The 55,216-nt window shown below is 72.7% G+C and carries 58 protein-coding genes and 1 pseudogene (1 of these 59 running past the window's edge); 34 read left to right on the top strand and 25 right to left on the bottom strand.

Features of this window, described 5'->3' with window-relative positions; genetic code table 11:
• Positions 1–89: 89 nt before the first annotated feature.
• From MTP10_RS26860 to MTP10_RS26840, 5 genes and pseudogenes are all read left to right on the top strand, one after another.
• Positions 90–287 (top strand): annotated as a pseudogene (locus MTP10_RS26860) (Lrp/AsnC family transcriptional regulator); the annotation flags it as partial.
• A 12-nt stretch (positions 288–299) separates the two neighbouring features.
• On the top strand, positions 300–1,334 hold the full coding sequence (locus tag MTP10_RS26855) for an ADP-ribosylglycohydrolase family protein (RefSeq protein ID WP_310712465.1): 1,035 nt from the start codon (positions 300–302) through the stop codon (positions 1,332–1,334).
• Entirely contained in the window at positions 1,331–2,212 is an 882-nt protein-coding gene (gene rbsK / locus MTP10_RS26850) for a ribokinase (RefSeq protein WP_310712455.1), read from the top strand. Before MTP10_RS26855 ends, rbsK begins: the two co-directional genes overlap by 4 nt.
• 37 nt (positions 2,213–2,249) lie before the next feature.
• A complete protein-coding gene (locus MTP10_RS26845; RefSeq protein WP_310712454.1) occupies positions 2,250–2,963 on the top strand; it encodes a polysaccharide deacetylase family protein in 714 nt (237 codons plus the stop codon).
• Positions 2,964–3,021: 58 nt separating this feature from the next.
• Complete coding sequence (locus tag MTP10_RS26840) at positions 3,022–3,309, top strand: hypothetical protein (protein WP_310712453.1); 288 nt, start codon at positions 3,022–3,024, stop codon at positions 3,307–3,309.
• 34 nt (positions 3,310–3,343) lie between these two features.
• Here the strand turns inward: MTP10_RS26840 and pyrF are convergent, their stop codons facing one another.
• From pyrF to MTP10_RS26815, 5 genes are all read right to left on the bottom strand, one after another.
• Positions 3,344–4,150 carry an orotidine-5'-phosphate decarboxylase gene (gene pyrF, locus MTP10_RS26835; RefSeq protein ID WP_310712452.1) on the bottom strand — a complete coding sequence of 269 codons (807 nt, stop codon included), beginning with the start codon at positions 4,148–4,150 and terminating at the stop codon, positions 3,344–3,346.
• Positions 4,151–4,252: 102 nt separating this feature from the next.
• Positions 4,253–5,389 (bottom strand): mandelate racemase/muconate lactonizing enzyme family protein, encoded by a 1,137-nt coding sequence (locus MTP10_RS26830; RefSeq protein ID WP_310712451.1) that lies wholly within the window; start codon positions 5,387–5,389, stop codon positions 4,253–4,255.
• Positions 5,386–6,345, bottom strand: a complete 960-nt coding sequence (locus MTP10_RS26825) for a dihydrodipicolinate synthase family protein (RefSeq protein ID WP_310712450.1) — start codon at positions 6,343–6,345, stop codon at positions 5,386–5,388. The genes MTP10_RS26830 and MTP10_RS26825 overlap by 4 nt, the downstream gene beginning before the upstream one ends.
• The gene (locus MTP10_RS26820) at positions 6,342–7,706 is read right to left on the bottom strand and encodes an MFS transporter (RefSeq protein ID WP_310712449.1); all 1,365 of its coding nucleotides are present in this window, start codon (positions 7,704–7,706) and stop codon (positions 6,342–6,344) included. The genes MTP10_RS26825 and MTP10_RS26820 overlap by 4 nt, the downstream gene beginning before the upstream one ends.
• 105 nt (positions 7,707–7,811) lie before the next feature.
• A complete protein-coding gene (locus MTP10_RS26815; protein ID WP_310712464.1) occupies positions 7,812–8,462 on the bottom strand; it encodes a GntR family transcriptional regulator in 651 nt (216 codons plus the stop codon).
• 169 nt (positions 8,463–8,631) lie between these two features.
• Here MTP10_RS26815 and MTP10_RS26810 point away from each other — a divergent pair, with 169 nt between their 5' ends.
• The gene (locus MTP10_RS26810; protein WP_310712448.1) at positions 8,632–9,108 is read left to right on the top strand and encodes a DUF2283 domain-containing protein; all 477 of its coding nucleotides are present in this window, start codon (positions 8,632–8,634) and stop codon (positions 9,106–9,108) included.
• A gap of 32 nt (positions 9,109–9,140) precedes the next feature.
• Here MTP10_RS26810 and MTP10_RS26805 read toward each other — a convergent pair whose 3' ends face one another.
• Positions 9,141–9,527 carry a hypothetical protein gene (locus tag MTP10_RS26805; protein WP_310712447.1) on the bottom strand — a complete coding sequence of 129 codons (387 nt, stop codon included), beginning with the start codon at positions 9,525–9,527 and terminating at the stop codon, positions 9,141–9,143.
• Between the two features lie 118 nt (positions 9,528–9,645).
• Here MTP10_RS26805 and MTP10_RS26800 point away from each other — a divergent pair, with 118 nt between their 5' ends.
• The 4 genes from MTP10_RS26800 to MTP10_RS26785 are packed head-to-tail and all read left to right on the top strand — an operon-like array spanning position 9,646 to position 13,152.
• On the top strand, positions 9,646–10,548 hold the full coding sequence (locus MTP10_RS26800) for an ABC transporter ATP-binding protein (RefSeq protein ID WP_310712446.1): 903 nt from the start codon (positions 9,646–9,648) through the stop codon (positions 10,546–10,548).
• Positions 10,548–11,285: an ABC transporter permease gene (locus tag MTP10_RS26795; RefSeq protein WP_310712445.1), complete on the top strand. Its 738-nt coding sequence runs from the start codon at positions 10,548–10,550 to the stop codon at positions 11,283–11,285. Before MTP10_RS26800 ends, MTP10_RS26795 begins: the two co-directional genes overlap by 1 nt.
• Entirely contained in the window at positions 11,282–12,550 is a 1,269-nt protein-coding gene (locus MTP10_RS26790; protein WP_310712444.1) for a histidine kinase, read from the top strand. Before MTP10_RS26795 ends, MTP10_RS26790 begins: the two co-directional genes overlap by 4 nt.
• Positions 12,547–13,152: a response regulator transcription factor gene (locus MTP10_RS26785; protein WP_310712443.1), complete on the top strand. Its 606-nt coding sequence runs from the start codon at positions 12,547–12,549 to the stop codon at positions 13,150–13,152. Before MTP10_RS26790 ends, MTP10_RS26785 begins: the two co-directional genes overlap by 4 nt.
• 21 nt (positions 13,153–13,173) lie before the next feature.
• On the opposite strand, the gene MTP10_RS26780 is transcribed toward MTP10_RS26785, so the two are convergent.
• Entirely contained in the window at positions 13,174–13,542 is a 369-nt protein-coding gene (locus tag MTP10_RS26780; protein ID WP_310712442.1) for a helix-turn-helix domain-containing protein, read from the bottom strand.
• Between the two features lie 86 nt (positions 13,543–13,628).
• Here MTP10_RS26780 and MTP10_RS26775 point away from each other — a divergent pair, with 86 nt between their 5' ends.
• Complete coding sequence (locus MTP10_RS26775) at positions 13,629–14,273, top strand: NAD(P)-binding domain-containing protein (protein WP_310712441.1); 645 nt, start codon at positions 13,629–13,631, stop codon at positions 14,271–14,273.
• Between the two features lie 21 nt (positions 14,274–14,294).
• On the opposite strand, the gene MTP10_RS26770 is transcribed toward MTP10_RS26775, so the two are convergent.
• Positions 14,295–14,951: an endonuclease V gene (locus MTP10_RS26770; RefSeq protein ID WP_310712440.1), complete on the bottom strand. Its 657-nt coding sequence runs from the start codon at positions 14,949–14,951 to the stop codon at positions 14,295–14,297.
• A 68-nt stretch (positions 14,952–15,019) separates the two neighbouring features.
• Complete coding sequence (locus MTP10_RS26765; protein WP_310712463.1) at positions 15,020–16,624, bottom strand: catalase; 1,605 nt, start codon at positions 16,622–16,624, stop codon at positions 15,020–15,022.
• Positions 16,625–16,812: 188 nt separating this feature from the next.
• Here MTP10_RS26765 and MTP10_RS26760 point away from each other — a divergent pair, with 188 nt between their 5' ends.
• Positions 16,813–17,553, top strand: a complete 741-nt coding sequence (locus tag MTP10_RS26760) for a sulfite exporter TauE/SafE family protein (RefSeq protein ID WP_310712439.1) — start codon at positions 16,813–16,815, stop codon at positions 17,551–17,553.
• 10 nt (positions 17,554–17,563) lie between these two features.
• Here the strand turns inward: MTP10_RS26760 and MTP10_RS26755 are convergent, their stop codons facing one another.
• Both MTP10_RS26755 and MTP10_RS26750 read right to left on the bottom strand, forming a co-directional pair.
• Positions 17,564–18,328, bottom strand: a complete 765-nt coding sequence (locus tag MTP10_RS26755) for an SDR family oxidoreductase (protein ID WP_310712438.1) — start codon at positions 18,326–18,328, stop codon at positions 17,564–17,566.
• Positions 18,325–18,810, bottom strand: a complete 486-nt coding sequence (locus MTP10_RS26750; protein WP_310712437.1) for a MarR family transcriptional regulator — start codon at positions 18,808–18,810, stop codon at positions 18,325–18,327. The genes MTP10_RS26755 and MTP10_RS26750 overlap by 4 nt, the downstream gene beginning before the upstream one ends.
• A 61-nt stretch (positions 18,811–18,871) precedes the next feature.
• Between MTP10_RS26750 and MTP10_RS26745 the strand changes: the two genes are divergently transcribed.
• Positions 18,872–19,873 carry a hypothetical protein gene (locus MTP10_RS26745; protein ID WP_310712436.1) on the top strand — a complete coding sequence of 334 codons (1,002 nt, stop codon included), beginning with the start codon at positions 18,872–18,874 and terminating at the stop codon, positions 19,871–19,873.
• Here the strand turns inward: MTP10_RS26745 and MTP10_RS26740 are convergent.
• The 6 genes from MTP10_RS26740 to MTP10_RS26715 all read right to left on the bottom strand — a co-directional run bounded on the left by MTP10_RS26740 (position 19,866) and on the right by MTP10_RS26715 (position 25,100).
• Positions 19,866–20,546 (bottom strand): type 1 glutamine amidotransferase, encoded by a 681-nt coding sequence (locus MTP10_RS26740; protein WP_310712435.1) that lies wholly within the window; start codon positions 20,544–20,546, stop codon positions 19,866–19,868. The genes MTP10_RS26745 and MTP10_RS26740 overlap by 8 nt on opposite strands.
• Before the next feature lie 72 nt (positions 20,547–20,618).
• Positions 20,619–21,470: a bifunctional 5,10-methylenetetrahydrofolate dehydrogenase/5,10-methenyltetrahydrofolate cyclohydrolase gene (locus MTP10_RS26735; RefSeq protein WP_310712434.1), complete on the bottom strand. Its 852-nt coding sequence runs from the start codon at positions 21,468–21,470 to the stop codon at positions 20,619–20,621.
• Positions 21,467–22,072: a cyclodeaminase/cyclohydrolase family protein gene (locus tag MTP10_RS26730; protein ID WP_310712433.1), complete on the bottom strand. Its 606-nt coding sequence runs from the start codon at positions 22,070–22,072 to the stop codon at positions 21,467–21,469. The genes MTP10_RS26735 and MTP10_RS26730 overlap by 4 nt, the downstream gene beginning before the upstream one ends.
• Positions 22,073–22,130: 58 nt before the next feature.
• Complete coding sequence (locus MTP10_RS26725; RefSeq protein WP_310712432.1) at positions 22,131–22,715, bottom strand: hypothetical protein; 585 nt, start codon at positions 22,713–22,715, stop codon at positions 22,131–22,133.
• Positions 22,716–22,752: 37 nt separating this feature from the next.
• Entirely contained in the window at positions 22,753–23,757 is a 1,005-nt protein-coding gene (locus MTP10_RS26720) for a LacI family DNA-binding transcriptional regulator (RefSeq protein WP_310712431.1), read from the bottom strand.
• Complete coding sequence (locus tag MTP10_RS26715) at positions 23,745–25,100, bottom strand: rhamnulokinase family protein (protein WP_310712430.1); 1,356 nt, start codon at positions 25,098–25,100, stop codon at positions 23,745–23,747. The genes MTP10_RS26720 and MTP10_RS26715 overlap by 13 nt, the downstream gene beginning before the upstream one ends.
• Positions 25,101–25,222: 122 nt before the next feature.
• Here MTP10_RS26715 and MTP10_RS26710 point away from each other — a divergent pair, with 122 nt between their 5' ends.
• The 10 genes from MTP10_RS26710 to MTP10_RS26665 all read left to right on the top strand — a co-directional run bounded on the left by MTP10_RS26710 (position 25,223) and on the right by MTP10_RS26665 (position 35,877).
• Positions 25,223–26,719 (top strand): sugar ABC transporter ATP-binding protein, encoded by a 1,497-nt coding sequence (locus MTP10_RS26710; protein ID WP_310712429.1) that lies wholly within the window; start codon positions 25,223–25,225, stop codon positions 26,717–26,719.
• On the top strand, positions 26,716–27,753 hold the full coding sequence (locus MTP10_RS26705) for an ABC transporter permease (protein WP_310712428.1): 1,038 nt from the start codon (positions 26,716–26,718) through the stop codon (positions 27,751–27,753). The genes MTP10_RS26710 and MTP10_RS26705 overlap by 4 nt, the downstream gene beginning before the upstream one ends.
• A complete protein-coding gene (locus MTP10_RS26700; RefSeq protein WP_310712427.1) occupies positions 27,750–28,706 on the top strand; it encodes an ABC transporter permease in 957 nt (318 codons plus the stop codon). The genes MTP10_RS26705 and MTP10_RS26700 overlap by 4 nt, the downstream gene beginning before the upstream one ends.
• Complete coding sequence (gene rhaS, locus MTP10_RS26695; protein ID WP_310712426.1) at positions 28,703–29,776, top strand: rhamnose ABC transporter substrate-binding protein; 1,074 nt, start codon at positions 28,703–28,705, stop codon at positions 29,774–29,776. Before MTP10_RS26700 ends, rhaS begins: the two co-directional genes overlap by 4 nt.
• A gap of 103 nt (positions 29,777–29,879) precedes the next feature.
• Entirely contained in the window at positions 29,880–30,191 is a 312-nt protein-coding gene (locus tag MTP10_RS26690; protein WP_310712425.1) for an L-rhamnose mutarotase, read from the top strand.
• Positions 30,192–30,219: 28 nt separating this feature from the next.
• Complete coding sequence (gene rhaI, locus MTP10_RS26685) at positions 30,220–31,365, top strand: L-rhamnose isomerase (RefSeq protein ID WP_310712424.1); 1,146 nt, start codon at positions 30,220–30,222, stop codon at positions 31,363–31,365.
• A complete protein-coding gene (locus MTP10_RS26680; protein WP_310712423.1) occupies positions 31,365–33,404 on the top strand; it encodes a bifunctional aldolase/short-chain dehydrogenase in 2,040 nt (679 codons plus the stop codon). Before rhaI ends, MTP10_RS26680 begins: the two co-directional genes overlap by 1 nt.
• Before the next feature lie 119 nt (positions 33,405–33,523).
• Positions 33,524–34,939, top strand: a complete 1,416-nt coding sequence (locus MTP10_RS26675) for an L-fucose/L-arabinose isomerase family protein (protein WP_310712422.1) — start codon at positions 33,524–33,526, stop codon at positions 34,937–34,939.
• 234 nt (positions 34,940–35,173) lie between these two features.
• Positions 35,174–35,548, top strand: a complete 375-nt coding sequence (locus MTP10_RS26670; RefSeq protein ID WP_310712421.1) for a type II toxin-antitoxin system RelE/ParE family toxin — start codon at positions 35,174–35,176, stop codon at positions 35,546–35,548.
• Complete coding sequence (locus tag MTP10_RS26665; RefSeq protein ID WP_310712420.1) at positions 35,545–35,877, top strand: helix-turn-helix transcriptional regulator; 333 nt, start codon at positions 35,545–35,547, stop codon at positions 35,875–35,877. Before MTP10_RS26670 ends, MTP10_RS26665 begins: the two co-directional genes overlap by 4 nt.
• Before the next feature lie 43 nt (positions 35,878–35,920).
• On the opposite strand, the gene MTP10_RS26660 is transcribed toward MTP10_RS26665, so the two are convergent.
• The 6 genes from MTP10_RS26660 to MTP10_RS26635 form a co-directional block, all read right to left on the bottom strand.
• On the bottom strand, positions 35,921–36,694 hold the full coding sequence (locus tag MTP10_RS26660; RefSeq protein ID WP_310712419.1) for a chitosanase: 774 nt from the start codon (positions 36,692–36,694) through the stop codon (positions 35,921–35,923).
• A gap of 93 nt (positions 36,695–36,787) precedes the next feature.
• Positions 36,788–37,423: an FMN reductase gene (locus MTP10_RS26655; RefSeq protein WP_310712418.1), complete on the bottom strand. Its 636-nt coding sequence runs from the start codon at positions 37,421–37,423 to the stop codon at positions 36,788–36,790.
• Positions 37,424–37,454: 31 nt separating this feature from the next.
• A complete protein-coding gene (locus tag MTP10_RS26650; protein ID WP_310712462.1) occupies positions 37,455–38,537 on the bottom strand; it encodes an LLM class flavin-dependent oxidoreductase in 1,083 nt (360 codons plus the stop codon).
• A 131-nt stretch (positions 38,538–38,668) separates the two neighbouring features.
• Positions 38,669–40,627, bottom strand: coding sequence for a hypothetical protein (locus tag MTP10_RS26645; RefSeq protein ID WP_310712417.1), 1,959 nt, complete (start codon positions 40,625–40,627; stop codon positions 38,669–38,671).
• Complete coding sequence (locus MTP10_RS26640; RefSeq protein WP_310712416.1) at positions 40,624–41,532, bottom strand: hypothetical protein; 909 nt, start codon at positions 41,530–41,532, stop codon at positions 40,624–40,626. The genes MTP10_RS26645 and MTP10_RS26640 overlap by 4 nt, the downstream gene beginning before the upstream one ends.
• A gap of 322 nt (positions 41,533–41,854) precedes the next feature.
• On the bottom strand, positions 41,855–42,415 hold the full coding sequence (locus MTP10_RS26635) for a TetR family transcriptional regulator (RefSeq protein WP_310712415.1): 561 nt from the start codon (positions 42,413–42,415) through the stop codon (positions 41,855–41,857).
• 83 nt (positions 42,416–42,498) lie between these two features.
• On the opposite strand from MTP10_RS26635, the gene MTP10_RS26630 reads away from it, so the two are divergent.
• A complete protein-coding gene (locus tag MTP10_RS26630) occupies positions 42,499–43,353 on the top strand; it encodes a patatin-like phospholipase family protein (protein WP_310712414.1) in 855 nt (284 codons plus the stop codon).
• Positions 43,354–43,491: 138 nt separating this feature from the next.
• Here MTP10_RS26630 and MTP10_RS26625 read toward each other — a convergent pair whose 3' ends face one another.
• On the bottom strand, positions 43,492–44,157 hold the full coding sequence (locus tag MTP10_RS26625) for an NAD(P)H-binding protein (RefSeq protein WP_310712413.1): 666 nt from the start codon (positions 44,155–44,157) through the stop codon (positions 43,492–43,494).
• A 182-nt stretch (positions 44,158–44,339) separates the two neighbouring features.
• Between MTP10_RS26625 and MTP10_RS26620 the strand changes: the two genes are divergently transcribed.
• From MTP10_RS26620 to MTP10_RS26575, 10 genes are all read left to right on the top strand, one after another.
• Positions 44,340–45,047: a hypothetical protein gene (locus tag MTP10_RS26620; protein WP_310712412.1), complete on the top strand. Its 708-nt coding sequence runs from the start codon at positions 44,340–44,342 to the stop codon at positions 45,045–45,047.
• Positions 45,048–45,187: 140 nt separating this feature from the next.
• The gene (locus MTP10_RS26615) at positions 45,188–46,540 is read left to right on the top strand and encodes a sugar ABC transporter substrate-binding protein (RefSeq protein WP_310712411.1); all 1,353 of its coding nucleotides are present in this window, start codon (positions 45,188–45,190) and stop codon (positions 46,538–46,540) included.
• Between the two features lie 11 nt (positions 46,541–46,551).
• Positions 46,552–47,496, top strand: coding sequence for a sugar ABC transporter permease (locus tag MTP10_RS26610; RefSeq protein ID WP_310712410.1), 945 nt, complete (start codon positions 46,552–46,554; stop codon positions 47,494–47,496).
• The gene (locus tag MTP10_RS26605) at positions 47,493–48,338 is read left to right on the top strand and encodes a carbohydrate ABC transporter permease (protein ID WP_310712409.1); all 846 of its coding nucleotides are present in this window, start codon (positions 47,493–47,495) and stop codon (positions 48,336–48,338) included. Before MTP10_RS26610 ends, MTP10_RS26605 begins: the two co-directional genes overlap by 4 nt.
• On the top strand, positions 48,335–50,281 hold the full coding sequence (locus MTP10_RS26600; protein WP_310712408.1) for a beta-galactosidase: 1,947 nt from the start codon (positions 48,335–48,337) through the stop codon (positions 50,279–50,281). Before MTP10_RS26605 ends, MTP10_RS26600 begins: the two co-directional genes overlap by 4 nt.
• Entirely contained in the window at positions 50,278–50,988 is a 711-nt protein-coding gene (locus MTP10_RS26595; RefSeq protein WP_310712407.1) for an SDR family NAD(P)-dependent oxidoreductase, read from the top strand. Before MTP10_RS26600 ends, MTP10_RS26595 begins: the two co-directional genes overlap by 4 nt.
• Positions 50,988–51,668: a FadR/GntR family transcriptional regulator gene (locus MTP10_RS26590; protein WP_310712461.1), complete on the top strand. Its 681-nt coding sequence runs from the start codon at positions 50,988–50,990 to the stop codon at positions 51,666–51,668. Before MTP10_RS26595 ends, MTP10_RS26590 begins: the two co-directional genes overlap by 1 nt.
• A 60-nt stretch (positions 51,669–51,728) precedes the next feature.
• Positions 51,729–52,874 carry a galactonate dehydratase gene (gene dgoD, locus MTP10_RS26585; RefSeq protein ID WP_310712406.1) on the top strand — a complete coding sequence of 382 codons (1,146 nt, stop codon included), beginning with the start codon at positions 51,729–51,731 and terminating at the stop codon, positions 52,872–52,874.
• A 1-nt stretch (position 52,875) separates the two neighbouring features.
• Positions 52,876–53,628, top strand: a complete 753-nt coding sequence (locus tag MTP10_RS26580) for a bifunctional 4-hydroxy-2-oxoglutarate aldolase/2-dehydro-3-deoxy-phosphogluconate aldolase (protein ID WP_310712405.1) — start codon at positions 52,876–52,878, stop codon at positions 53,626–53,628.
• A gap of 115 nt (positions 53,629–53,743) precedes the next feature.
• A complete protein-coding gene (locus MTP10_RS26575) occupies positions 53,744–54,739 on the top strand; it encodes a sugar kinase (protein WP_310712404.1) in 996 nt (331 codons plus the stop codon).
• A gap of 178 nt (positions 54,740–54,917) precedes the next feature.
• Here MTP10_RS26575 and MTP10_RS26570 read toward each other — a convergent pair whose 3' ends face one another.
• On the bottom strand, positions 54,918–55,216 hold the 3' portion of the coding sequence (locus tag MTP10_RS26570; protein WP_310712403.1) for a hypothetical protein. The gene runs 175 nt beyond the window's last position; only the last 299 of its 474 coding nucleotides appear in the window; the start codon falls outside the window, past its right edge; the stop codon is at positions 54,918–54,920.

Here is a 55,216-nt window from a genome sequence, read left to right as displayed (position 1 = left end):
GGGACCCTGTCGCGCCCCCCACGGCTTGTTTTCGCCCGTGGGGGGCGCCCGCCCGCCGGACCGCCCCGCCCCGGGCCGCCGCCGCCCGGATGAGCTTCACCGCCCTGGCCAGGGAGACCGGGCTCTCGGTCTCGGCCGTGCCCCAGCGGGGGCGCCGCCTGGAGAAGCGCGGCGTCCTGCGCGGCTACACCGCCGTCATCGACCCCGACGCCGTGGGCCTGCCGCTGACCGCGTTCGTGTCGATCAAGCCGATCGACCCCGCCACCCCCTCGTGGCCCGCGCCCCGCGACCGCCGCCCGGTGGACCCGGCGCGGCTGCTGGGCGCCTGGCAGGGGCGGGCCGCCGGGTGCGTGCTCGGCAAGCCGGTGGAGAAGATCCCCCGCGAGGGCGTCAGGGAGATCGCCGAGGCCACCGGCAACTGGCCCATCCGCCACTGGTTCACCGCGCGGGGGCTGCCGGCCGAGGTGGCCGCCCGCTGGCCGTGGAACCGGCGCAGCGCCGTCAACTCGCTCGCCGAGAACATCGACGGCGTCCCGGAGGACGACGACCTCAACTACCCGCTGCTCGCCCTGACCGTCCTGGAGCGTCACGGCCGCGGCTTCACCACCGACGACGTCGCCAAGCTGTGGCTGGACGAGCTGCCCGCGGGCCGCACGTTCACCGCCGAGCGCGTCGCGTACCGCAACCTGCTGTCCGGCGTCGAGCCGCCCGAGACGGCCACGCACCGCAACCCGTTCCGCGAGTGGATCGGCGCGCTCATCCGGACCGACGTGTACGGATGGGTCAACCCGGGCGACCCGGCCACCGCCGCCGAGTACGCCTGGCGCGACGCCCGGCTGACGCACACCGCCAACGGCGTCTACGGCGCGATGTTCGCCGCGGCCCTGTGCGCGCAGTCGCTGGTGGCGACCTCCGTGGAGGAGGTGGTGGCCGCCGGCCTGTCGGTCGTCCCGCCCGGCTCGCGGCTGCACGACGCGGTACGGCGGGCGGCCGAGGACGCGGCGTCCGAGCCCGACTTCGAGCGCGTCCTCGACCGCCTCCACGAGCGGCACGCCGGCCTGCACTGGGTCCACACGATCAACAACGCCGCCCTCGTCGCCGCGGCCCTGATCCACGGCCGGGGCGACTTCACCGCCTCCATCGCCGGGGCCGTCGCCGGCGGCTGGGACACCGATTCGGCCGGCGCGACCGTGGGCTCGGTCGCGGGGGCGCTGAACGGCGGCGTGCCCGAGCGGTGGAGGATGAGGAACAGCCTGGCCAGCAGCCTGACCGGGTTCGACGGAATCGGGCTGGACGAGCTGGCCCGGCGCACGGGGGAGTTGATGACGGCATGATCTCGGTGTTCGGCAGCGCGAACATGGACCTCGTCGCGTACGTGGACCGGGCGCCGAAGCGGGGCGAGACGGTCACCGGCCGCCTGTTCCGCACCGTTCCCGGCGGCAAGGGCGCCAACCAGGCGATCGCCGCCGCCCGCGCGGGCACGGAGGTCGCCTTCCTCGGCGCGGTCGGCGACGACGGGTTCGGCGCGGCGATCCGCGAAACGCTCGCGGTCGCCGGCGTCGACGTCGAGCGCCTGCGCCAGGTGCCGGGCCCGAGCGGCATCGCGCACATCGTGGTGGACGACGACGGCGGCAACTCGATCATCGTGGTGCCCGGCGCCAACGGTCTGGTCACCGCGCCCAGCGAGGAGGAGCGCGCCGTCATCGCCGCCTCCCGCGCCGTGCTGCTCCAGCTCGAACTGCCCATGAAGGCCGTCATCGGCGCGGCCCGGGCCGCCCGCGAGGCGGGCGTGCCGGCCGTCCTCACCCCGGCGCCCGCCCAGCCGCTGCCGGACGAGCTGCTGGACGCGGTCGCGCTCATCGTCCCGAACGAGCACGAGGCCGCGGCCCTTACCGGCACCACCGACCCGGACGACGCCCTGGACCGCCTGCTGGAGCGGGTTCCCGAAGTGGTGATCACGCTCGGCTCGGAGGGCGCCCTGTACGGCTCCCGGGCGGGGGAGCGGCTGCGCGTCCCGGCCGTCCGGGTGGAGGCCGTGGACACCACGGCGGCGGGCGACACGTTCGTCGGCGCGCTCGCCGTGGCCCGGGCGGAGGGCCGGCCGGCCGAGGAGGCGCTGCGCTTCGCGTCGGCGGCGGCGGCGCTGTCGGTGCAGCGGCCGGGCGCGAGCACGTCGATGCCGAGCCGCGCGGAGATCGACGCCGCTCTCTAGACTCCTCCCCCATGATCACGATCACGGGGGAGAGCCGATGAGACGGCGACGGCTGTGGGTGACGGCGGCGGTGGCGGTCGCGCTGGTGCTGGTGGCCACCGGCCTGTACCGGCTGGTCAACTCGCGTACGTACCAGGTCGCCGGCGAGCTGGTGTCGCGGGCCGGCACGACGGAGAAGGTGGTGGCCCTGACCTTCGACGACGGGCCGGACGAGCACGCCGCCGAGGTGCTCGCCGCCCTCGCCGCCGAGCGGGCCCGGGCCACCTTCTACGTCGTCGGCTCGCAGGTGGAGAGGTTCCCGAAGGAAGCGGCGGCGCTCGTCGCGGCGGGGCACGAGCTGGGCAACCACACCTATACGCACCGCCGGATGGTGTTCGTCTCGCCCGGGACCGTGAAGGACGAGGTGGAGCGGACGAACACGCTCATCCGCGCCGCCGGGCAGAAGGGCGAGATCACGTTCCGGCCGCCGACGGGCAAGAAGCTCGTCGTGCTGCCGATGTACCTGGCCGAGCACGGGCAGCGGACCATCATGTGGGACGTCGAGCCCGACTCCGGCAGGACGCCCACGGCGGGCGAGATCGTGGCGGAGGTGCGGGCCCGGACGCGGCCGGGCTCGATCATCCTGCTCCACCCCTGGTACGGGAGCGGGGCGAACACGCGGGCGGCCATCAGGGGCGTGGTGTCGGCCCTGCACGCCGAGGGCTACCGGTTCGTCACGGTCTCGGAGCTGCCGGCGAAGGGGCGGGGGTGATCGGATTCACCCCGCCGCTCGCCACATCAGCGGGGCCGGCGGGGGCAGGTGACCGCTCATGAGCGACAACCACGACGAACATCCTGAGCCCCTGCCCGGCACCGTGACGGGCCTCAACGCGGAGAGCGACGTCGTCGCCGAGCGGTCCGGCGCCGGCACGTCCCGCTCCGGCCGCCCCATCCCCGCCGACCCGCCCGAGGCGCAGGCCGCCTCCGAGGCCGAGGCGGGTGCCGGCGCGGGTGAAGACGCGGGTGAAGAGGCCGCGGCGGAACCGGATGGGGAGGGACGGACCGGCGGCGTCGGAGAGGAGCCGGAGGTGCGCCCCGACGCCGGCCCGACCGGCTGACCATCGCGCCCGGGACGGCCCGGGCCGCCGGACGTCAGGCGGACAGGTGGTGGGCGCACTCGTCCCGGTAGCGCAGCGTCAGCTCCCGCACCCGGCCCGGGTCCGCCAGGACGGCGCGGGAGACCGACGGGACCACCGCGTGCCGTACCGGATGGAACAGCCGGGCCAGGTCGGCGGGTGAGGCCCCGTGCGGGCCGACGCCCGGCGCGAGGATGGGGCCGTTGAGGCGGTCGAGGGGGTGGCCGGCGGAGGGCAGCGTGGCGCCGATCACCACGCCGACCGGGCCGAGCGGCGCCCGGCCCGCGTTGGCCGCCTCGACGCCCGCGTAGACCTGCCCGGCCACCGGCTCCTGGAACCGCGCCGCCTCCGGGCCGGAGGTGCGCGCCAGCACGAAGACGCCCGCGTCGTTGGCGACGGCCGAGGTGATCGCCCCCTCCAGCGCGCCGAACCCGAAGTACGGGCTGAGCGTGACCGCGTCGACCGCGAGCGGGCTGCCGTGGTCGAGGTACGCCTCGGCGTAGGCGGCCATCGTGGCGCCGATGTCACCGCGCTTGGCGTCCAGGACGACCAGCGGGCCGGCCTGCCGCAGGTCGGCGATGACCGACTCCAGCACGGCGACGCCGCGGCTGCCCCACCGCTCGAAGAACGCCGGCTGCGGCTTGACCACCGCCGCGACGTCGCCCACGGCGTCGGCCACGGTCCTGCTGAAGCGCTCCAGCCCCGCCGGCGAGTCGTCCAGGCCCCACGCGTGCAGCAGCCCCGGGCTGGGGTCGATGCCGACGCACAGCGGCCCGTACTTGTCGAGCCTGGCCCGCAGCCTGGTCCCGAACGGCTCATCCATCGCCCAGCCCCCCTCGTGAACGTTCGCAGAGTAATCCCCGCCGGTCGGGCGTGGAAGTTTTCCGACGCCGCCGGTATGGGACGACGGCGGGGACCCCTCTGCTCACATCCAGGCCGTGGACCCGTCCGGGCGGGTCGGCACCTTCCGGTCCCAGCGCACCCAGTCGTCCTCCCGGAGGGCGTCCTCGTCGATCTCGACGCCCCAGCCCGGCCGGTCCGGGCGCAGGTCGAGATGCCCGTCCACCGGCAGGTAGGGATCGGGGCACCACGACACCTCGTCGGGTTTGTACTCCAGGATGGCGAAGTTGGTGGCCGCCGCCGCGAAGTGCACGTTCGCCGCGGTGGCGAGCGGCCCGAGCGGGTTGTGCGGCGCCACGGGGACGTAGTGCGCGTCGGCGATGGCGGCGATCTTCAGGAGCTGCGTCATCCCGCCGACCACGCAGATGTCGGGCTGCACGATGTCGGCTCCCTGCGCCGTCAGCAGCGCGAGGAACTCGTGCGGCGAGTACAGCGACTCGCCCGTCGCCAGCGGCACGGCCAGTTCCGACCTGATCCGCCCCCACGCCGGGAGGTGCTCGGGCCGGATGGGCTCCTCCAGGAAGAGCGGCTGGTGCGGGGCCAGGGCGGCGCCCAGCTCCACGGCCTGGCGGGGCTCCCAGAGGCAGGCGTGCGCGTCGAACGCGAACTCCCACTCCTCCGGGTGCCCGGCCCGTACCCGGCCGAAGTACGCGCCGAGCTCGTTCGCGACCAGCCCGGACCGCACCCGGTTCGGGTCACGGCGGTACGGGCTCAGCTTGAACGCGGTGAACCCGAAGCGCTCGTGCAGCGCCGCGGTCCGCTCCTGGAGCTCGGCCGGGTCGGGCGCCGAGTACAGGCCGGCGTAGACCCGCACCCGGTCGCGTACGGCGCCGCCGAGCAGCCGGTAGACCGGCACGCCCACGGCCTTGGCGGCGATGTCCCACAGCGCGAGGTCGATCGCGGCGATCGCGGCCAGGCCGAGGGCACCCTGCGGGAAGCGGCAGGACTGCAGCAGGAACTGGTTGACCCGGCTCGGGCTCCGCGCGTCCATGCCCTTGACCTGCTCGAACAGGTAGTCGAGTAGCGGCGGGTAGGCCAGGTCGGGCCCGTGGTTGTAGACCTCGGACCAGCCCGTGGTGCCGTCGTCGGCGGTGATCTTCACCAGGATCCGGGGGCGGTCGCCCACCCGCTGGCGGAAGGTCTCCAGTGACGCGATCCTCATATGCGCAGCTCCGTCCCCAGCTCGGGCACGGCCGAGCGCCACGGGCTGATCGACTCGGCCACCTCCGCCGCCACCGCGGCGGTCACCGGATGGCTGGGCGGGCGCACCTCGCGCCGGCACAGCCCCAGCTGGTGCATCGCCTCCTTGACCACGGAGACGTTGTCGGCCGCGCGGTCGCGGGCCCGCAGCTCCTCGAAGTGCCTGATCCGCCGCCATACCCGCGTCGCCGTGTCGTAGTCGCCGTCCCGCAGCGCGGCGAGCATCTCCAGCGACACGGCCGGGGCCACGTTGACCAGCCCGGAGGTGAACGCCCGCGCCCCGGCCTGCCAGTAGGCGGGGGCGTACGACTCCGCCAGGCCGGCGATCCACAGCAGGCCGTCGCCCGCCCGCGCCTTGGTGGTGGCGAACACGACCGGGTCCGGGACCGAGTACTTCAGCCCGACGACGTTCGGGGCCCGCTCCACGAGCCGGGCGATGTCGGCGCCGGACACCGCGGTGGTGCTGAGGTACGGCAGCACCCCGAGGTCAGGGACGGCGGCGGCGATCGCCGCGTTGTACTCGACCCATCCCCGGGCCGACAGGTACGGCAGCACGGGCTGGTGGATCATGATGGCGTCCGCGCCGGCGTCCCGGGCGAAGAGGGCGTCCGAGACGGCGGTCGGCACGTCCAGCCCGACCCCGGCGACGATCGTCGTCGTCGCTTCGCGGGCGGAGACCACGCTGGTGAGAGCGGCGCGGCGCTCGTCGGGGGTCAGCGCGTAGAACTCGCCGGTGTTGCCGTTCGGGGTCAGCGCGGTGATCCCGTTGCCGACCAGGCGGCGGGCCAGCGCCACGGCCCGGTCGTGGTCGATCTCGCCGTCGGCGGCGTAGGGCACCACGGGGATGCCGATGACGGTGCTGAGCCGCTCCTTCAGATCCGCGGTGTTCAGGTCCGCGGTGCTCGGACGGGCGCTCATGACGTGGTCCTCCCGGGAGACGGGGGAGCCGTTCCGGCCGGCTCCGGCGATGGGGTGACGGGCTTGACGCGCACCCAGAACAGGTAGATGGCCGCGCTGACAAGACAGCTCGCCGCGGCCCCGACCAGCGGTCCGACGTAGGAGCCGCTGCCGGCGCTCAGGAACAGGCCGATCGCGATCGGGCTGATCAGGTTGCCGAGCTGGGAGCCGAAGTTCTGGAACCCGGCGATGGAGCCGACGCTGGCCGGGGACGACGCCACCTCGGCCGGGAGGCTCAGGATCGCGGCTCCCGCGAACGAGTGGGCGGCGCTGCTGACGGTGAGCACGACCATCAGCAGGACGTTGCTCTCGATGAACGGGGCGAAGCCGATGCAGGCGCTCAGCGCGAGCCCGGAGACGATCGGGATCTTCCTGGCGGCGTTGGTCGACATCCCCGACGCCAGCATGCGGTCCGAGGCGATGCCGCCGAGCACGGTGGCGCCGATGGCGATGAGCGCCGGGATGGCGCCCACCATGCCGAAGTCCTCTTTGCTGAACCCGCGGTCCTTGAGCAGGTAACTGGGGTACCAGGTGAGGAAGAAGGCCCCGGCGAGCGAGCGGAACACGTACCCGGTCATCAGCGCCCACACCTGGTTGTCGCGCAGCAGCCGGCCCCACGGCACCTTCTCGCTGGAGGCCCCGTCGGCCGTCGAGCCGGCCGTCGCCTCGCCCTGGTCGGAGCGGATGTGGGCCAGCTCCTCGGCCGAGACCCGCGGGTGCTGCTCCGGGTGCCGGTAGACCAGGCGCCAGCCGATGAGCCACGGGATGCCGAGCACCCCGATGACCAGGAACGACAGGCGCCAGCCGCCGAGGACGGCCAGGGCCGTCACCACCGGGACGGACAGGGCGGTGCCGATCTGCTGGCCCATGTCGAACAGGCTCGACGCGAACGCCCGCTCCTTGCGCGGGAACCACTGCGAGACGACCTTCACGTTCGCCGGCTGCACGGGAGCCTCGCCGACGCCGAGGCCGAGCCGGGACACGATGACCCAGCCGAAGCTCTGCGTGAGGGCCATCAGCGCGGTCCAGACCGACCACCAGCCGACGGCCATCGGATAGATCACCCTCGGGCCGAACCGGTCCAGCAGCCAGCCGGACGGGATCTGGAACAGGGCGTAGGTCCAGAAGAACGCCGAGAGCAGGACGCCCTGGACGGCGGGGCTGATCTCGAACTCCTCGGACATGAACGGCATCGCCACGCTGAGCGCCGCGCGATCGAGGTAGGCGATCGTCAGACCGAGGGCCGAGAAGCCGACGATGGTCCACCGCATGCGGCTGCGGGCGGGGGCCGACGGCGCGCGCGTCGGCGTAGAATGGGTCATGGTTGCTCCTCTGACGGGGGTACCAGAGACGCTCCTTGAGGGAGCGTGTGTGTTCTCAGAGACGCGGCCCGGGATCTTGGCGGAGAACGGGCCGCATCTCGCGCTTCATCGGGTGGCCGCTTCCCTCCTCAGGTGCCTGGCCACGAAGCCTTCGATGTGCCGGCGGACCAGTGTGGCCGCGCCGTCGCCGTCGCCCTCGCGCACCTTGGCGAGGATCGCGGCGTGCTCCTCGGCCTCCTCCTCCCATGACGGGCTGCGCGACCACGACGCGGCCGACACCAGCGCGGTCTGGTCCCGGAGCCCGTCCAAGGTGCGGACGAGAAGCGGGTTGCCGCAGCCCGCGTAGAGACCCCGGTGGAAGTCCCGGTTGGCGATGCTGCGCTCGGACGCGTCGGCGGCCTGCGAGGCCCGGTCGAGGGACTGCGCCGCCTCGGAGAAGTCGGCGGCGGCGACGACGCTGCGCCGCACCGCCTCCGGTTCGAGGAGCAGGCGCATGTCGTAGACCTCCAGCGCGTCCTCGTCGCTCAACTGGCGGACCGTGGTGCCGGTGTAGGGACGGATGACGACGAGCCCCGTGCTCTCCAGCGCCTTGAGCGCCTCGCGCACCGGTGTCTTCGAGACGCCGAACTGGCCGGCCAGGTCGCTCTCGACCAGGGGGGTCCCCGGCTTGAACCGGCCGTTGAGTATCGCCGCCTTGATGGTCTCCAGCACGTGTGCCGTACGGGACGGCAACGCGCCGGGACTGAAGACTGGCATCGCCACGAAGACTCCTCCTGGACTGGCGCATCATATGCGATGTATGAGATGCGACTTTAGGACTAATCTGGGCATACGGCAAGGAAACGATGCCGTGACGTGACCGAAACATCTTCCGGCCGCCCGAGGGCCTGTCTTGCCCTCCTCACCTCGGGGTAGATCACCCTGCATGTACGAGATCGCCCGCCGGACGCTGACGCTCGCCACCGAGCCGCCGCACGAGGTCACGGTCACGATCGGCGTGCCCGTGGAAGAGCCCACGGGCGAATGGTCGTGCCCGTACCGGATCGACGGTCTGGCCGGATGGGAGCACGAGCGCAAGGTCACCGGCGTCGACTCGCTGGAGGCGGTGGACCTGGCGCTCGCCATGGTCCGGGCCGCGCTGGCCGGCTCCCACGAGGCCAAGGAGGGGATGCTCACCTGGGAGGAGGAGCCGGACGGCCGCCGGCCGCGGACCGTGTACCTGTCCTGGGACAAGGACCACGACATCGCCTACCTCGCGATGAAGCACGAGATCGTGCCGGGCGAGGCCGTGCGCCAGGAGACGGCCGGCCGGGCCGTGCTCGACTACGGCGCCTCCGGGGAGCTGCTCGGCGTCGAGCTGCTGGACGCGGAGACGCTCCTCCCGCCCGAGCTGCGCCTCTAGACCTCCGCCCGGCCCGGGCGCGCCCCCCGGGCTCAGCCCGTCCGGGACGTGGAGCGAGCGCCGCCGGACAGCAGCCAACGCCAGCGCGGCACCTCGAACGCCACGGTCGCCACGGCCAGCACCGACACGACGACCGCCACCGCCGCCGGCCAGGCCACCCACGACGCCGCCACCGCGGCCACGAGCTGGAGCAGCACCAGCAGGATCGTCACGAACCCCGGCACGGCCACGATCACGCTCCGCTTGTCGCCCGGCGTGGAGAACAACGTCGGCAGCCCGATCAGCACGACCACCGACAGGACGGCCAGCGCGACGGAGTGGGATGCCAGAGCCCACGGGGTGGCGACCCAGGCGATCAGCTCGGTGGCGAAACGCAGCGCGGACCCGGCGGGGTTGTCCCGGCGGAGAGGAACGGACACGCGCGCACCCTACAGCCACGCCGTGCGCGCCCGGTAGGCGCCCGCATGACAAATGTCAGCGTGAACGCAGGACGCACGGCACCAGGGGGCCGCCCGGCGCGCTCCTAGCGTGGAAGGCATGGAACCCCTTTCCTCCACCCCCGCCTTCGCCCTGGACGACGTCGCCAAGCACTACGGCGACGTGCGCGCGGTCGACGGCCTGAGCCTCACGGCCGGCACCGGAGGCGCCATCGCCCTGCTCGGCCCCAACGGGGCCGGCAAGTCCACCACCATCTCCCTGCTGCTCGGCCTGACCCGGCCCACCGCCGGCACGGTCCGCCTGCTCGGCGGGCCGCCGGAGGAGGCCGTCGCCCGCGGCCGGGTCGGCGCCATGCTCCAGCACGGCGAGCTGATGCCCGAGCTGACCGTCGGCGAGCTCGTCGGCTTCGTGCGCAGCCTCTACCCCCGGCCGCTGCCCCTCGGCGAGATCCTCGACCTGGCCGATCTCGGCCCGCTGGTCAGGCGCCGCGCCGGCCGGCTGTCGGGCGGGCAGGCCCAGCGGGTCAGGTTCGCGCTGGCCGTGGCGGGCGCCCCCGACCTGCTGATGCTCGACGAGCCGACCGCCGCGATGGACGTCGAGTCGCGGCTGCGCTTCTGGGACGGCATGCGCGCGTACGCGGCGGACGGCCGAACCGTGCTGTTCGCCACCCACTACCTGGAGGAGGCCGACCAGCACGCCGACCGGGTCCTCGTCATCGCCGGGGGCAGGCTCGCCGCGGACGGCACCACCGCCCAGATCAAGGCCGCGGCGGGCGGCCGGCTCGTCACCTTCCGCCTCGGCGACCAGCCGGCCGCCGGGCTGGAGTCCCTGCCGGGCGTCACCGCGGTGGAGATCCGCGACGGCGTGGCCAGGCTGCGCACCGACGACACCGCCCTCACCACCGCCGCCCTCTACCGCGACACCACGCTGGTGATCCGCGACCTGGAGGTCTCCGGCGGCCACCTCGAAGACGCCTTCCTCGCCCTCACCCGGGAGTCCTGATGCTCGCCTCGTACGTGCGGCTGGAGATGCTGCGCATGGTGCGCAACAAGAAGTTCCTGATCATCGGGATCGGGTTCCCCCTCGTCATCTACCTGCTCAACGCCAACGTCTTCGGCAAGGAGACCACCGGCGACGGCGTCACGCTCAGCGCTTACGTCATGGTCTCCATGGCCGCCTATGGCGCGATCTCCGGGGCGCTGGTCAACACCGCCGGGCCGTGGGCGCAGGAGCGCGCCTCGGGCTGGCTGCCGCAGCTCCGGGTCACGCCGCTGCCCGGCTGGACGATCATCGTGGGCAAGCTGGTGGGCGCGCTGGTGCTGGTCCTGCCCTCGATGCTGCTGGTGTGCCTGGCCGGGGCGCTCACGCAGGGCGTGTCGCTGCCGGCCGGGCAGTGGGCCGCGCTGGTGGGGGCGCTGTGGGCGGGGGCCGTGCCGTTCGTCGCGCTGGGGCTGATCGTGGGCTCGCTGCTGCGGCCCGAAGCCGTCCAGCCCGTCACCCTCGTCACCATGCTGGGGCTGGTGATCGTGGGCGGGCTCTGGTTCCCGGTGAGCACCATGAGTGACACCATGCGCTCCGTCGCCGAGGTGACTCCCGCCTACAGCTACGCCGACATGGGCTGGAAGGTCATCGCCGGCCACGGGGTGCCCATGACGGACGCGCTCACGGTCGCCGGCTGGGCGGCGGCCCTCGGAGTGCTCGCCGTCCTCGCCTACCGGCGAGCTACCGTACGCGGATGAGCCTTTCCGGGCCGCCCGACGGCCTCTCGCCCGTCAGGCGGCTGCTGATGATCTCCGTCGGGCTGGTCTACCTCGTGACCCCCGTCCTGGGGGTGTTGCGGGGGGAGGTCACCGGGGCCCGGGCGGTGTGGGCGTGCGTCGCCCTGATCGTGTTCGTCGGCGGTTACGTCGGGATCGTGCTCAGCCAGCGGACGATCGGCCGCCCGAGCCGCTGGACGTACGCGCTGCTCGGCCTCACCACACTGCTCGCCGTCGCCCTCCCGCCGATCTTCGGCGGAGGGTGGCTCGCACTGCCGGTCTACATGAGCGTGGCCTTCGCCATGGCGCTGCCGAGGCGGCAGGCCGTGGCCGCGGTCGCCGCCATGGGGGTCACGGTCGCCGGGCTCGGCCTGGTCACCGGCACCGACTCGGGCACCCTCGTCCTGCTCCTCTTCCAGGTCGTGACGCTGGCGGTGCTGTTCACCAACGTGCGCAACACCCGGCTGCTGGTGTCCCGGCTGCGGGAGGCGCAGGGCGAGGTGGCCCGGCTCGCGGCCGGCGAGGAGCGGCTGCGCATCGCCCGCGACCTGCACGACCTGCTCGGCCACAGCCTCTCGCTCATCGCGATGAAGGCGGAGCTGGCCGGGCGGCTGGCCGAGGGGTCGCCGGCGGTGTGGCGGGAGGTCCGTGACATCGAGGAGGTGGCCCGCCAGGCGCTGGTCGAGGTGCGGGAGGCCGTCACCGGCTACCGGCGGCGGGGGCTGGCCGAGGCGGTGGACGGCGCCCGCGCCGCGCTGGAGTCGGCGGGCACGGACACATTCGTCCGGCTGTCGGGGACGCCGCTGCCGGCCGCGCTCGACGGGCTGCTCGCGTGGGCGGTCCGCGAAGGGAGCACGAACGTCCTGCGCCACTCGGGGGCCCGGCGCTGCGACATCACCGTGACGTACGACGGGGCGGAGGCCACACTGGAGATCACGGACGACGGGCGCGGCCAGGCGGGGTCCGCGGCCGAGGGGGAGGGGAACGGGCTGGCGGGGCTGGCGGAGCGAGTCGCGGCGGCGGGCGGCACGATGGCGGCGGGCCCGGTGCGCGGCGGCTTCCGCCTCGCCGTCCGCGTCCCGGCGCCGGCGCCCGAGCCGGAGCCCGCGCGGAATCCTGAGCCGGAGCCCGCGCCGAAGCCCGCACCGGAGCCCGCGCCGGAGCCCGCGACTGAGCCGGAGTCCGCGCCGGACGGGAGCGCGGCCGCGATGGCCGTGCCGGGCGAGAGAGAGCCGGAGCAGCCGTGATCAGGATCATTCTGGCCGAGGACCAGGCCATGGTGCGCGGCGCCCTCGTCACGCTGCTCGGCCTGGAGGGCGACATCGAGGTGGTCGGGGAGGCGGCCTCGGGGCCCGAGGCGGTGGCCGTGGCGAGGAAGACGCAGCCGGACGTCGCGCTGCTCGACGTCGAGATGCCCGGCGGCGACGGCATCACCGCCGCCGAGGAGATCCGGCGGCTGCTGCCGGACTGCCGGGTGATGGTCCTGACGACGTTCGGCCGTCCCGGCTACCTGCGCCGGGCGATGGAGGCCGGCGCGGCTGCGTTCCTCGTGAAGGACAGCCCGGCGCGGGAGCTGGCCGCCGCGGTGCGCCGCGTCCGGGCCGGCGAGCGGGTGATCGACCCGGGGCTGGCCGCCGCCGCGCTCAGCGCCGGCCCCAACCCCCTGTCGGCGCGGGAGCGCGACGTGCTCGCCGCCGCGGCCGACGGCTCGACCATCGCCGACATCGCCGCCCGCCTGCACCTGTCGGAAGGCACCGTCCGCAACTACCTGTCCTCGGCCATCGGCAAGACCCGCACCCGCAACCGCGTCGAGGCCGTCCGCCACGCCCAGGCACTGGGCTGGCTGTGAGCTCCGGTCACACCGCGCCGGTCAGCCGGCGGGCCGTTCCTCCAGCTCACCGGTGGCCTCCCACCGGTCCTGCGCGGCCATCACCTCGTCCGCGTGGGTGAAGGCCCACTCGCCCAGCCGCTCGATCGGCTCCAGCAGGCTCCGGCCCAGGCCGGTCAGCTCGTACTCCACGCGGGGCGGCGCCTCGGCGTACGCGTGCCGCACCACCAGGCCGTTGGACTCCAGCCGGCGCAGCGTCTCGGTGAGCACCTTGGGGCTGACGCCGCCGATCGCCGCGCGCAGATCGCCGGGCCGCCGCGGTCCCTGGCGCAACGCCCACACCACCACGGCGCTCCAGGTGTTGGCGATCAGGTCGAAGGCCAGCCTGGCCTGGCAGTCGGCGAGGAACACCGTGGACCCCCTCGATACGCACCGAATGGTGTGCGACGGCCTTCGTACCGTCGTCCCGTCACACCTTTACACGAATGGAGCACAACATGCGGATCGGCATCCTGGGCGCGGGCGGCATAGCCGACGCCCTCGGCACCCAGTGGCATCGCGCGGGTCACGAGGTCATGATCAGTGGCCGCGACCCGGAGAAGACCGCCGCCCTGGCCGCCTGGATGACCGGGGCGGCGAAGGTCCAGGAGCGGGAGGTGCTGGCGGGCACGTTCGCGGAGGCGGCCGCGTTCGGCGACGTCGTGATGGCGGCCGTGCTGGAGGCGGGCCTGACGGACGTGCTCGCGGCGGCGGGTACGGCGCTGCGCGGCAAGCCGCTCATCGACGTGACCAACGTCCATCCGGACGCGTACGACCCCACGCGTCCGATCGCCGGGGCGGCGGCGGATCTCACAGGGGCACATGTTGTGAAGGCGTTCAACCTGGGCCACGTGGACGTGTGGCGCATGACGCCGCCGGTCTTCGACGGCAGGCCGCTGGCCGTGCCGCTGTGCGGGGACGACCCGGCCGCCCTGGAGCTGGTACGGCGGCTGGTCACGGACCTCGGCTGCACGCCGCTGGACGGCGGGGGACTGGCCAGGGCCACCCTCCTGGAGGCCACGGCCGCGTTCGTCATCGGCCTGTGGTTCGCCGGAGCGGACGCCCAGGCCATCCTCACCCCGAAGGAGCACGCCGGCGCGTGAGCCCCGGCATGCCGGAGCCCGTCAGCCGTGACGGGCGAGGTGGTCGGCGTGGCGGATGGGCTCGGGGAGCCGGTAGCGGGGCGACAGGCGCAGCGCCTGCTCCGTGGCAGTCTCCAGCGAGATGCGATGACCGGGGGAGACGTACACCGGCTTGACCCCCTCCCGCGTGCGGACGGCGCGCCCCACCGTCGAGCCGTCCAGCGTGATCGGCGTCCATGCCCCGCGCTCCCGCCCGGGGGCGGCGTGGTCGCCGACGAACGGCGTCTTGCCGACCCCCATCGCCGGCAGGCCGGTCAGCACGCCCAGGTGGCAGGCCAGGCCGAAGCCACGCGGGTGCGCCACCCCGTACCCGTCGCACACCAGCAGCCCGGGCGTGGTCGTCAGGCGTTCGAGGGCCCGCACCAGGGCGGGCAGCTCCCGGAAGGCGAAGAGCCCGGGAACGTACGGGAACCGGGCCTCGTCCTCGACGGTCACCTGCTCCAGCACCGTGAGCGTGGCGGCGTCGAGGACCACCACGGCCGCGCGCACCCGGTCGTCGCCGTAGTAGTGGACGTCCAGGCCCGCCACCGCCGTGAACGTCGTCGGCCCGGTGAGCTCGACGTGCGGGCGCAGCCGGTCCTGGATGGCCTGTGCCTCCTCGGCGGTGGCCGGCCACGGGTGAAGCTGGTTCACGAGCACATGATCAATCTAGCCCGGCGGCGGCCGGCCTCCGCGGCTGGAGGCCGGCCTCGCGGTGCGCCGCTGGTCTACGGCAGGCCGCGCTCGTCGGGCACGCAGTGCGTCATCTTGAGCCCCGTGACGTCCCGGGGGCCGTTCTTGCCGAGCTGCGACAGCCGCTGCCGGTCCTCGTCCGTCAGCGTCTGGCCCGGCAGGGGCTCCAGGTGGCTGACGTCCGCGGGTGTGATCCCGAGGCCCTGGCCGACGCGCAGCCCCAGCTCGTCCTCCGCCAGGAGGAAGTGCCAGACCATGCGCTCCTGGACCGGCCGGGCGCACTGGCCGATGTTCTGGACGAGGTTCTCGACCAGGTCGTCGCGCTCCCACTGGTGCATCAGCAGGTAGCGCTGGCCGGCCTGCGCGTAGTCGTTGGTCCGGGGGATGCGCGCCCGCGTCAGCCGGCCGCTGATGACCGGCCCCTGCTCGGCGGAGACGGGCTTGGGCGCCTCGCCCAGGCCGCCGGTGATGGACGGCTCGTAGTTGACGTGCGGGTTCTCGCCGTCGCCGTCCACGTAGTACGTCATCTGCCCGTCGCGCTGGTTGGTCCGTACCGTGGCGTTCTTGGCCTGGTTGACCGGGAGCTGCAGGTAGTTGGGCCCGACCCGGTAGCGCTGCGTGTCGCTGTAGGAGAACGTCCGCCCGACGAGCATCTTGTCGTCGGAGAAGTCCAGCCCGTCCACCAGCACGCCCGTGCCGAAGGAGATCTGCTCGTTCTCCGCGAAGTTGTTCGCGACGTTGCGGTCGAGCACCAGCCGGCCGACGGGGCGCGGCGGGAAGTCGTTCTCCGGCCACACCTTGGTGTCGTCCAGCGGGTCGAAGTCCAGCTCGGGATGGTCGTCGTCGGACATGATCTGCACGAGCAGCTCCCACTCGGGGTGGTCGCCGCGCTCGATCGCCTCGTGCAGGTCCCTGGTCGCGTGGCCGAGGTCGCCGGCCTGGATGGCCGCCGCGTCCTCGGCGGTCAGGCTCCGCACGCCCTGCTTGGGCATCCAGTGGTACTTGACCAGGACCGTCTCGTTCCGGTCGTTGACCCACTTGTACGTGTTGACCCCGAAGCCCTGCATGAACCGGTACGTCGCGGGGATGCCGCGCGGGCTGAACAGGTTGACCAGCATGTGCATGGACTCCGGCGTCTGCGACATGAAGTCGAAGATGCGGGCCGGCTCCTGGCGGAACGTGACGGGGTCCGGCTTGAGGGCGTGGATCACGTCGGGGAACTTGATGGCGTCCCGGATGAAGAACACCCCGAGGTTGTTGCCGACGAGGTCCCAGTTGCCGTCCTCGGTGTAGAACTTGATCGCGAACCCGCGCGGGTCCCGGGCCGTCTCGGCCGAGTCACGGCCGCCGATGACGGTGGAGAAGCGCAGCGCCACGTCCGTGCGCTTGCCGGCCTCCTGGAACAGCTTCGCCCTCGTGTACCGCGAGATCGGCTCGTCGCCGAGCTTCCCGTACGCCTCGAAGTAGCCGTAGGCCGTCGTGCCGCGCGCGTGCACGACCCGCTCCGGGATGCGCTCCCGGTCGAAGTGACTGATCTTCTCCAGGAAGTGGTAGTTCTCCAGCGTCGCGGGTCCTCGCGCGCCCACCGTGCGCTGATTCTGGTTGTCGTGGACGGGATGTCCCTGCCGGGTGGTCAACATCGGGCGGTCGTCGCCGGTCGTCACGCTCTCGGCTCCTTCCATGTGACTGGCCATGTGTCTGGGTCCTGCTGCGTCCCGGCATACCTATCCCGTAGAAAGGTCACTAACGGTTTGACTCATAGATCTACCGGAACGTCAGCAAGCAACCCGGCTTCGGCGACAAAACGGACAGCCCCTACCATGTCCTGGTGATCGTCGGAGACGTGCTGGGGCTGCTCGGCGTGGGCGTCGCGGCCGGGGTGGTCAGCACCGTGGTGAGTCTCGCCTCGATCGTGTCCTATCCCGCGCTGCTGGCCTTCGGCCTGCCGCCGCTCAGCGCGAACGTCACCAACACCGTGGCCCTGCTGTTCACCGGCCTGGGCGCGGCGGCCGGCTCGCGGCCGGAGCTCGCGGGGCAGGGGAGCCGGGTCCTCAGGCTGGGCTGGATCACCGCGCTCGGCGGCGCGGCCGGCGCGACCCTGCTGCTGCTCACGCCGTCGCGGACGTTCGAGCTGATCGCGCCCTGGCTCATCGCCGCCGCCTCCCTGCTCCTCGTCCGTCCGCCCTCGGCGCGCAAGCACGCCGAGCACGGGATACCGGCGAGGATCGCGCTGTTCGTCGTGGCCATCTACATCGGCTACTTCGGCGCGGCGGGCGGCATCCTCATGTTCGCGGTGCTGTCGGCGATGCTCGACCAGGCGCCGGCCCGGACGAACGCGGTCAAGAACGTGCTGTCCGGGCTGGCCAACACGGTTGCGGCCGTGGGGTTCGCGCTGTTCGGGCCGGTCGACTGGGGGGCGGTGGCGCCGCTGGCGGCGGGATTCCTGCTGGGCGGGTGGCTCGGGCCGAAGATCGCCCGGCGGCTGCCGGGGCACAGCCTGCGCTACCTCGCTGCCGCCTGCGGCCTGGCGGTCGCCGCCAAGCTCGGCTACGACGCGTACGCCTCCTGAGTGCTCCAGGTCACCGCGGAACGCGCCGCCGCGAGAAGGGCGCCGTCGCGAACCGGTAGGCGATCTTGGCGGGTGTCAGCCACCGCACGTGGGCGCCGTTCCTGGCCTGGGTGACCACGCGCTCCGCCAGCCACGGCGCCACGATCTCCACCGGGTCGGCCAGGATCGCGAAGATCCTCGCCGCGCGTTCCCGCTCCTCCTCCGAGTAGCCGTACGTGAGCAGGTCGGTGACGACCATGCCGGGGCTCAGCAGGCCCGCCGAGACCCCCTCGGGGGCCTCCTTGGACAGTGCCCGCGTCAGGTAGGTGACGGCGCGCTTGGTGGCGCCGTACACGCCGAGGCCGGGCACGGTGCGGCCGTCGCCGCCCAGGCCCTCCATGTTCCAGATGTGGCCGCCGCCCCGCGCCGCCATCCCGGCGGCCGCCACGGCGGAGCCGTTCAGCACGCCGAGCAGGTTGACCTCCATCACCCGGCGCGCCTCGTGCGCGGGCAGCCGCCACAGCGGGAGGCGCCGATGGGACACCCCCGCGTTGTTGACCCAGACGTCGACGCGGCCGTGGCGGCGCACGGCCGCCTCCCACAAGTCCTCGACCTGGCCGCGGTCGGCGACATCGGCCACGCGGGCCAGCACGCCCAGCTCGGCGGCGGTCGCGGCCACGCCGTCCGCGTCGGTCCCGCACACCGCCACCCGGTGCCCCAGTGCCACGAGGGACCGGGCGAGACCGTACCCGAGCCCGCGGGTCCCGCCGGTGACCACGATCGACGAAGGTGTCATGCCCGGTGCTCCAGCCTGGCGGCGTGCTCCAGCCTGGCGGCCACGGTCGCCTCGATGCCGCTGGTGAGGAACCGGCCGATGACCTCCCGCTCCTGCGGGCTGAACGCGTCGATCGCCACGGTGAGGTGCCTGCCCAGGGGGGCGAAGAAGCGGCCCGCCAGCTCGACCGCCTGCTCGTGCACGACGACCTCCACCTTGCGGCGGTCGGTGGCGCTGCGCCGCCGCTCGACGTGGCCGGCCTGCTCCAGACGGTCGAGCAGGGCCGTCGTGGCGGGAGCGCTGAGGCTCAGGGCCGCGCCGAGCTCGCCGGGCGCCAGCGGCCGGCCGGCGGCGTGCGCGTCCAGGATCACCACCAGGGCGTTCAGGTCGGTCCGGTGCAGCCGGTGCGCCGTGGCGAAGCCCTCGACGAAGCGGTCGCCCTCCATGTTGAGCCTGCGGATGAGGACCATCAGCTCGTACGCGGTCACGTTGTCCGGCGTCACGACGCTCCTATACGTTTCTATGGTGGAAATATTCTATGACAGAAAGAAACAGCCGGAGGCGGTGAGCCGGTGGGCGGCGCCGGTCGCCGGGGTGGTGGCGAGCGCCGTCCTGACCGGGCTGATCTGGCTGCTGGGCCGGCGGCTGGACGACGTCGCGCTCCTGCCCGACCAGGGCGCGGCCTGGTACTACTGGAAGCTGCCGGAGCCCACCGTCTGGACCAGGCTGTCGGCGTGGGCGGGTTACGCGGCCCACCAGATCGCGTTCTGGTGGATGATCTACTACGCCCAGACCCGGGTCCGCCGCCACGTCACCGGGCTGCACCCGATCAACGTCGTCGCGCTGGCCGTCAACGCCGGCTTCGTCGCCCTGCACGTCCTGCAGACCCACCTGTTCTATGACGGCCTGGCCCAGGACGTGTCGATCTTCAGCTCCCAGGGCTCCGTCATCCTCCTGCTGGTCGTCGTGCTCGTCATGGAGAACCGGCGGCGCGGGATGTTCCTCGGCCGGCCCGCGCCCATCGGCCGGGAGGTCGTGGACCTCGCCCGCCGCTACCACGGCTACCTGTTCAGCTGGGCGGCCGTCTACACCTTCTGGTACCACCCGGCCGAGTCCACCACCGGCCACCTCATCGGCTTCTTCTACATGTTCCTCCTGCTGGTGCAGGGCAGCCTGTTCCTCACCCGGGCGCACACCGGCCGCTGGTGGACGCTGACGCTGGAGCTGACGGTCGTGGTCCACGGCACCCTGGTCGCCCTCATGACGTCCGGCCCGGACGGGATGTGGCCGATGTTCCTGTTCGGCTTCCTCGGCGTCTTCGTGATCACGCAGATGCACGGCCTGGGACTGTCGCGCCCGGTCCGCGGGCTGCTGGCCGCCTGCTACGGCGGCTCTCTCCTGGCCGTGTACGCCGTCCGCGGCGACCTCTGGGGCGCCGCCGGTGAGGCGGTCAGGATTCCGGCCATCGAGTACGCGCTGGCCGGGATCCTGGCCCTGCTGACCTGGGCGGGGCTGCGAGCCGCCCGGCGGGTCCGCGGGCGGCCGCGCCGGGCCGGGGTCAGGTGACGAGCTTGGCGAAGCGGGTGGCGACCTCGCGCCAGAGGGGCGTGGAGACCGGCTCGTCGGCCACCGCCCCCGCGTACACCTCGTCGGGGTCGAACCCGGCCACCTCCCACGTCCGGATCCGCTCCGGCAGCACCTCGGGATGGAACTGCACGCCCCACGCCGCCTCGCCCACCCGGAACGCCTGGTACGGGCAGCGGGCCGTCTCGGCCAGCCACACCGCGCCCGGCGGCAGGGCCGTGATCGCGTCCACGTGGTGCTCGATCGCGGGCACCACCTCCGGCAGGTCGCGGAACAGCGGGTCGGCCGCCGTCTCCGGCCGCAGCGTGACCGGGACGCTGCCGTTCTCCGGCGCCCCCGCGTCGCCGGTCACCTCTCCGCCCGCCACCTCGGCGAGCATCTGCCCGCCCAGGCAGATGCCGAAGAACGGCACCCGGCCGGCCAGCGCCTGCCGCACCAGCCCCCGCGTGGGCGCCAGCCAGGGGGCGCGGTCGTCCTCGCCGGGCAGGTAGCCGCCGCCCATCATGAGCATCGCGTCGTGGCGGAGCGTCTCGGGCACGGGCTCGCCGTCGTAGGCGTGGACGACGTCCAGCCGCAGCCCCATGTCCTCCAGCCAGCCGCCGAACCGGCCGGGGCCGCCGCTCCTGCTGTTCTGCACGATCAGGACGTCACGCATGGCGGGTCACCGGCCTCCTGTGGGCGTCGGGGGAGAGCGGCGCCGGCCTCCGGCGCGCGTCGTGGGCGCGGGTCACGGCAGTCCCGCGGCGGTCGCGGTGTGGCGCAGCAGCAGGGCGGTGGTCACCGGGCCGACGCCGCCGGGCACCGGGGTCAGCGCGCCGGCCCTGCCGATGACCGCGGCGAAGTCGACGTCGCCGGTCAGGCCGCCGTCGGCCGTCGGGTTGGTGCCGACGTCGATCACGACCGCGCCGGGCGCCACGTGCTCCGCGCCGATCAGCCCGGCCCGGCCCACGGCCGCGACCAGCACCTCGGCGGTGGAGGTGACCGCGGCCAGGTCGCGGGTGCGCGAGTGGCAGACGGTCACGGTGGCGTGCCGGTCGAGCAGCAGGTGCGCCAGCGGCTTGCCCACGACGGTGGACCGGCCCACCACGACGGCCCGGGCGCCCCGCAGCTCGACGCCGTGCCGGTCGAGCAGCGCCATCACCGCGGCGGCCGTGGCCGGCGCGAACGCGGGCAGCCCGGCCGCCAGCCGGCCGAGCGACAGCGGGTTGGCTCCGTCGACGTCCTTGGCCGGGTCGATCGCGCCGGCCAGCTCCTGCGCCGACGCGCCCTCGGGCAGCGGGGTCTGCAGCATGACGCCGTGGACCGACGGGTCGGCGCTGAGCCGTTCGAGCGTGGCGCGGATGCCCTCCACCGGGGCGGCGGCGCCGAGGTCCACGATGTCGCAGGCGACGCCCACCCCGGCGGCGGCCTTGGCGATGGAGCGCACGTACCACAGGGACGCCTCGTCGGCGGTGGCCACCACGACCGCCAGCCTCGGCGCGGTCCCGGCGGCCCGCACGAGCCCGGCGACCTCCTCGCGGAGGGCGGCGGCGAGCTCCCGGCCGCGCAGCTCCACGCCGTTCGCGGGGGTCCCGGTCATCGGGCGAGGCCCTCGCGCACGGCCGCCGTGACCCGCTCGGCCCGGGCGACGGCGTCGTCCACACCCGCCAGGCGTGCGCGCAGCCCGTCCAGCACCGGTTCGTCCTTGATACCGCCCATGTTGACCTCGACGTTGACGCGGGCCGTGGTGAGCGCGGCCCGCGCGGCCTCGGCCGCCGCGGCCACGTCGGTGACCACGTTGGGGTTGCCGATCGGCAGCAGCGTCTCGCACAGCTCCACCAGCCGCGCGGCCGTCTCGGCGACCCGGGCGGGCGGCTCGGCCGCGCCGGCGAGGGCGGCGGCGATGGCCGCGCTCCGCTCCTCGCCCTTGGGCAGCTTGTACGCCTCCGTCACCGCCGTGAACGCCGCCGCGTCCTCGGCGGCCAGGCCCAGGGCCCGCTCGCGCAGGGCGTCGGTCTCGGCCGTCACCGCGGCCACGGTCGCCGCGTGTCCGGCGTAGCGGTCGCCGGTGCTGTAACGGGCGACCATGCCCAGCAGCGCCGCGGCCTGGGCCGCGTGCAGGGCCGCGGTCGCGCCACCGCCCGGCGCGGGCTCGCGGGCGGCCAGCCGTTCGAGGAAGTCGCCGATCTTCATGTCGCGCATGGCGGCATTCTGCCAGCCCGCCGCATCCGGGCTCGCGCCCGGCCGCGGGCCCGGCGCGTCACTCCCGGTGCATCGGCCGGGTCGCGTCGTCGGACACCTGCCCATAGGACGACGGCCCCTGCGCCGGCGGCCCGTACGAGGACTGACCGTAGGCTCCGTGAGACGGCGCCCCGTAGGCCTCGTGGCCGGACATCTCGTACGCCGACGTCCCGTGCCCCGGCGTCACCACCGGCGGACGCCGCGAGCGCCATCGCGACGGGAACGCCGACGCCACCAGCAGCAGGACCCCCATCACCAGGAACACCCCCGTGTACCCCAGCGTCAGATACCCCGAACGCATCCATCCCGGCACGAACCGACTTATCACCGACGACCCGGACAGGATCTCGGCGAACGGCAGCAGACCGAGCAGCGTGAACCCGATCCCGCCCAGCAGCGAGGCGACCGGCGACAACCGCGAGGAGGCGAGAAGGGCCAGCAGCACACCGGCCACCACGATCGCGGCCAGCCCGGTCCACGAGACCAGAAAGTTCTGGATGCTCAGCGAGACCTCGCCGACTCCGTACACCAGGGCCACGGCGACCAGCGGTGGCAGCAGGACCCCGGCGACCACTCCGAGTACATGACGCACACCGTTGGACATGACGCCCCAACCCCCGTCGTCCGGTAAGGGCCCCAACCTACCGCGTGGATTCCCGCACGACGAGGTCCGGCTGGAACATGATCTGCTGGTGCGCGTGCGTGTCAGGGTTGTCGCACTCGTCCAGCAACAGCTCGGTGGCCACCCGGCCGAGCTGGTAGGTCGGCTGCCGGATCGACGACAGCGACACCGTGGAGGCCGAGGCGAAGTCGATGTCGTCGTACCCGATCAGCGACACGTCCTCGGGCACCCGCACACCCGCCTGGAGCAGGCCCCGCAGCATGCCGAGCGCCAGCAGGTCGTTGGCGCAGAACAGCGCGTCGGGCAGGGTGCCCTCGGCCAGCAGTTTCTCGGCCGCCTGCTGACCGGCCTTGGCCGTCATCGCCGGCATCGCGATCTCGCGCAGCTCCGCCGGGTCGCGTCCGGCCGCGGTCAGGGCCTGCTCGGCGCCCCGCCGCCGGTCCTGGCACTGCCGGATGGCGGGGGGCCCGGTCACGTAGCCGAGCCGCCCGGCCCCGCCGCGCAGCAGGTGGCCGGCCGCCATGGCGCCGCCGGTCACGTCGTTGACCGCGACCGCGCACTGGGTGGAGCGCTCGGCCGGGTGATCCACGAGCACCACGGCGATGCCCCGCTCGCGCAGTCGCTCCAGCCGGGCGGGGTCCTCGTCGGAGGGCGTGATGAGCACGCCGCGCACCCGCTGCTCGGCGAAGACCAGCAGGTTGCGCTCCTCCTTCGGCCGGCTGCCCGAGGAGTTGCCCAGGATGACCGCGTAGCCGCGCTCGCTGGCCATGTCCTCCACGCCGGCGGCGACGTCGGTGAAGAACGGGTTGCCGATGTCGATCACCGACAGCCCGATCGTGCGGCTGTGGCCGGCCCGCAGCGTGGAGGCCGAGCCGTGCCGGACGAACCCCAGGTCACGGATGGCGGCCTCGACGCGGGCGCGGGTGCCGCCCGCGACCTTCTCGGGGCGGTTGAGCACGTTGGACACCGTCCCGGGCGACACGCCCGCCCGGGCCGCGACGTCCTTGATGCTCACTGTGGCCATTCACGCCCCCGGGGCTCGTAGGTGCGCACGTCCGCGCTCCGCCGTACCAGATCCCGCATCTCGGCCAGGTCGCCGACCAGGCCGCGGGCTCGCGCCTGCACCAGCGCGTTGCCGAGGGCGGCCGCCTCGACCGGGCCCGCGACCACCGGGAGCCCCGTCGCCTCGGCCGTGAGCCGGCACAGCAACGCGTTGCGCGAGCCGCCGCCGACCACATGGACGACCTCGACGGGCCGCCCGCTGAGGCGGGCCGCGTCGTCGACGGCCTTTTTGTAGGCGAGGGCGAGGCTCTGCAGGATGCATCGTACGGCCTGCGCCCGTCCCTCCGGCGGCCGCTGCCCGGTACGGCTGCAGTAGGCGTCGATGCGGGCGGGCATGTCGCCCGGCGGCAGGAACGACGGGTCGTCGGGGTCGATGACCGCGTCGGTGCGGGCGTGCTCGGCCTCGGCCAGCAGCGCCTCCAGGTCGGGGTGGTCCCAGACGCGCAGGCACTCCTGCAGAATCCACAGGCCCATGACGTTGCGCAGGTAGCGGACGGTGCCGTCGAGGCCCGTCTCGTTGGTGAAGTTGGCCAGCCGGCTCTGCTCGGTGAGCACCGGGGCGGGCAGCTCGACGCCGACGAGCGACCACGTGCCGCACGAGATGTAGGCGAAGTTCGGGCCGGTGGCGGGCACGGCCACCACGGCGGAGGCGGTGTCGTGCGAGGCGACCTGGGTGACGACCGTGGAGTAGCCCAGCTCGGCGGCCACGTCCTCGCGCACGGGAGCCGACTCGGCATCGGTGATCGGCGGCAGGATCCGGCGGGGCAGGCCGAGCCGGTCGACCAGGTCCCACGCCCAGTCGCGGCGGGTCACGTCGTACAGGCCGGTGGTGGAGGCGTTGGTGCGCTCGGCGGCGATCCGCCCGGTCAGCCAGTAGCCGATCAGGTCCGGGATCATCAGCAGTGTCGCGGCCTCGTCGAGCCGCTCGCGCAGGAGCTGGTTGACCGTGGTGAACGGCAGGAACTGCAGCCCCGTCACCTCGTACGGGTCGATCCGCTCGGCGACCCCGGCCGTGCGCGCGTCGCGGTAGTGGACCGGGTTGCCGATCAGCCGGCCCGCGGCGTCGAGCAGGCCGTAGTCCACGGCCCACGAGTCGACGCCGGCCGACTCGGCGGGCCCCGCCCTGCGCAGGCCGTCGAGCACGCCCTGGTACAGGGAGAGGATGTCCCAGTGCAGGGTCCCGGCCACCCGTACCGGCCGGTTGGGGAAGCGGTGCGCCTCGGCGAGCTCGATCTTGTCGGCGGTGATGTCGGCGGTCATCACGCGCCCGCTGGAGGCGCCGAGGTCCACAGCGGTGAATCGCATGCGCTGATTAAAACGTATCAATCACAATGGCGCCATAGCCGAGGGTGACCCATTGACGGCCGCAGGCGCAGCGCCTACATTCCGGAAACATCCTGTTAAAACGTTTGTCGCGCGGAGGATGTATGGGCGCTCACCCCACGCTCGCACTCGCCGGCGTCAGCAAGTCCTTCGGCGCGGTCCGGGCGCTACGGGACGTCTCCATCGAGCTGCACGCGGGCGAGGCGCACGCCCTCGCGGGCGAGAACGGGGCGGGCAAGTCCACGCTCGTCAAGACGCTCGCCGGGGTCCACCGCCCCGACCAGGGCAGGATCCTGCTCAACGGCGAGCCCGTCGTCTTCTCCGGACCGGCCGGCGCCCAGCAGGCCGGCGTCGCCGTCATCTACCAGGAGCCCACGCTCTTCCCCGACCTGTCCGTCGCCGAGAACATCTTCATGGGCCGCCAGCCCCGCCGCTCGCTCGGCCGCATCGACCGCGCCGCCATGCGCGCCGAGACCCGCGAGCTGTTCGGCCGGCTCGGCGTCGCCCTCGACCCCGGCCGCCCCACGCGCGGCCTGTCCATCGCCGACCAGCAGCTCGTGGAGATCGCCAAGGCGCTCTCCCGCGACGCCCGCGTGCTCGTCATGGACGAGCCGACGGCCGCGCTGTCGGGCGCGGAGGTCGCCCGCCTCTTCTCCGTCGTCGAGGCGCTGCGCGAGCACGGCTGCGCGGTCCTGTTCATCTCCCACCGGCTCGACGAGATCTTCGCCCTCTGCCAGCGCGTCACCACGCTGCGGGACGGCCAGTGGATCGCCAGCGAGCCCGTCGCCGGTCTCACCCACGACGACCTGGTGCGCCGCATGGTCGGCCGCGACCTCGGCGCCCTCTACCCGAAGCAGGAGGCGGCCGTCGGCGACGTCGCCCTCAGGGTCGAGCGGCTGACCCGCGAGGGCGTCTTCACCGACGTCTCCTTCGAGGTGCGGCGCGGCGAGATCGTCGCCCTGGCCGGGCTCGTCGGCGCCGGCCGCAGCGAGGTGGCCCGCGCGATCTTCGGCATCGACCGGTGGGACGCCGGCACGGTCACCGTGGACGGCCGCGAGCTGCCGCCCGGCAGCCCCACGGCCGCCATGGGCGCCGGCCTCGCCCTCGTCCCGGAGGACCGCCGCCAGCAGGGCCTGGTCATGGAGATGTCGATCGAGCGCAACATCGGCCTGACCGGGCTGCGCTCCCTGCGCCGCGGCCCCACGATCTCGCGGCGGGCCGAGCGCGACCGCGCGGCGGACTGGGCGGCACGGCTGCGGCTGAAGTTCGCCCGGCTCGGCGACGGCGTCGGCGTGCTGTCCGGGGGCAACCAGCAGAAGGTCGTGCTCGCCAAGTGGCTGGCCACCGAGCCGTCCGTGCTCGTCGTGGACGAGCCGACGCGCGGCATCGACGTGGGCACCAAGGCCGAGGTCCACCGGTTGCTGTCGGAGCTGGCCGGGCAGGGCATCGCCGTCCTGATGATCTCCTCCGACCTGCCCGAGGTGCTCGGCATGGCCGACCGGGTGCTCGTCATGCGCGAGGGGCGGCTGAGCGCCGAGATCCCGCGCGCCGAGGCCACCGAGGAGAGCGTGATGCACGCTGCCACGAGGAGGGCCGCATGACCGCGACCACGGTGCCGGACCAGGGACCGGGCCGGGAGCTCGGGACGCGCGGCGCCCGCGCCCTGGTGGACCTCGTCTTCCGCGCCCGCGAGCTCAGCCTCGTCGTGGCGCTGGCCGTGCTCGTCGCCGTGACCGCCGCGGTCAACGGCAACTTCCTGTCCGGCCAGGGCATCGAGGACATCCTGCTCAACACCGCGATCCTCGCCCTGCTGGCCGTCGGCCAGTCGATCGTGGTGATCACCCGCAACATCGACCTGTCGGTCGGCTCCGTGGTTGGGCTCGTCGCGTTCGTCACCGGCGACGTGCTCGCCCGCGGCGCCGGGATCGTGCCGGCCGTGCTGCTCGGCGTGGCCATCGGCGCCGCCTGCGGCCTGGTCAACGGCCTGCTGGTCAGCCTCTGCCGCGTGCCCGCGCTGGTCGTCACGCTCGGCACGCTGTACGTCATCCAGGGCCTCGACCACTACCTCGCCCACGGCCGGCAGATCAACGCGGTGGACCTGCCGCCCGCCCTGCTCGCCCTGGGCAACGGGGCCGTGCTCGGCGTGCCGTACCTGCCGCTCATCACGCTCGTGGTCATGCTCGCGGTCGGCGCCTACCTGCGGGCGTACCCGAGCGGCCGGGAGTTCTACGCGATCGGCTCCAGCCCCGAGGCCGCCCGGCTGGCCGGCGTGCCCGTCCGGCGGCGCGTGCTGGCCGCCTACCTGGTCAGCGGCTGCCTGGCCGGGCTCGCCGGGGTGCTGTGGCTGGCCCGGTTCGGCACGGTCGTCGGCGACTCCGCCAACGGCTGGGAGCTGCTGGTGGTCAGCGCGGTCGTGGTCGGCGGCGTGGCCATCACCGGCGGCGTCGGCAGCGTGTACGGCGCCGCGCTCGGCGCGCTGCTGCTCACCACGATCGGCAGCGCCCTCGTCGTGCTGCGGGTCAACCCGTTCTGGCAGCAGGCCATCACCGGGGCGCTGCTGCTGCTGGCCATCAGCGTCGACCGGGTGCTCGCGATCCGCGTCGCCCGCCTGCTCAGGAAGGGGAGCCGCCGATGACCCGGGTGCTGCGCTGGGACGTGCTGGTCGGCGCGCTGCTGGTGGCCGTGTTCGCCGCGGGCTCCTTCTCCGTGCCGGGGTTCGCGACCGTGGACAACCTGTCGTTCGCGCTCGGCGACCTCGGCGAGATCGCGCTCATCGCGCTGGCCATGACCCTGCTCGTGGTGGCCGCCGAGGTGGACCTGTCGGTGGCCTCGGTCCTCGGCCTGTCCAGCGCCATGGTCGGCGCGCTGTGGGACGGCGGCATGGCCATCGAGACGATCATCCCGCTGGTCGTGCTCACCGGAGCCGTGTGCGGCCTGGTCAACGGGCTGCTCGTGACCCGCCTCGGCCTGCCGTCGCTGGCGGTCACGATCGGCACCCTCGCGCTCTACCGCGGCCTGGCGTACGTGGTGCTCGGCGACCAGGCCGTCGCCCAGTTCCCGCCCGCCTACACCGCGCTCGCCGTGGACGACGTGCCCGGTACGCCGATCCCGTACCCCGTCGCCCTGTTCGTCCTGCTCGCCGCCGTCACCGGGGTCGTCCTGCACGCCACCGGCTTCGGCCGCGCCCTGTACGCCATCGGCGCGCAGGAGCAGGCCGCGTTCTTCGCCGGGATCCGGGTCAAACGGATCAAGCTGGTGCTGTTCACGCTCTCCGGCACCGTCGCCGCGTTCGCCGGCGTCGTCTTCACCCTCAGGTACGGCTCGGCCCGGGCCGACAACGGCCTCGGGATCGAGCTGGCCGTCATCGCGGCCGTGCTGCTCGGCGGCGTCGACTTCGACGGCGGCAAGGGCACCCTCGGCGGCGTCATCGCCGGGGTGCTGCTCATCGGGCTGCTGCGCAACCTGCTCATGCTCGGCGACGTCTCCACCGAGATCCAGTCGATCGTCACCGGGCTCCTCCTCATCGTGTCGGTGCTCACCCCCCGCCTCGTCTCGCTGGTCAGGCCCGTCCTGAAAGGAACCCCATGACCCCGATGCGTCTCACAGCCGTGGTCGCCCTGCTCGCCCTGGGTGCCGCCGCCTGCGGCGGCACCACCAAGTCCAGCGTCACCTCCGCCCCCGCGCCGGCCCCCGCCTCCTCCTCGGCCGCCGCCAAGGCCGACCCGAACGCCCCCCTCAAGGAGGGCATCAAGCTGGCGTTCCTCCCCAAGCAGATCAACAACCCGTACGAGACCATCGTCGACAACGCGGGCATCGAGGCCGCCAAGGAGTACAAGGGCGAGGCGAAGGAGGTCGGCCCGTCCGACGCCTCGGCCTCCTCCCAGATCTCCTACATCAACACGCTCACCCAGCAGGGCCACGACGCGATCCTCATCGCCGCCAACGACGCCAACGCCGTGTGCGGCCCGCTCTCGTCGGCCCGCGCCAAGGGCATCAAGGTCGTCTCGTACGACTCCGACGCCGCCCCCGAGTGCCGCGACCTGTTCATCAACCAGGCCAGCTCGGAGGAGGTCGGCCGCAGCCAGGTCAGGCTGCTCGCCGACCTGATCGGCAAGAAGGGCGAGATCGCCATCCTGTCGGCTACGGCCAACGCCACGAACCAGAACACCTGGATCAAGTACATGAAGGACGAGCTGGCCAAGCCCGACTACAAGGACATGAAGCTGGTCAAGGTGGCCTACGGCGACGACGACGACCAGAAGTCGTTCACCGAGACCCAGGGCCTGCTCCAGGCGTACCCGGACCTCAAGGGCATCATCTCGCCCACCACGGTCGGCGTCTCGGCGGCGGCCCGCTACATCTCCGGCTCCAAGTACAAGGGCAAGGTCGTGCTGACCGGCCTCGGCACGCCCAACCAGATGCGGCAGTTCGTCAAGGACGGCACGGTCGAGAAGTTCGCCCTGTGGAACCCCAAGGACCTCGGCTACCTCGCCTCCTACGCGGCGGCCGCGCTGGTGTCCGGCCAGATCACCGGCGCCCAGGGCGAGACGTTCAAGGCCGGCAAGCTCGGCGAGCGCACGATCGGCGCGAACGGCGAGGTCATCCTCGGCCCGCCGTTCACCTTCGACGCCGCCAACATCGACCAGTTCGACTTCTAGCGGTCCCCCCAGGACCGCTCTCCCCGGTCCCCGCCGCCCGGCGGGGACCTCACCACGAGCAAGACCAGCGAAGGCGAGGGCCAGTGAAGGTGCGGAGGGTGCCATGCGGCGCGTGTGCTTCCTGCTGAAGGTGCGCGAGGACCGTCTCGACGAGTACCGCGAGCGGCACGAGGCCGTGTGGCCCGACATGCTCGACGCCCTGCGGACGGCCGGATGGGGCAACTACTCGTTGTTCCTGCGCGAGGACGGCCTGCTCGTCGGATACCTGGAGACCGACGACTTCGAGGCCGCCCAGCGGCGGATGGCCGAGACGGACGTCAACGACAGGTGGCAGGCCGAGATGGCGCCGTTCTTCGAGACGGGCCGGGCGGACGAGGCCTTCGCGCCGCTGGAAGAAGTGTTCCACCTTGACTGAATCAGGACAGAATGAATCGGGGAAGGCTTTGATCAAGGAAGAGCTGCGCCGGCAGCGCATCGAGACGCCGTCGTGGGCGTACGGCAACTCCGGCACCAGGTTCAAGGTGTTCGCCCAGCAGGGCGTGCCGCGCGACCCGTACGAGAAGCTGGCGGACGCCGCGCAGGTGCACCGCCACACGGGTGTCGCGCCGACCGTCGCCCTGCACATCCCCTGGGACAAGGTCGACGACTACGCCGACCTGGCCCGGCACGCCTCGGAGCTGGGCGTGACGATCGGCGCCATCAACTCCAACGTGTTCCAGGACGACGACTACAAGCTGGGCAGCGTCACCCACCCGGACCCGGCGGTGCGCAGGAAGGCGCTGGGCCATCTGCTGGAGTGCGTGGACATCATGGACCAGACCGGGTCCGACACGCTCAAGCTGTGGTTCTCCGACGGCACCAACTACCCCGGCCAGGACGACATCCGCTCGCGCCAGGACCGGCTCGCCGAGGCCCTGGCCGCCGTCTACGAGCGGCTGGGGGAGGAGCAGCGGTTCCTGCTGGAGTACAAGCTGTTCGAGCCGGCCTTCTACATGACGGACCTGCCGGACTGGGGCGCCGCCTACGCGCACTGCCTCAAGCTCGGCCCGAAGGCGCAGGTCGTGGTCGACACCGGTCACCACGCGCCGGGCACCAACATCGAGTTCATCGTGGCGTTCCTGCTGCGCGAGGGGAAGCTCGGCGGCTTCGACTTCAACTCCCGCTTCTACGCCGACGACGACCTCATGGTGGGCGCGGCCGACCCGTTCCAGCTGTTCCGCATCATGTGCGAGGTGATCCGCGGCGGCGGGTACACCGACGAGACCGCGTTCATGCTCGACCAGTGCCACAACATCGAGCCCAAGATCCCCGGCCAGATCCGGTCGGTCATGAACGTGCAGGAGGCGACCGCCAAGGCCCTCCTCGTGGACCGTGACGCGCTGGCCGCCGCGCAGCGCGAGGGCGACGTGCTCGGCGCCAACGCCGTGCTCATGGACGCCTACAACACCGACGTCCGCCCCCTGCTCGCCGAGCTGCGCGAGGAGATGGGGCTGGACCCGGACCCGATGGCCGCCTACGCCAGGTCCGGTTACTTCGACAAGATCGCCGCCGAGAGGGTCGGCGGCGCGCAGGCAGGGTGGGGAGCCTGATGCAGGCCGTACAGGAACTGCTCGAAAGAGCGCACGCGCTGGGCGCCGACCCGCGCAACACCAACTACGCCGGGGGCAACGCCTCCGCCAAGGGCAGCGAGACCGACCCGGTGACGGGCGAGCAGGTGGAGCTGATGTGGGTGAAGGGGTCCGGGGGCGACCTCGGCACCCTCACCGCGGCCGGCCTGGCCGTGCTCCGGCTCGACCGGCTCCGCGCGCTGACCCGGGTCTATCCCGGTCCTGAGCGCGAGGACGAGATGGTCGCCGCGTTCGACTACTGCCTGCACGGCAAGGGCGGCGCCGCGCCGTCCATCGACACCGCCATGCACGGCCTGGTCGAGGCCACGCACGTGGACCACCTGCACCCCGACTCCGGCATCGCCATCGCGACCGCCGCCGACGGCCCCGAGCTGACCGGCCGGATCTTCGGCGACCGGGTCGTGTGGGTGCCGTGGCGGCGGCCCGGCTTCCAGCTCGGCCTCGACATCGCCGCCATCAAGGAGGCGAACCCGCAGGCCATCGGCTGCATCCTCGGCGGCCACGGCGTCACCGCCTGGGGCGCCACCAGCGAGGAGTGCCAGGCCAACTCCCTGGAGATCATCCGCACCGCCGAGCGGTACATCGCCGAGCACGGCCGTCCCGACCCGTTCGGCCCGGTCGTGCACGAGCCGCTGGCGGAGGAGGCCCGCCGCCGCCGCGCGGCCGAGCTGTTCCCGGTGGTCCGGGGCCTGGCGAGCACCGACGCGCGGCAGGTCGGCCACTACACCGACTCGCCCGAGGTGCTCGACTTCCTGGCCCGGGCCGAGCACCCCAGGCTCGCCGCGCTCGGCACGTCGTGCCCGGACCACTTCCTGCGCACCAAGGTCGCGCCGCTCGTGCTCGACCTCGCGCCGGACGCCCCGCTGGAGGAGGCCGTGGCCCGCCTGCGCGAGCTGCACGCCTCCTACCGCGAGGAGTACGCCGCCTACTACGCCCGCCACGCCACCCCCGACTCGCCGCCGATGCGCGGCGCGGACCCGGCGATCGTGCTGGTGCCCGGCGTCGGCATGTTCAGCTTCGGCAAGGACAAGCAGACCGCGCGCGTCGCCGGCGAGTTCTACGTCAACGCCATCAACGTGATGCGCGGCGCCGAGGCCCTGTCCCGCTACCAGCCGATCGCGGAGTCGGAGAAGTTCCGCATCGAGTACTGGGAGCTGGAGGAGGCCAAGCTGCGGCGCATGCCCGCGCCCAAGCCGCTGGCCGGCCGGGTCGCCCTGGTCACCGGCGGCGGCTCCGGCATCGGCGCCGCCACCGCGCGCCGCCTGGCCGCCGAGGGCGCGTGCGTGGTCGTCGCCGACCGCGACGTGGCGGCCGCCGGCAAGGTGGCCGCCGAGCTCGGCGCCAAGGCGCTGCGCGCCGAGGACGTGGCGATCGCCGCCGAGGCGGACGTCACCTCCGAGGAGCAGGTCGCCGAGGCCGTACGGCAGGCGGTCCTCGCCTTCGGCGGCGTCGACCTGGTCGTCAACAACGCCGGGCTGTCCCTGTCGCGCTCCCTGCTGGAGACCACGCTCGGCGACTGGGACCTCCAGCACGACGTCATGGCCCGCGGCTCGTTCCTCGTCTCCCGCGAGAGCGCCCGCGTGCTCATCGACCAGGACATGGGCGGCGACATCATCTACATCTCCTCGAAGAACTCCGTCTTCGCGGGGCCCAACAACGTCGCCTACGGCGCCGCCAAGGCCGACCAGGCCCACCAGGTGCGGCTGCTGGCCGCCGAGCTCGGCCAGTACGGCGTGCGCGTGAACGGCGTCAACCCCGACGGCGTCGTGCGCGGCTCCGGCATCTTCGCCTCCGGCTGGGGCGCCAACCGGGCGGCCGTGTACGGGGTGGAGGAGGAGCGGCTCGGCGAGTTCTACGCCCAGCGGACGCTGCTCAAGCGCGAGGTGCTGCCCGAGCACGTGGCCGCGGCAGTCTTCGCCCTCACGGGCGGCGACCTGGCGCAGACCACCGGCCTGCACATCCCGGTCGACGCGGGCGTGGCCGCCGCCTTCCTGCGCTAGCCGTCTCCCGCGGCGCACAGCGGTGCCGCCGGCATGTCATCCGTCGCCGGCGGCACCGCCTCCCTCTGTCCCCGAACCCCGCTACCCCCCAAAACGGCTCTAACACCCCAGGAGGCACGATGCCGCTCGAACGGATAAACGCACCCCGGACCAAGGTCGGGCTCGTCGCCGGCGGGCTCGGCGCGTACTGGCCGCAGTTCCCGGACCTGCTGCCCCAGCTCCAGCGGTCGTCCGCGCGGGTGTCGGAGCGGATGGGGGAGCTCGGCTGCGACGTGGTGGACGTGGGCTTCATCTCCGACGCCCAGGAGGGCGCGGTCGCGGCAGAACGGCTGCGCGAGGCCGGCTGCGACATCATCGTCGGCTTCCTGACCACCTACATGACCGCCACCATGCTGCTGCCCATCGCGCAGCGCAGCGGCGCGCCCGTGCTGCTCATCAACCTGCAGCCGACCGAGTCGATGGACCACGACACCTTCGACACCGGCCAGTGGCTGGCCTACTGCGGCGCCTGCCCGCTGCCGGAGATGGCCAACACCTTCACCCGGGCCGGCATCCCGTTCCGCTCCGTGTCGGGCTACCTGGAGGACCCGCGCGCCTGGGAGCGCATCGAGCGGTGGGTCAAGGCCGCCGGCGTGCGCGCGGCGCTGGGCAAGGGCCGTCACGGGCTGATGGGTCACCTGTACCCGGGCATGCTCGACGTCTCCACCGACCTCACGCTCGTCCCGGTCAACTTCGGCGGCCACGTCGAGGTCCTGGAGTTCGACGACCTGCGCGTACGCGTGGAGAAGGTCGGCGACACCGAGGTCAAGGAGCGTATCGAGCTGGCCCGCGAGGTGTTCGAGCTGGCCGACACGGTCGTGCCCGAGGACTTCGAGTGGGCGGCCCGCGTCTCCGTGGGCCTCGACCGGCTGGTGGAGGACTTCGACCTGGACAGCCTCGCCTACTACCACCGCGGGCTGGACGGCGAGATCCACGAACGGCTCGGCGCCGGCATGATCCTCGGCGCGTCGCTGCTCACGGCGCGCGGCGTCCCGGCGGCCGGCGAGTACGAGCTGCGCACCTCCCTGGCCATGCTGATCATGGACCGGCTCGGCGCGGGCGGCTCCTTCACCGAGCTGCAGGCGCTGGACTTCCTGCGCGGCCACGTCGAGATGGGCCACGACGGCCCGGCCCACCTGGCCATCAGCGCCCGCCGTCCCCTGCTGCGCGGCCTCGGCGTCTTCCACGGCAAGCGCGGCTGGGGTGTTTCGGTCGAGTTCGACGTGGCGCACGGGCCGGTGACGGCGTTCGGGCTCATCCAGCGGCGCGACGGCAGTTTCGCGTTCGTCGCCTCGGAGGGCGTGACCGTGGACGGCCCGCACCTCAAGATCGGCAACACGACGTCGCGGGTGGACTTCGGCCGCGACCCGGGGGAGTGGACGGACGCGTGGAGCGCCTCCGGCATCTCCCACCACTGGGCCCTCGGCACCGGCCACCGGATCGGCGAGCTGCGGGCGCTGGCGGACCTCATGGACGTGGAGCTGGTGGAGATCTGACCCCCGGCCGGTCGCATCCTTCGGCGACCGCCTCCGCCTGCCCATCGCCCGCTTCACCACCCCGGCGACCCCGGACACCCCGTACGCGGTGGTGTCCGTCCGCCCCGGCAACTGACCCCGCACCCGGCTCCCGGCCGCGCGGAAAGCGCGGCCGGGAGGGCCTCCGGAGCTCAACAGCCGTGATCTGGTCGAAGTGCCGGGCGGGCGATATGATGAATTGGTTATATTCCCTGCATGAGCTGGGAGATCAGTCTGCATCCGGCAGTGGAGGAGTGGTATCTGGCCGTCTGCGTGGACGATCCTGGGACCGCGGACCTGATTCACGCCGCCATCGACCAACTCGCCGAGGAAGGTCCGACAGCGCGGCGTCCCCTGGTAGATCGGGTGAAAGGCAGCCGCTATCACAACATGAAGGAGTTGCGGCCGCCATCGACGGGGACGACAGAGATAAGGATGATCTTTGCGTTCGACCCGGTCCGAGAGGCGATCTTCCTCGTGGCGGGTGACAAGGCGGGAAACTGGAGCGACTGGTATGACAAGGCGATCGCGCTGGCGGACGAGCGATACACCGAGCACCTGATCGCTTTGGGGAGACAGGAGGAGCGATGAGCGCCGAATTCGTCAAGTGGGGCGAGGTCAAGGCCAAGGCGCGGGAGCTCGACCCTCGCGGCGACGTCGAGCGGGAGGCGGGTCTGAACGCGGCTCGGGGACGCCTTGAGGCGTACGAGCTCGGTCATCGGCTCAGTGAGATGCGCCGATCGATGGGCGTCACCCAGGCTGAGGTGGCCGAGGCGCTCGGGGTCAGCCAGGGGCGGATCTCCCGCATCGAGAGCGGTGAGGTGTCCGGGATCGAGGTGGTCCGCGCCTATGTCACCGCCCTCGGCGGCACGGTGGACATCGTCGCCACGCTGGGAGGCCGTACGTGGAAGGTGGCATGAGGCGGCTCCCGGCCGGGCGGAGGGCGCGGCCGGGAGCCGTCGGTCACTTCTTGATCGTGTAGCTGTCGCCGTAGACCTTCCAGGTGAGCGGCGGGTCGAGGTCGAGGTTGCCGTTCTTGAGGAAGACCCGCTGCGCCGTGTCCACGCGGCTGGTGTCCTCGTGCGCCTCCTCCGCCTTCATGGCCGCCTTGCGGGCGTCCAGGAACGCGTTGAGGTACGTCGTCTCGTTGCCGCCCTGGGCCGGGGTCTTGGCCTTGGCCAGGGCCGACTTCCTGATGCCGCCGAAGCTCAGCTTGTCGGTGCCGGGGCCGTGCATGACGATGGCGTCGTAGTAGACGAACTGGCCGAGCGCCCGCAGGCCGTCCTGCTTGGCCTGCTTGACGGCCGGGTCGAAGTAGACGCGGTCGCGCTCGTCGTTCTGCGCCTGCTGGAAGACGGTGTCCTTGGCGGCCGTCTTCCAGTCCTTGGTGAAGTTCGGGTCGAGGCCCTTGTGGGAGTCGCTGCCGTTGACCTTGCGCAGCGCGGGGAGGTACTTGGCGAGCACGTTGCCGGGCTTGCGGTCGGTGTAGACCTCGACGAGCTGGAGCATGTCGCTCGTGCCGGAGCAGAAGCCGATGATGCCGGCGGTGTAGCCGCGCCCGTCGTCGATGTCCTCGATGTAGCCGTACTGGGCCTTCCAGTCGAGCGACGAGTTCTCCGCGCTGGACACCAGCTGCATGGCGATGTCCTTCTTGTGCGGATCGGTCAGGTCGACGGGCGCCTGGAGCGTCAGCGCGAGCACGGGCGCCAGGACGGGGGCGAGGAGGGTGGTTAACACATGCGCTCCTGTGAGCCGGGATTCGTTAGGAAGCCTTCCTAACGAACCGGACACACAGGAGTCAAGGGCTTCGCCGAATCCTGTGGAGTACCGTCACGGCCGCAACGCCGCGAGCTGCTGCGCGAACGGGACCACCGCCTCGGCGTCCGCGCTGGTCCGAGCCGTGGCCGCGCGGCCCGACACCAGCTCCGCCAGCTCGCCGGCGGCCCGCCCGATCCGCTCACCCAGCCCGTCCGTAAAGGCGTCGCCCCCGCCGCCCCAGTCCTCCGAGGCCGCGTACACGGCCGTCGGCACCACGATCGCGCGCAGGTACGCGAACAGGGGACGCATCGCGTGCTCCAGCGCCAGCGAGTGCCGCGCCGTGCCGCCCGTGGCGGCGATCAGCACCGGCTTGCCCGCCAGCGCCTCCGGCTCGATGACGTCGAAGAACGACTTGAACAGGCCGCTGTAGGAGGCGGTGAAGACGGGCGTGACCGCGACGAGCCCGTCCGCCCGCGTGACCGCCTCGACGGCCTCGCGCAGCCGGGCGCCGGGGAAGCCGGTGACGAAGGCGTTGGCGATGTCCACGGCCAGGTCACGCAGCTCCACCACGCGCACCTCGACCGGGTCCGGCCCGCCCGCGCCGGCGGAGTCCTCCAGGTGGCGGCGGGCCGCCTCCAGCAGGCGGTCGGCCAGCAGGCGGGTGGAGGACGGCTCGCTGAGTCCCGCCGACACGGCGACGAGCTTCATGGTCACACTCCTGTTCGGAAGAGAAGAGAGGTCAGACGGCGGACGGCTGGGCCGCCGTGCGGGAGGCGTGCGTGGGGGCGTCCGGCACGCTGTCCGGACGGTCCTTGGCGAACTCGCGGCGCAGCACCGGCACGACCTCCTCGCCGAGGAGGTCGAGCTGCTCCAGCACCGTCTTCAGCGGCAGCCCGGCGTGGTCCATGAGGAACAGCTGCCGCTGGTAGTCGCCGAAGTACTCGCGGAAGGTCAGCGTCCGGTCGATGACCTGCTGCGGGCTGCCCACCGTGAGCGGCGTCTCGGCCATGAAGTCCTCCAGCGCGGGCCCGTGGCCGTACACCGGGGCGTTGTCGAAGTACGGGCGGAACTCGCGGACCGCGTCCTGGGAGTTCTTGCGCATGAACACCTGCCCGCCGAGGCCCACGATCGCCTGCTCCGGCGTGCCGTGCCCGTAGTGGGCGTACCGCTGCCGGTAGAGAGTGATCAGCTTGATGAAGTGGTCCTTCGGCCAGAAGATGTTGTTGGCGAAGAACCCGTCGCCGTAGTACGCGGCCTGCTCGGCGATCTCCGGGCTGCGGATGGAGCCGTGCCACACGAACGGCGGCACCCCGTCGAGCGGGCGCGGCGTGGAGGTGAAGCCCTGCAGCGGCGTGCGGAAGCGGCCCTCCCAGTCCACCACGTCCTCGCGCCAGAGCCGGTGCAGCAGCGCGTAGTTCTCGATGGCCAGCGGGATGCCCTGCCGGATGTCCTGGCCGAACCACGGGTAGACCGGGCCGGTGTTGCCACGGCCCAGCATCAGGTCCACCCGGCCGTCGGCCAGGTGCTGGAGCATGGCGTAGTCCTCGGCGATCTTGACCGGGTCGTTGGTGGTGATCAGCGTCGTGGACGTGGACAGGATCAGCCGCTCGGTCCGCGCCGCGATGTAGCCGAGCATCGTGGTCGGCGACGAGGGCACGAACGGCGGGTTGTGGTGCTCGCCGGTGGCGAACACGTCGAGGCCGACCTCCTCGGCCTTCAGGGCGATGGTCACCATCGCCTTGATGCGCTCACTCTCGGTCGGTGTGCGGCCCGTGGTCGGGTCCATGGTCACATCGCCGACACTGAAGACGCCGAACTGCATCTTAGTCACCACCTATGACTGTTGAAACTTTAACAGCTACCTCAGCGCGACGGCGCCCCGGCTTATTCCACCATGATCGTGGGCCGGGGCGCGGTGGGCGGGTGGGAGAGGAAGCCGCCCGGCGGCCTCTCTCAGGTGCCGCGCTCCTCCCCTTCCTCCTCGTCCTCGGCCTCGTAGTCGCTGAGACAGTCGTAGAGCTCGTCGACCAGGGGCGAGCGGTCGGCCCACCACGGAGTCGGGTGCTCGGCCGAGCCGCCCTCGACCAGCGCGGGATCGACGGCCTCCAGCCAGCGTTCGTGCGCGTCCTGATCGATCGCGTAGAGGTCGATCTCGGCGAGTGAGCTGATCTTGGGGACGGGGACGGTCGCCCGCTGGTGCTGCACCATCCAGGTGTTGCGGAAGAAGTCGAAGCGCAGGTGGTGGCAGTCGCCGGTCTCGGAGAACAGGATCGGCGGGACCAGGAAGTGCTCCGCCCCGACGGTGGCCGCCACGTCGATGTAGTTGCCGGGGACCCCGCCGGCGTTCCAGCAGGCGGCGAAGTTCACCGGGGTGAGCGACTCCTTGCCCAGCACGTGGATCTGGTTGCCGCGGATCACGAACTTCTCCGGGTCGAGGACCACGTCCTCCCCGAGCATCAGGATCGGAGCCGGCATGATGTGCGCCTTGGCGAAACTCTGCGCGCGCTCGTGGAGGTCGACGATCTCGTCGAGGCGCGTGGGGTCGAACTGGCCTCCGTCGTGGAACGGGCAGCAGACGCCGTCCGTCAGCTCCGGCTCCGGGAAGAGAAGGGACTTGTCGAACGGCGCCACGGCGGGCGCCTCGGGGCCGCCCCTGCCCTTGAGGAAGGCCGGGATCCAGGCGTCGTCCTCGGCCTCGATCACGGCCGACTCGCACAGGTCACGGAAGGACTCGTCGCCGAGCTTGCAGTTGAAGTAGTCGAGCAGCGTGATCGCGGCGCACTCGGCGAGCGACAGCCCGTCGCTCCTGGCGAACCAGAAGTCGTAGCCGTTCGCGATGAAGTGCACGCCGCGGAACTGCTTGTGAAGGTACGGCTCGCGCGCGGGGCCGCGGGCGAGGCCGTTCCAGTGGGCGGCGGCGACCCGGTTGTAGGAGGCGTCGGCGTGGCGCGCCAGCTCGGGGGCGAAGACGCTCTCGCCCGTCAGGTAGCAGGCCTTGCTGAACAGCGCGCCGATCTCCGGGTCGTGGGTGACCTCGGGGTCCTCGGCGAAGATGAGCTCGGTGCGCAGGAAGACCTTGCGGCCGTCGCGGAAGGGCGCGCCCTCGTGCTCGTACCGCTGGTCGAAGACGACGCAGGTGAAGCTCTCGATGCCCGCGACCGCCGCGCCTCCGGTGAGGTCGAGCGCGGGCTCACCCGTGCCGCCCGTGAGATAGAGCAGCACCGTGTAACGGGAGACGTGCCCGCGGGCGGCGTCGTAGTAGGGCGTGTCGCGGTGGCGGTGGAAGTTGGCGTCGTCCGGCTCGAAACGGTTGCAGCGGAACACCGGGTTGACGTGCGAGAAGCCGTCGAGCAGCGGCGTCGGCATCGCCCTGCGCACCGCCTCGGTGAGCGCGTCGGCGAGCAGCGCCGAGTGGAAGATGAAGCGATCGCCGCCGCGGGTGGCGGCGTTGAGCGGCGGGACGTAGAGGCCGAGCGTGTCGAGGCCCTCCAGGCGGGCGCGGCCGGCGTCCGGGAGCCGCAGCGACGAGGCGTACGCGTCCTTCGCCAGCTCCACGGGCTCGCTCAGCTCCAGCTCCAGCGGGGTGTCCGCGAACCAGCGGTCGAGCGGCACGATGTTCTCGAAGGTGCGGAACGACAGCTCACGCGGATCGACGAAGACGGCGGCCAGGTGGGGCGCCAGTTCGCTGGGCCGCGCGAACCGCTCGCGCACGCCTTCGTGGACGCGCTCGGCGTCGACGAAGCGCACCGCCTTGAAACGGGCGGTGGGGTGCCAGGAGATCGCGAGCCCGTCCAGCGTCGCGGCGGGCTCCGTGTCCGTCGCGTCGACCTCGGCCAGGTAGCGGGCGACCTCGTCGGCGGGGGCCTGACCGGTCGACAGGGCGAAGAAGCGGTCGCGGAGTCGGATGCTCACACGCTCCTCCAGAAGCTGCGCAGGGCGGACGGAAGCTGCGGGGCGTTCGCCAGGATCTGGACACCGGCGTCCTCGACGTCGTGGCCGTAGAGGAACAGGCGCTTGAGCGAGCCGGCGAACGGCGCCTCGACCAGGGCCCGCGCCCCGTCGGGGCCGATCCGGTTGTAGCGGAGGTCGAGCTCCTCCAGCCGCTCGAAGCCCGCCAGAGCGCGCACGCCCTCGGCGGTGAGCCGGTTGCTCTGAAGGTGCAGGCGCCGGACCTCGCCGAAGGCCGGGGACGCGCACAGGGCCGCCACGCCGGCGTCGCCGACGCCGCAGTAGCGCAGGTCGAGCGTTTCGATCCGGCCGTCCGAGGTCGCGGCGGCGAGCGCCTCGGCGCCGGCATCGCCGATGCGGAAGTACGCGAGGTCGAGCTCGGTGAGCCCGCCGAGGTCGAGGTCCGCCAGGGCGCGGGCGTCGTGGGGCGGCGGCGGCAGCGGCATGTCGTTCTCGTCGAAGTCGGGCTCGTCGCCGTAGTAGTCCGCGTCCGCGTCCTCCGCCTCAGCTCCCGGCCTGATGCGCAGCCCGGTCACCAGGCGGCCCCGGATGGCCTGTCCGATGAGCGCGGGCGCCTGATCGGACCACGCGACGGCGACCTTCACGGCGAACCCGTGCCGGCCCGTCACGACGGTCACCCCGGGTGGCAGCTCCGCGTCCCACTGCTCCTGGTGCTCCTCCACCAGCAGGTCGATCCGGCGCCTGAGGTCGTCGCGGTCGGCTGGTCGGGCGTGCGCGTGGCGGTGCTCCAGACGGATCAACTCGCCCCGGGCGTCGCCCTGGTCCCGTAACCGGCCGCCGTACGCGCCCCACGTCGCCTCGTCGCCGGGGCGCTCACGGAGCCTTTGTTCCAAGGCCTTCGCTTCCATGCGGGCACCCTAGGGGCAGCCACTGACAATCGGCTCCCGCCGCCGTGAAGGCGCTGGTCAGGCTGCTCCGGTTTCGAGCGCCGTCCGGGCTTCGGCCACTGTCCAGTCCTCCAGCGGTAGATCGTGATCATGCTGGGGCTGCGGCTTGGCGGTGCAGGTGAGCGGGATCAGCTTGTTCGGGGCGGGCTGGCGGGTGTGTTCGTCGGCGCGGATGACAGCGAGGAGACCAAGTAGACGGCGACTTGGGGGCCTCGAATGCCTCATGCCGGCGGGCAGAGTCTGCGTTGTGTCCTGCGGTCACCGCGTGATCGCTGGTCTTCCTTCACTGCCGGAGGAGTTCGCAGAAGCGGTCCAGGGCCCGGTCGGTGCGGCGGCGGTCGCCGGTGGTCGTGAGATCGAACAGGAGGCCCCGGATGACGGCCATGACCAGCGTGGGAGTGACGGTGTCGTCAGGGCCGGTGGTGATGTCGCGGAACGTGGCGCCGAGCGTGTTGAACCAGTCCGTGATCGCCTCGGCCTGGTCCGGGTAGTTCTCGGGGTGAGCGAGGCCGTCGGCGTGCACCTCGAAGAACAGTCGGACGAACGGGGCGCGCTCCGGTGCGCTGATCCAGGCCCAGATGCCGCGTAGGTGTTCCTCCGGAGAGCCTGCGTCCGGCGGGAGGTTCTCGGCCAACCGTGTCGCACCGCGGCGGCGGGCCTCGGCAAGGACGGCAGATACCAGCTCCTGTTTGCTGCCGAAGTCGTAGAGCAGCATCCGCGGGCTGGTACCGAGAGCTGCGGCCAGCGGCCGCAGGCTCAACCCGGCCAGGCCGTGTGCCAGCACGTAGTCGGTCGCCCGAGCCAGCGTGGCCTCCCGTCGGGCGGGATCTGGGGGTCGCCCCACGGTGGATCATCCTCTCGGTTCTGCGGATCTGCGCGTACGTCAGTATATGGTACGACTGTTTCAACAATGGGACGGAGACAGTCATGTACACACTCGACCGGGCACTCGCACTGGGCGCCGGAGGTCCCGTCGGTGCGGCCTGGATGGCCGGACTGGCCTGCGGACTGCGCCGCGGCGGAGTGGATCTCAGCGAGGCCGATCTGATCGTCGGCACGTCGACTGGCGCGATCATCGGCGCAGTGCTGGCCACCGGTCAGGACCCCGACCGACTCGCCACCCCAGTGCGCCCCGCCGACTCCGGCAGCACTCCTCCCCAGGTGGACGGGCGCCGGCTGGGCGAGGCGTTCGCCGTGCTCGGCAGTGCCGCCTCGAACCCGGACGAGGCCTGGCGCCGAGTGGGCCAGATCGCGCTCGCCGCCGAGACCGGCCCCGAGGAGGCACATGTCACCCGGATGCGCGCCATTGCCGGCGCGGACCAATGGCCGGACCGGCAGCTGCTCATCACCGCGATGGACGCCGAGACCGGCGAGCAGAAAGTCTTCGACCGTGCCAGTGGCGCACCGCTGCCCTCCGCCGTGGCGGCAAGCACGGCCTTCCCGGGCATCTACCCACCGATCACCATTGACGGCCGCCGGTACATGGACGGCTCCCTGCGGTCGGCGACCAACGCCGGACTCGCGGCCGGAGCCCGCGCACTCGTCGTGATCGACCCCCAGGCGCACCTGTTTCCCCGCGAGTTGCTCCACCAGGAGCTGGCGGTCGCCGCGGCGCACACAGTGGTGACCATCGAGCCCGATCCGGCATCAATAGGCGCATTCGGCTCGGACCTGAATGACCGGACGGCCTGGGAACCGGCCTACCAGGCGGGCCTTCGCCAAGCCACCGATGCCGCGGAGCAGCTCCGCCTGGCGTGGAATACCGGATCCGACATGGACTGAGCGCCGCCCGATCCCCAGACTGCTGCCCGTCTCGTTGACCCCGCCCTCGGCCCCGGTCCTACCTGCAGCTGAGTCGCGACGAGCTACCACCGCCGACAAGCCGTCCGGTCGTAAAGATCACGATCTATCGCTGGAGTGCTAGGTGCGGGCCGCGGCCAGGGCGTTGATCGCGGCCGGCCCCAGGATGCGCTCGGGGGCCCCGGTCGCGGCCACCGTGATCATGGCCTGGCCGATCCGCTCCGTCGTCGTCACGCTCGCCGGGAACACCCGCCTCAGGATCGGGAAGAGCGGCGCCGTCACCACGTACGCCAGCCGGTACCACCGCGTCCGCGACGTCGCCCCGTGGACCGGCTGGATGTAGCCGGGCCGGAACATGTACGCCTCCAGCGGCAGCTCCAGCAGCGCCTCCTCGGTGGCGCCCTTGACCCGCGCCCACATCGCCCGGCCCCCCGCGTCGGTGCCGGCGCCCGAGACGTACACGAACGTCGAGCCGGGGTTGAGCCGGGCCAGCGTGGTGCCCGCGGCCAGCGTGTACCCGTACGTGACCCGCCGGTAGTCCTCCTCGCTCATGCCCGCCGAGGAGACGCCGAGACAGAAGAAGCACGCGTCGTGGCCGGCCAGGTCGTCCTCGATCGGGGTGAGGTCGAGCAGGTCGGCGTGCGTCACCTCGCGCAGCTTGGGGTGTGAGCGCCCGGTGGGGGCGCGGCCCACCGTGAGCACGGACTCCACCCGGTCGTCCTCCAGGCACTCCCGCAGCACGCCCTGCCCGACCATGCCGGTCGCGCCGAAGACGATGACTTTCATCCGGGCTCCGTTCCGAGCGGAATGTCACCCGCTCGTACCGATCATCCCAGGCTCGGCGCCGTCCGGCACCCCGACCCCGGGCCGCGACCGGGGGACCCCGGTCCGGTGGCAGGTAAAGACGGCCGGATCCGGCCTGTGCGCGGCCCATCCCCGCGGCGCGCCTCCTCGCTCATCATGGGCCCATGTCACCCGAGGCGATTCACCAGCAGCAGCGGCTCGCCGATCCTCCCGAGACCGCCCTTGAGCCCGTTCCCGAGCCTGACACGGACCCCGCCGCGTCCGCCGCCGACGAGAGCGGCGCCACCCGCCGCCGCGGCGCCCGCGTCCTGGTCGCGGCCCTGGCCGTCGTCGCGCTGGCCGCCGGCGGCGTCGCCGTCTTCCAGTACGCCCGCGCCCACGCCCCCCGCCCCGTGGACGGCGGCACGCCGCCCTGGCCCGTGCCCGCCGACCCGCTGCCCGGCATCCGGGCCGCCGGCCTGACCCACGGACCGATGGGCCACGCCGAGCACTACCACGCCCACCTCAGCGTCTTCGTCGACGGCGACGAGGTCGAGGTGCCGGCCGACATCGGCATCGTGGGCGAGGAGATGTCGCCCTTGCACACCCACGACGACCGGGGCGTCATCCACGTCGAGCCGCACGCCAAGGGCGAGGTCTTCACCCTCGGCCAGCTCTTCAAGCAGTGGGGCGTCACGCTGTCGGCGAGCCGGCTCGGCTCCCTGAGGACCGACGCCGGCCACACCCTGACCGCCGCGGTGAACGGGGTCCCGGTCACGGGCGACCCCGCCGCCATCGTGGTCAAGGCCCACGAGCAGATCTCGCTCGTGTACGGCAAGCCGGACCCCTCCTTCAAGGCCCCCTCGACCTTCACCTTCAAGCCGGACGAGTGACCGTCGTGGTCTCCGGGGAGGGCCGGCGCGCCCTTCCCGGAAACGGTCACGTAACGCCATTGCATTATTAATAAAATACCAATAATGTCTCCCACCAAGCCGGAACCCGAGGTCAGGCGTTCCGTTGGAAGGGAGTCAGCATGGGATCGAAGATCTCCCGGGCGGCGAGGATCGCGGCCGCGGCCGCCGCGATCGGCCTCGCCGCGGCGTGCGGCGGAGGCGGCGAGCCGGCCGGCACGCCGGCGGGCGGCGGAGCGAGCGGTGATCCGGCCAAGCCGGTGACGCTCACGTTCTGGTCGTGGGTGCCGGACATCCAGAAGGCGGTCGACCAGTTCAACGCCTCCCACCCCGGCGTCAAGGTCAACCTGGCGACCATCACCCCGGGCCCCGACGGCGGATACGCCAAGATGCTCGCCGCGGTCAAGGCGGGCAACGCCCCCGACGTGGCGCAGGTCGGCTACGACTCGCTGCCCTCGTTCCTCGTCAACGGCGCGCTGCAGGACGTCACCGAGTACGCCGGGGACGACGCGGCGAAGTTCGTCGACTGGCAGTGGCAGACCGGCGTCTTCGGCGGCAAGGTGTACGCGATCCCGCAGGCCAGCGGCCCGATGGGCTTCTACTACCGCAAGGACCTGTTCGACAAGTGGGGCATCGAGGCGCCCAAGACCTGGGACGACTTCGCTGCGGCCGCCGCGACCATCCGCAAGAAGGACAAGGACGCCTACATCTCCACGTTCGCCGCCAACCAGGCGCCGTGGCTGATCTCCCTGGCGCAGCAGGCGGGCCAGCAGTGGTTCGGCACCGAGGGTGACTCCTGGAAGGTCACCATCGACAACCCCGACACCCGCAAGATGGCCGCCTTCTGGCAGAAGCTGCTGGACGACAAGGTGCTCAAGACCGAGGCCGACCTGTCCAACGCCTGGTACAAGGACCTGCAGACCGGCGGCATCGTGGGCTGGATCGGCGGCTCCTGGGGTGACGCGATCATCCGCGGCAACGCCCCCGGCACCTCCGGCAAGTGGGCCGTCGCCCCGATGCCGCAGTGGCCCGGCGCCGCGGGGTTCACCTCGGCGAGCTGGGGCGGCGGCTCCTCCTCGGCGATACTCAAGGGCACCAGGGACCCCGCCGCCGCCACCGAGTTCGCGGTCTGGCTCAACAGCGACCCGCAGAGCGTCAACACGCTGCTGTCCGCCGGCTACGGCTGGCCGTCGGTCAAGGACACCAGCAAGGTCACCAACCTGCACAAGGACGACACCGTCTTCCCCTTCTACGGCGGCCAGAACATCTGGGACGTCTTCAAGGAGTCCGACGCGGCCGTGACCACGGACTGGCGCTGGCCGCCGGTGAGCGACGCCCTCTACGCCAGCCTCACCGACAACGCCAAGGCCGCCGTCCAGGGCCAGGGCACCCTCACCGACGCCTTCGCCAAGACCCAGCAGGCGATGGTCGAGCAGCTCAAGGCCAAGGGCCTGAGCGTCGTGACGGGCGGCTGACGGTGGCGGGGGTGCTGCAGCGGACACCGGCGGGCACGACCGGAACGACGGGAACGTCCCGGCGGCGCCCCCGCCGTCCCCGGGCGCACGTGGCGGTCTTCGTCGTGCCGTTCTTCGTCGCGTTCGCGCTCTTCTACCTGGCGCCGATCGGCTACGCCGTCTACCAGAGCTTCTTCCGGCTCACCAGCAGCGGCCTCGGGCTGACCGAGCCGGTGCTGGAGTTCGCCGGCCTGGGCAACTACGCCGCCGCGCTCACCAGCGAGGCGTTCGTGGCGAGCATCGGGCGGGTGCTGGTGTTCAGCCTCGTCGAGGTGCCGGTCATGGTGGTCGCCGCCCTGGCGCTGGCCCTGCTGCTCGACTCGGCGCGGGCTCGGTTCCGGGCGTTCTTCCGCGTGTCGTTCTTCCTGCCGTACGGCGTGCCGGGCGTGATCGCCTCGCTGCTGTGGGGCTTCCTGTACGTGCCGCAGACCAGCCCGCTCATCGACGTGCTGGCCGCGGCGGGCCTGCCGCACGACTTCCTGTCGCCGCAGACCATCCTGCTGTCCATCGCCAACATCGCCACCTGGCAGTTCGCCGGCTACAACATGCTGGTGCTGATCGCCGGGCTGCAGGCCATCCCGCAGGAGCTGTACGAGGCGGCCCGCGTCGACGGGGCGAGCGAGCTGCGCATCGCCTGGCACGTCAAGGTGCCGCTGGTGCGGGCGCCGCTGATCCTCATCACGGTGTTCACGCTCATCGGCACGCTCCAGCTCTTCGTCGAGCCGCTCATCCTCAAACCGCTGACCACGGCCATCAACAGCGACTACACGCCCAACCTGGCCGCCTACAACCAGGCGTTCGGCCAGGCCAACATCCACCTCGCCTCGGCGGAGGCCACGCTCATCGCCGTCATGGCGTTCGTGATCTCGTTCGGCTTCCTGCGCGTGGTCAACCGGAAGGGGAACCGGGCGTGGTGAACCATCGCCTGAAGCCGGCCACCGTGGTGGTGCTGGCGCTGCTGCTGGCCGCGGCCGTCTACTTCCTGCTGCCGGTCGTGTGGGTGCTCGTCGCCTCGACCAAGAGCACCGCCGACCTGTTCGGCACGTTCGGCTTGTGGTCGCCGCGCCCGCAGCTCGGCGCCAACCTCGGCCGCCTGTTCGGCACCGGCGACGGCCTGTTCGGCCGCTGGATCCTCAACAGCTTCCTGTACGCGGGCCTCGGCGCCCTGGCCGCCACCCTGCTGTCGGCCGCGGCCGGCTACGCCATGGCCAAGTACCCCTTCCGCGGCCGGGAGGCGCTGTTCAACCTCGTCCTGGCCGGCGTGCTGGTGCCCTCGACCGTGCTGGCGCTGCCCACGTACCTGATCTTCAGCGAGGCCGGCATGACCGGGTCTTTCTGGTCGGTGCTGCTGCCCAGCGTGGTCAGCCCGTTCGGCGTCTACCTCGCCCGCATCCACGCCCACGCCGCCATCCCCGACGCGCTGCTGGAGTCGGCCCGGCTCGACGGGGCGGGGGAGTACCGCATCTTCTTCCGCATCGGCCTGAAGATCATGAGCCCAGCGCTGGTGACGATCTTCCTGTTCCAGTTCATCGGCATCTGGAACAACTACTTCCTGCCCCTCGTCATGCTGTCGGACCAGCGGCTCTACCCCGTCACGCTGGGCCTGGCGCTGTGGAACTCCCAGACCTTCCGCGACCCGGCCTTCTTCGAGCTGACGGTCACCGGAGCCGCCGTGTCCGCCCTCCTCCTCGTCCTCACCATGGCCTCGCTCCAGCGTTTCTGGCGCGCCGGCCTGACCGCAGGGAGCGTCAAAGGTTGAACATCCTGCCCGTGCTCAAGGACCGGATCGGCTTCGGCGCCGACTACAACCCGGAGCAGTGGTCGCCCGAGGTGTGGCGCGAGGACGTCCGCCTCATGCGCGAGGCCGGCGTCAGCGTCGTCACGCTCGGCATCTTCTCCTGGGCGAGCGTCGAGCCCGCGCCCGGCTCGTACGACTTCGGCTGGCTGGACGAGGTCATGGACCTGCTCGGCGAGGCCGGCATCGCCGTCTCGCTGGCCACCGGCACCGCCTCGCCGCCCGCGTGGCTGTCCCGGCTGCACCCCGGGACGCTGCCGGTGAACCGCGACGGCGTGCGCCTGTCGCCCGGCTCGCGCCAGCACTACTGCCCCAGCTCGCCGGTCTACCGCGAGGCCGCCGCCGGCCTCGCGCAGCGGATGGGCGAGCGCTACGGCACCCACCCCGCGCTCGCGCTCTGGCACGTCGGCAACGAGTACGGCTGCCACGTCCAGGAGTGCTACTGCGACGTCTCCGCCGACGACTTCCGGCGCTGGCTGCGCGAGCGTCACGGCGACCTCGACGGGCTCAACGCCGCGTGGTCCACCACGTTCTGGTCGCAGCGCGTCACCGACTGGGCCGAGGTGCTGCCGCCCCGCACCGCGCCCACCCTGCGCAACCCCGCCCAGGAGCTCGACTACCGGCGCTTCAGCTCCGACGCGCTGCTCGCCTGCTACCGGGCCGAGCGGTCCGTCCTGCGCGAGCTCACCCCCGACGTGCCCGTCACCACCAACATCATGGGCATGTGGGAGCCGGTCGCCGACTACGCCTCCTGGGCCCCCGACTTCGACCTGGTCGCGCTCGACCTCTACCCCGAGCCGAAGGACCCGGCCGCCGCCGTCGACGCCGCGTTCTTCCACGACCAGATGCGCTCGCTCGGCGGCGGCCGGCCGTACCTCATGATGGAGACCGCGACCAGCGCCATCAGCTACCGGCCGCCCAACCGGCCCAAGCGGCCCGGCCTCAACCGGCTCTGGAGCCACCAGGCGGTGGCCCGCGGCGCCGACGCCGTCATGTACTTCCAGTGGCGGGCCTCGCTGGGCGGCGCGGAGAAGTTCCACTCCGCGGTCGTCTCCCACGGCGGCCCGCACGACCGGATCTTCCGCGAGGCCGCCGCGCTCGGCGCCGAGCTGGGCGGGCTGGACGGCGTGGCCGGCACCCGCGTGCCCGCCGAGGTGGCCGTCGTCTTCGACCACGCCAACTGGTGGGCGCTGGAGCTCGACGCCCGGCCCGCCGAGCTGCGCGTGCCCGAGCGGGTACGCGCCCACTACGCGCCGCTCTGGCACGAGAACGTCACGGTCGACGTGGTCCCGCCCGCGGCCGACCTGTCCTCGTACAAGCTGGTGATCGTGCCCAACCTCTACCTGTGCGACGACGCGGCGGCCGAGGGCCTGCGGCGGTACGTCGAGGACGGCGGCCACCTGCTGATGTCGTTCTTCAGCGGGATCGCCGACGCCTGCGACCGCATCCGGCCCGGCGGCCACCCCGGCGCCTTCCGCGACCTGCTCGGCCTGCGCGTGGAGGAGTTCTGGCCGCTGAGCGACGGCGAGCGGCTCGGCCTGTCCACCGGCGGCGGCGCCGACCTGTGGGCCGACCACATCGTGCCCGAGGGCGCCGCGGTCCTGGCCGCCTACACCGACGGCCCGCTCGCGGGCCTGCCCGCCGTCACCCGCCACGCCTACGGCCGGGGCAGCGCCACCTACCTCGGCACCCGCCCCGGCGAGCACGTCATGCGCGACCTCGTCCGCGACCCCCTGCGCCTGGCCGGCGTCGAGCCCGTCCTGCCCGGCCTGCCCGCCGGCGTGGAGGCGGTCCGGCGCGGCGGCCACGTGTTCCTGCTCAACCACAACGACCATCCCGTACGCGCGGCCGGCGCCGAGCTGGCCCCGCTCGACGTCGCCGTCGTCGCCCTCGGGGAGGCGGAGTGAGCGGCCGGTTCGCGGGCCGCAGCGCCGTCGTCACCGGCGGCGCCTCCGGCATCGGCGCGGCGACCGCCCGCCGGCTCGCCGCCGAGGGCGCGTCCGTGCTGGTGGTGGACGTCGCCCCCGAGGGGACGGTGGAGGGGGCCGGATACCTGCGCGGCGACGTGGCGGCCGAGGAGACCTGGGACCGGGTCGCCGCCCGGGGACCCTTCGACGTGGTCGTGAGCAACGCCGCCGTCGCCGAGGTCGCGCCCGCGCACGAGACGAGCCTGGAGTCGTGGAACCGGCAGCTCGGCGTCGGCCTCACCGCCGCCTTCCTGGCCGCCCGCCGGCTGCTGCCCCCCATGGCCGCCACCGGCGGCGCCATGGTCATCACCTCCTCGGTCCACGCCGTCGTGGGGCTGCCGGGCCATCCCGCGTACGCCGCCGCCAAGGGCGGGCTGACGGCGCTCACCCGGCAGCTCGCCGTCGAGTACGGCCCGGCCGTGCGCGTCAACTGCGTGCTGCCCGGCCCGATCATGACCAAGGCGTGGGACCGGGTGGACGAGCGGGGCCGCGCCGACAGCGTGCGCGCCACCGTGCTGCGCCGGTTCGGCGCCCCGGAGGAGGTCGCCTCGGTCATCGCCTTCCTCGCCTCCGAGGAGGCGTCGTTCGTCACCGGGGCCTGCCTCACGGCCGACGGCGGCTGGAGCATCGTGAAGGAGTCGGCGTGATGGCCGCCTACAGCGGGCGCGGCCTGCACGGGCAGACCGTCGAGGCGATCGCCGCCATGATCTTCGGCGGCGAGTTCAAGGAGGGCGACGCGCTCGACGTCGTGGCCCTCCAGGAGCGGCTCGGCGTCAGCTCCACGGCGCTGCGCGAGGCGATGAAGGTGCTCACCGCCAAGGGACTCATCGGGGCCAGGCCCAAGCTCGGCACCCACGTGCGGCCCCGCGCCGACTGGAACCTCCTCGACGGCGACGTCATCCGGTGGAAGTTCGCCGGCCGCCCCGACCCCGGATTCCTGCACGACCTGCACGAGCTGCGCTCGATCGTCGAGCCGTCGGTCGCCCGGCTCGCCGCGCGGCGCCGCACGCCCCGGCAACTGGAGGAGCTGGAGCAGGCCCTGGAGCGCATGGCGGCGGCCGACGATCCCGTCCAGGCCGACCTCGACTTCCACCGGGCGCTGCTCGCGGCCGGCGGCAACGAGCTGCTCGTCCGCATGGACGTCGTCATGGGCGCCGGCCTGGCCGGCCGAGACCGGCTCGTGCACGCCTCCAGCGGCAGCGACGACCCCGTGCCGAGCCACCTGGCGGTGCTGGAGGCGATCAGGCGCGGCGACGCCGGCGCGGCCGAGGCGGCGATGCGCGACCTGCTGGCCAAGGCATGGCGCGACGTGGAGGGGCTCTTGTGAGCCGGCTCGTGAGGAGACGACGTTGGGGGAGCGGAACGTGAAGGGCCGGAGGGGACAGGCTTGAAGATCGCCAGGATCGAGACGTTCCTGGTCCCGCCGCGGTGGCTGTTCTGCCGCGTGGAGACGGACGACGGCGTCGTCGGGTGGGGCGAGCCGGTCGTGGAGGGCCGGGCCGAGGTGGTCCGCGCCGCGGTCGACGTACTCGCCGAGTACCTCGTCGGCCAGGACGCGCTGCGCATCGAGGACCACTGGCAGGTGCTCACCAAGGGCGGCTTCTACCGGGGCGGCCCCGTCCTGTCCAGCGCCGTGGCCGGCCTCGACCAGGCGCTGTGGGACATCGCCGGCAAGCACTACGGCGCGCCCGTGCACGAGCTGCTCGGCGGCCCGGTCCGCGACCGCGTCCGCGTGTACGCGTGGGTGGGCGGCGACGACCCGGGCGAGCTGCGCGAGGAGATCGACAAGCAGGTCGAGGCCGGGTTCACCGCCGTCAAGATGAACGGCTCCGGCCTCCTGCCGCGTCCCGTCACCGGCGCGGACCTGGCCGCCGTCGTCGCCCGCGCGGAGGTCGCCCGCGCCGCCCTCGGCCCCGGCCGTGACTTCGCGATCGACCTGCACGGGCGGGCCACCGCGGCCGACGCCCGGCGCATCATCGCGGCCGTCGCGCCCCTGCATCCCATGTTCGTGGAGGAGCCGCTCGCCCCCGGCCTGCTGCACCGGCTGGGCGACCTGACCGCCGCCACCGAGGTGCCCATCGCGCTCGGGGAGCGCCTCTACTCGCGCTCCGACTTCCTGCCGGCGCTCACCTCCGGCCTGGCGGTGGCCCAGCCCGACCTCTCCCACGCCGGGGGCGTCTCGGAGGTCCGGCGCATCGCCGCGCTGGCGGAGACGTTCGACGTGCAGATCGCGCCGCACTGCCCGCTCGGCCCCATCGCCCTGGCCGCCAGCCTCCAGGTGGGCTTCGCCACGCCCAACTTCCTCATCCAGGAGCAGAGCGCCGGCATCCACTACCACCAGGACACCGAGTTCCTCGACTACGTGCTCGACCCGGCGCCGTTCACCTTCACCGCGGGCCACGCCCACCGCACGTCGCTGCCGGGGCTCGGGGTGGTGGTGGACGAGCGGGCCGTACGGGACGCGGACCGGCACCCGCACGCCTGGCGCAACCCGGTGTGGCGGCACGAAGACGGCTCAATGGCGGAGTGGTGACATGACCGACCCCGACATCCCCGACAACCCCGACATCCCCGACAACCCCAACATCCCCGACAACGACGACACCATCGGCATCCACGACACCCCCGGCATCCACCGGACTCCTTCCGCGGCTCCGGACGTCCTGGATCTCTTGGGTGTTCTGCGCGCGCGGCGGTTGCTGGCCATCGTGCGCGGCCGGGACCCGGAGGCCGCGGTCCGCACCGCGCACGTCCTCGTGGAGGAGGGGATCGACGTCCTGGAGGTGTCGCTGAGCGGCGCCGGGGCGCTGGAGGTCATCGCCCGCGTCCACGCCGAGCTGGGCCCGTCCGTCACGCTGGGGGCGGGCACGGTACTGACGGAGGCGGAGGCGGACGCGGCCCTGGCGGCGGGGGCGCGCTTCGTGGTGACGCCCGCACTGAGCGCGGGAGCGGCCCGCGCCCTGTCCCTGGGAGTGCCCGCCCTGGTCGGAGCGCTGACGCCCACGGAGGTCTGGCAGGCATGGGAGGCGGGCGCCACGGGTGTCAAGGTCTTCCCCGCCTCGCTGGGCGGCCCCAGCTACCTGTCGGCGCTGCGCGACCCGTACCCGTCGATCCCTCTGGTGCCGGTGGGCGGGGTGACGGCCGACCAGATCCGCCCGTACCTGGAGGCGGGGGCACCTGCGGTGGGCGTCGGCTCGCCCCTCACAGGCGACGCCCCGCACGGCGGCGACCTGCACGCCCTCCGCACCCGCGCCCGCCACTTCCTGCAAGAGACGGCGACGCCATGACGGCCCCGCGGACGGAGACGCCATGACGGCTCACGAGCGCCAGGACGCCGAGGCTGTGCCCGTGGGCCGGGACACCGCGGTTGTGCCCGTGGGCCGGGACGCTGAGGTTGTGCGCATGGGCCGGGACGTAGAGGCGGTCTGCGCGGAGGGGGAGGGCACACACGCCGACGTGGGCCCACCTCCGGTCATCGACCTCCTCACGCTGGGGGAGGCGATGGCGTCGCTGCACGGGGGCGGGCCGTTGCGGCTGGGAGGCAGCCTGGAGCTCTCGATGGCCGGTGCCGAGGCGAACGTGGCGATCGGCCTGGCCCGGCTCGGCCACACCGTCCGGTGGGCCGGGGTCGTGGGCGACGACGAGCTCGGCCGCCTTGTCCTGCGCACGCTGCGCGCCGAGGGCGTCAACGTCGACACCGCCAGGACCGACCCCGACCACCCGACCGGCCTGCTCATCCAGGAGCGCAGGGTGGCGGCCATCACGCGGGTCCACTACTACCGCGCCGGCTCGGCGGGCTCCCGCCTGACGCCCGCCGACGCCTCGGCCGCTCTGGCGGAGCGGCCGAGGATGCTGCACGTCACCGGCATCACCCCGGCCCTCGGCGCCGATGCCGCGGCCACGGTCACGCACGCCGTACGGCAGGCCCGCGAGCTCGGCGTCCGGGTGTGCCTGGACGTCAACCACCGGGCCAGGCTGTGGGACCGCGAAACGGCGTCGCGGGCGCTGGCGGACCTGCTGCCGTACGTGGACGTGCTGGTGGCCTCGGCCGACGAGCTGCCCCTGGTCAGCGAAGGGGGCCCGGCCGCGCTGCTGGCGGCCGGGATCGGCGAGGTGGTCGTCAAGCACGGCGCGGCGGGCGCGGAGGCATGGGCGGGCGACGAGCACGCCGCCTCCGGGGCGCTGCGGGTCCCCGCGGTGAACACGGTCGGCGCGGGCGACGCGTTCGTGGCGGGCTACCTGTCGGGCCTGCTGGACGGCCTGCCGCTGGGGGAGCGGGTGCGGCGCGGGGTGACGGTGGGGGCGTTCGCGGTGGCGTCCGACGGCGACTGGCACGGCCTGCCCGACCGCTCGGAGCTCACCCTGCTCACCCTGGAGGACGGCGAAACCGTCCGCTGAGCCCACGAATTCGGGTGCGCCGGCCTCGAACCGCCGCACCCGGGGCGCCGACCTCAAACCGCCACACCTGGGATGCCGACCTCAAACCGCCGCACCTGGGATGCCGGCCTCGAACCGCCGCATCCGGGGTGCCCGCTCCCGCACCGCCGGTTTCGCGGCGGGAGACGTGCTTGGCGGCTCAACCGAACGTCAGCCAGGCCGCCCCGAATATGGTCGCGTACAGCAGCATGCGCAGCACCCAGTGGAAGCTGCGCCGATCCTCGTCAAGGATGAGCCCCGCCCGCTGGTAGCTCTGCATGAGCGCCAGCGCCCCCCATTGCAGGATGAGGGCCAGTCCCGCGGCCAGCACGAACACCGCGACCCGCTCCCGCACGATCCACTCGGCCAGCTTGAGGGGTCCGGACCGTCCCCCGGCGACCACGAGCGCCGCCACTTCGAGCAGGGTGAGCACGAGCATGACGCCCAGCTGTACGGCTA

Source organism: Nonomuraea sp. 3-1Str, from assembly GCF_031570565.1.
In the GTDB taxonomy this organism is placed as follows: domain Bacteria; phylum Actinomycetota; class Actinomycetes; order Streptosporangiales; family Streptosporangiaceae; genus Nonomuraea.
The sequence above is the reverse complement of the archived record's forward strand: the minus strand, read 5'-3'. Positions and strand labels throughout refer to the sequence as shown.

Coding starts and splice junctions, on each gene's coding strand:
- MTP10_RS26725 (WP_310712432.1), bottom strand. CDS start 22,715: ATGTCCAACGGTGTGCGTCATGTACTCGGAGTGGTCGCCGGGGTCCTG.
- MTP10_RS26630 (WP_310712414.1), top strand. CDS start 42,499: ATGTACACACTCGACCGGGCACTCGCACTGGGCGCCGGAGGTCCCGTC.
- MTP10_RS26740 (WP_310712435.1), bottom strand. CDS start 20,546: ATGCGTGACGTCCTGATCGTGCAGAACAGCAGGAGCGGCGGCCCCGGC.
- MTP10_RS26680 (WP_310712423.1), top strand. CDS start 31,365: ATGCAGGCCGTACAGGAACTGCTCGAAAGAGCGCACGCGCTGGGCGCC.
- MTP10_RS26755 (WP_310712438.1), bottom strand. CDS start 18,328: ATGACACCTTCGTCGATCGTGGTCACCGGCGGGACCCGCGGGCTCGGG.
- MTP10_RS26795 (WP_310712445.1), top strand. CDS start 10,548: ATGCTCGCCTCGTACGTGCGGCTGGAGATGCTGCGCATGGTGCGCAAC.
- MTP10_RS26820 (WP_310712449.1), bottom strand. CDS start 7,706: ATGACCCATTCTACGCCGACGCGCGCGCCGTCGGCCCCCGCCCGCAGC.
- MTP10_RS26625 (WP_310712413.1), bottom strand. CDS start 44,157: ATGAAAGTCATCGTCTTCGGCGCGACCGGCATGGTCGGGCAGGGCGTG.
- MTP10_RS26620 (WP_310712412.1), top strand. CDS start 44,340: ATGTCACCCGAGGCGATTCACCAGCAGCAGCGGCTCGCCGATCCTCCC.
- MTP10_RS26710 (WP_310712429.1), top strand. CDS start 25,223: ATGGGCGCTCACCCCACGCTCGCACTCGCCGGCGTCAGCAAGTCCTTC.
- MTP10_RS26615 (WP_310712411.1), top strand. CDS start 45,188: ATGGGATCGAAGATCTCCCGGGCGGCGAGGATCGCGGCCGCGGCCGCC.
- MTP10_RS26815 (WP_310712464.1), bottom strand. CDS start 8,462: ATGCCAGTCTTCAGTCCCGGCGCGTTGCCGTCCCGTACGGCACACGTG.
- MTP10_RS26720 (WP_310712431.1), bottom strand. CDS start 23,757: ATGGCCACAGTGAGCATCAAGGACGTCGCGGCCCGGGCGGGCGTGTCG.
- MTP10_RS26775 (WP_310712441.1), top strand. CDS start 13,629: ATGCGGATCGGCATCCTGGGCGCGGGCGGCATAGCCGACGCCCTCGGC.
- MTP10_RS26790 (WP_310712444.1), top strand. CDS start 11,282: ATGAGCCTTTCCGGGCCGCCCGACGGCCTCTCGCCCGTCAGGCGGCTG.
- MTP10_RS26730 (WP_310712433.1), bottom strand. CDS start 22,072: ATGCGCGACATGAAGATCGGCGACTTCCTCGAACGGCTGGCCGCCCGC.
- pyrF (WP_310712452.1), bottom strand. CDS start 4,150: ATGGATGAGCCGTTCGGGACCAGGCTGCGGGCCAGGCTCGACAAGTAC.
- MTP10_RS26715 (WP_310712430.1), bottom strand. CDS start 25,100: ATGCGATTCACCGCTGTGGACCTCGGCGCCTCCAGCGGGCGCGTGATG.
- MTP10_RS26670 (WP_310712421.1), top strand. CDS start 35,174: ATGAGCTGGGAGATCAGTCTGCATCCGGCAGTGGAGGAGTGGTATCTG.
- MTP10_RS26655 (WP_310712418.1), bottom strand. CDS start 37,423: ATGAAGCTCGTCGCCGTGTCGGCGGGACTCAGCGAGCCGTCCTCCACC.
- MTP10_RS26735 (WP_310712434.1), bottom strand. CDS start 21,470: ATGACCGGGACCCCCGCGAACGGCGTGGAGCTGCGCGGCCGGGAGCTC.
- MTP10_RS26665 (WP_310712420.1), top strand. CDS start 35,545: ATGAGCGCCGAATTCGTCAAGTGGGGCGAGGTCAAGGCCAAGGCGCGG.
- MTP10_RS26675 (WP_310712422.1), top strand. CDS start 33,524: ATGCCGCTCGAACGGATAAACGCACCCCGGACCAAGGTCGGGCTCGTC.
- rbsK (WP_310712455.1), top strand. CDS start 1,331: ATGATCTCGGTGTTCGGCAGCGCGAACATGGACCTCGTCGCGTACGTG.
- MTP10_RS26575 (WP_310712404.1), top strand. CDS start 53,744: ATGGGCCGGGACGTAGAGGCGGTCTGCGCGGAGGGGGAGGGCACACAC.
- MTP10_RS26590 (WP_310712461.1), top strand. CDS start 50,988: ATGGCCGCCTACAGCGGGCGCGGCCTGCACGGGCAGACCGTCGAGGCG.
- MTP10_RS26840 (WP_310712453.1), top strand. CDS start 3,022: ATGAGCGACAACCACGACGAACATCCTGAGCCCCTGCCCGGCACCGTG.
- MTP10_RS26705 (WP_310712428.1), top strand. CDS start 26,716: ATGACCGCGACCACGGTGCCGGACCAGGGACCGGGCCGGGAGCTCGGG.
- MTP10_RS26845 (WP_310712454.1), top strand. CDS start 2,250: ATGAGACGGCGACGGCTGTGGGTGACGGCGGCGGTGGCGGTCGCGCTG.
- MTP10_RS26580 (WP_310712405.1), top strand. CDS start 52,876: ATGACCGACCCCGACATCCCCGACAACCCCGACATCCCCGACAACCCC.
- MTP10_RS26830 (WP_310712451.1), bottom strand. CDS start 5,389: ATGAGGATCGCGTCACTGGAGACCTTCCGCCAGCGGGTGGGCGACCGC.
- MTP10_RS26765 (WP_310712463.1), bottom strand. CDS start 16,624: ATGTTGACCACCCGGCAGGGACATCCCGTCCACGACAACCAGAATCAG.
- MTP10_RS26650 (WP_310712462.1), bottom strand. CDS start 38,537: ATGCAGTTCGGCGTCTTCAGTGTCGGCGATGTGACCATGGACCCGACC.
- MTP10_RS26825 (WP_310712450.1), bottom strand. CDS start 6,345: ATGAGCGCCCGTCCGAGCACCGCGGACCTGAACACCGCGGATCTGAAG.
- MTP10_RS26700 (WP_310712427.1), top strand. CDS start 27,750: ATGACCCGGGTGCTGCGCTGGGACGTGCTGGTCGGCGCGCTGCTGGTG.
- MTP10_RS26640 (WP_310712416.1), bottom strand. CDS start 41,532: ATGGAAGCGAAGGCCTTGGAACAAAGGCTCCGTGAGCGCCCCGGCGAC.
- MTP10_RS26810 (WP_310712448.1), top strand. CDS start 8,632: ATGTACGAGATCGCCCGCCGGACGCTGACGCTCGCCACCGAGCCGCCG.
- MTP10_RS26800 (WP_310712446.1), top strand. CDS start 9,646: ATGGAACCCCTTTCCTCCACCCCCGCCTTCGCCCTGGACGACGTCGCC.
- rhaS (WP_310712426.1), top strand. CDS start 28,703: ATGACCCCGATGCGTCTCACAGCCGTGGTCGCCCTGCTCGCCCTGGGT.
- MTP10_RS26690 (WP_310712425.1), top strand. CDS start 29,880: ATGCGGCGCGTGTGCTTCCTGCTGAAGGTGCGCGAGGACCGTCTCGAC.